Genomic DNA, 50,185 nt, shown 5'->3' on the forward strand with positions numbered 1-50,185 from the left:
ATGGTGACGATGACCGAGTACGACGAGACGTTCCCGTTCCCGGTAGCGTTCCCCCCCGAGCTCCCGGAGGGAACGCTCGGGGAGGTAGTCGCAGACGCCGGCGGGACCCAGCTCCGCATCGCCGAGTCCGAAAAGTACCCACACGTCACGTACTTCCTCAACGGGGGCCGTGAGGTCGAGTTCCCGGGCGAGACGCGGTCGATCATCCAGAGCCCGGACGTCCCGACGTACGACGAGCAGCCAGCGATGTCGGCGCCAGCCGTCACCGACGAGGCGATCCGAGTGATCGAGACCGAGGATCCGGACCTCGTGGTGTTGAACTACGCGAACCCGGATATGGTCGGGCACACCGGTGACTTCGAGGCGGCCGTCGAGGCGGTTGAGGCGGTCGACGGGGAGCTCTCGCGGCTGCTCGACGCCATCGCGGATGCCGGCGGCCACGCCGTTGTCACCGCTGACCACGGCAATGCCGACGACATGGGGACCGACGCGGACCCCCACACGGCACACACGTTCAATCCGGTACCGTTCATCTATCGTACGCCCGCGGGTGACGACGGCGGGCACACGGTCCGGAGCGGGGGGTCACTCTGTGACGTTGCTCCGACGATCCTCGAACTCATGTCGCTCACACAGCCATCGGTGATGACCGGCGAGTCGCTTCTCGAGTGAGCGGAGCGGCCGCGACCGCCAGTCTATTGACATCGCCAGCAGGTCGACGCCAATCGCTCGTCGCCGACGCCGAGTTTTATTCGTCGTCTCGGACCGCACCCGTCCCGGGGCGGTCTGTCGCGGCTAGGTCGATTACACCGCCAGTGAGGTCAACACCCTCGTACGGATCTGTCTCGAGTAGCAGCGAGCCGTCGAGGTCTGTGTAGTCCACCAACGGGGCGAGGTGTGTAGCGGCCGCGATGGAGGCGTTCGACTCGATCATACAGCCGAGCATCACCTCGAGCCCGTGTGCCCGCGCCGTTGCGATCGCCCGACGGGCCTCCGCGAGCCCACCCGTCTTCATGAGCTTCAGGTTCACGATGTCACAGCGGTCTGCGACCGCGGGGACGTCGGCCGCTGTGACACACGACTCGTCTGCGGCGATCGGCAGTGCCGACCGCTCGTAGACGAACCGGAGGCCCTCGCGGTTCGATGCCGGTACGGGCTGTTCAACAAACTCCGCGCCGAGGTCCGCGAGCCAGCCGCTTTTCGTCACCGCCTCCCGTGGTGTCCACGCCTCGTTCGCGTCGACCCGGAGCGTTGCCGCCGGAGCCGCATCGCGCACCGCCTCGACGATCTCACGGTCGCGGTCGCCGCCAAGTTTTACCTTCAGAACCGAGTACCCCGCCTCGGCCGCGGCCGCTGCCTTCTCGCGCATCCGCGCGGTAGTGTCGATACCAACGGTGAACGAGGTGTCTGGCGTTGCCGACGGATCGAGTCCCCACAGCCGGTACAACGAGAGGTCGACCCGCTTTGCGGCGAGGTCCCACATCGCGATTGACACCGCACACCGCGCAGCCGGGTTGTCCTCGACAGTTGAGCGCATGCGGGCCTCAATCTGTTCGAGCGCGTGTGGGTCACCAACCGACTCGACGTCCACAAGCAGGTCTGCAAGCACCGCGGCGACGGTATCGGCCGTCTCACCGTAGTGTTTAGAGGGCGCCGCGCCGCCGACACCGGTGTGCCCGGCGTCGTCGGTCACCGTTACAATCAGGTTTTCCGCGTCGGTCTGAGTGCTCCGGGAGATCGTAAACGGATCTGCGAGCGGGAGTGTCACCCGCTCGGTGGTCGTCTCGAGGGTCATTCGCCGAGCCCCGCGTCGACGATACCATCGACGATCCGGTCGGCACCGTCACGCACGGGGTCGGCCGTGGGGACGTCGAGTGTCTCGGCGACGTCGGTGACGGCCACCTCGGCCGCCACGTCGTCGTCAATCGACTTCGTGTTCACCGCGCCGGCGACGACATGGGTCTCGTGGACCGGCGCCGCGAGGTCCTCGTAGAGGTTGACGTAGTCGGCGAGCGGCGGGATCGCGACCGACTCGTAGCCGTGGATCGCGTCGCGGCCGGCCGCGTGACACAACACGAGCCCGTCGGCCATCGCACCGTGAAGGATGCCGCAGGTGACTGCCGAGTACGCCGGGTGAACGATCGTTCCCTGGCCTTCGACGACGAGGAGGTCGTGGTCGTCGCCCGCCGTGAGAATGAGATCCTCAACGGCTCCCGCGGTGAAATCGGAGACCACGCGGTCGATCGGGGTTCCCCAGCCGGCGATCATGATTCCCGTCTGGCCCGTGGGCACCAAGGCGGCGTCGATGCCGCGGTCGCGTGCTGCCGCGACGATCTCGAGTGATGCGGTCATCTTGCCGACCGAACAGTCCGTCCCGACGGTGAGCACGACATCCGCATCGACGTCACCAGACTGGCCAGTCGCGACCCCGATGTCGTCTGGTGGCCGGCGAACGTCGCGCAGGTCGACGCCGTGGTCTGCCGCGAGCGCGGTGAACTCGGTGTCCTCGCTCAGAAAGTAGTGGAGGCCGCTCACAACGTCACAGCCGGCGGTGATCGCGGCCCGGACGTCCGTCCGCCAGGAGTCGTCGAATCCGCCGCCGATGGGCGCGATACCAATGTAGAGCGCGTCAATGGCACCCTCGGCGGCCGCGAGGGCGTCCTCGAACGACGCGACGATCGGTGCGTCGTTGAGGTCGGGGGCGTGGTCGGCGACGCGGTCGCCGGCGCGGTCGCGATCCAAGATAGCGGCGACCTCTTGGTCACCGTATCGCATGACGCCGAGGGCAGTCTTCGCGCCGTCAGGGAACTTCTCGTGGGCAAGCACGACGATTCGTTCGGGTGGCATGCCGGTCTGTCACCCCGTGAGAGATTAAAACGACGGGAGACGGAAGCCCTGGCCGGAGCCGCTCAGGCCGACTCGCCGGCGAACGTCTCAGCGCCCTCATAGAACCAGTAGCCGTTTTCGCGCATTGCGCGGCCGAGTTCACGGTGGAACTCGACAAAGTCTGTGAACTCCTCGCGTTCGACCCCGTCGAATATCTCTTTGACGGAGACTATGGTCTCGTGGTCGATCCGCACCGGGTGGTCGCCGTACGCCTCGACGTACTCGGCAGCCGACAGCGGGAAGTCCTCCGACTCATCGATCTTCTTCGCGAGCACCGCGTGGCCGTACTTTCGCATGCCCTCGCTGCCCTGCTCGCCGTCGGGGTCGTGTGGCCAGTCCATGATCGATGATACGAAACTCGGTGGGATAGTCGTTACGCTCGCATACAGACCGTGTGCGAGGTGGCTCTCGACCCAAATCCGTTCGATTGTGGTAGTCGTGTGACCGAGACGACCGCGCGACAGCCAGACACTACTTCGCCACACCCTCCCCAGCCGATTCTGTACGGTTATTGTGGTAGCTCTGTGACCGAGACGACCGCGCGACAGCCAGACACTACTTCGCCACACCCTCCCCAGCCGATTCACTCGTCGCCCACGGGCGACTCGTTCATCCCTCGCACGCGCTCGCGAGCCCGCCTTCGGCGGCCTCCGAGGCGCGCGCCACCGCGAGTAAGGCACTTGCTAGTCGATACTCTAGAAACGACGATTGGACGCGGTGTACCGTGACCTGGCCTCAGCGTTCGAGTCCGCCCTGGGCTGTGATCCGCATAATGTGTCTGATGTTCAGATAGATCTCCGTCGGCGAGGTCGACTCGGCAGGATCGTACAGATCGGAGACTCGATACAGTATCGCTGCAAGCTGGGCGCTCTCGGTGTCGTCACCGCGCACGTCCTCGGCGATCGCCCGAAGAAACTCGCGAACCGCCTCGTCGTCCGGGAAACCACCAGCGGGTGCGTCCGCGGGGACGACCGGGTCGACGCCGGCCGCCTCGAGCGGGTCGACCGACCCGTCGTCGTCACCGACACCTTGATCCTCGCCGATCGTGTCGTCCTCGCCGGTCATCGGTCCGCGGCGACCTCGCGCCGCCGCACCAGCCCGGTGTTGTTCGCGACGTTCTCGACGACGATCTTGAACGCGTCGGCGGTGTCTCCCTCCGCTAAGACGACCGGAGCACCGTCGTCGCCGCCCGCCCGCACGGCGGGGTCAAGTGGAACGCCCCCTAAGAACGGGAGGTCGTTCTCGTCGGCGAGCGCCGCCCCACCGCCACTGCCAAAGATGTCGTGGACGCTGCCACAGTCGGGACACCGGAAGCCGGCCATGTTCTCGGCGATGCCGAGGACGTTCGTATCGTGTTTGCCGAACATCCGGAGCCCCTTCACCGCGTCGTCGAGCGCGACGTCCTGGGGTGTGGTGACGATGACGGCACCTGAGAGCGGTAGCGTCTGGAGGATCGTAAGCTGGGTGTCACCGGTGCCCGGAGGGAGGTCCAACACGAGGTAGTCGAGGTCGCCCCACTGGACGTCTTCGACCAGCTGCGTGATGATCTTGTGGACCATCGGTCCACGCCAGATCACCGGGTCGTCCTCGCCGGTGAGAAAGTCCATGCTCATCAGGCGGACGCCGTACGCCTCCGGTGGCACGATGGTGTCGCCGTCAGTCTCGGGGCGGTCCTCGGCCGCCACCATCCGCGGGACGTTCGGCCCATACACGTCGGCGTCGAACAGTCCCACGCGGGCCCCAAGCGCGGCGAGCCCCGCGGCGAGGTTCACCGCCATCGTTGATTTGCCTACGCCGCCTTTCCCAGACGCGACCGCGATCACGTTCTCGACGTCGGGTAACACCTGCTCCGAGCGGTCGACTGGATCCGGGATCGACGCCGACAGCGACACCTCGAGGTCGACCTCAGAGAGCGCCTCGCGGACGTCGGCAGCGATCGCTGACTCGTGTGGCGAGAAGGGCGCACCGAGCGCGAGCGAGACGTGGACCTCCTCGGCCGCCTCGTCGACGTCGACGTCGTTCACGAGGCCGAGCGAGACGACGTCGTCACCGAGGTCGGGGTCCTGGACCGCTCGCAGCCGCTCGCGCACCGCCGCGTCGTTCATACGGGTCAGACGGGGCTGTGGTGAATAAGGATTCTGTCCGGTCCGGCACCGTCTGGCGACCGCACAGGCGGCCGACCACGCTCCGAGGACGGAGTGGCGTCATCGCGTGGGGCGCACACCGAGGCGCACCACGACCGTCGTCGACTCGCCGTCACGTCGCACGCGGAGGGTCGCCGTCGCCCCGGGTCGCGTCTGTAAGGCGAGGTGGCTGCCGAGGTCCTCGGTCGTCTGCACCGGCTCGTCGTCGATGGCGGTGACGACGTCGCCGCCGGCGGGAATCTGCCGGCCATCGACGCGTTCGGTTTCAGTACTCGGCTGGAGTATCCCGTCTGAGGGGCCGCCAGCGACCGTGTCGACGACCAAGAGCCCACGCGGCTCTGTGAGGTCGTTAGCGTCTGCGATCGTCGGCGTCACCGGCGCGAGTGAGACGCCGAGGTACGCGTGGTCGTACGCCCCCGTCTCGATGATCGATGGAACGACCCGCGCGGTCAGTGCCGCAGAGATACCGAACGCAATGTTGTCGCCGCCGCCGGAGTTGATCACCGCGACGACGTCGCCATCGAGTGCGACCAGCGGGCCCCCGCTGTTGCCGGGGTTCACGGCTGCGTCCGTCTGAACCGCGTCTGGGATAGTGAATCCCGTCTGGGCCGGAATCGCCCGGTTGACCCCACTCACGATCCCCGTCGTGACCGTGCCGTTCAGATCGTATGGGTTGCCGATGGCGACGACTTCCTGTCCGATCTCTGGCTGGCCCGCTGCGAGCGAGAGCGGCTCGACGCCCATCGGTAGCGATCCGACATCAAGAACCGCGAGGTCGCTGTGCGGGTCCGTGCCGACCACCGTACCGGTCGTCCACTCGCCGGTTTGAAATCGGATCTCGGCCTCGCTCTCGGTGCCGACGACGTGGGCGTTCGTGACCACGTGACTCGAGTCGTAGGCGAACCCGGTCCCCTGTCCCCGGGATGGTTGGACGAGGACGACGCCATCTATCGTCTCCCGGTAGACCCGAGTGTACGGGCTCTCTGGCGTCGCCGAATCCGGTGTCGACTCGGCCGCAGTGTCGGTTTCGTTCGTACCCGACTGCACGGGCGTCGTCCGCTCTGTTCCGGCACAGCCGGCGAGGGAGGCCCCCGCGGCGACGAGCACTCCCCGGCGCGTGAGCGTTGGCTCCGCCATGTCGTGTCGATGTTCGCGCGGTTTCCGCGTATGTCTTGTGGCCGGTGTTACTCACTCGATCGTCGTACCAGGGCTCGCCCCCTGGAGAAACGCCACGAGGTCGGCCGGGCCAAACACAGACGCTGGGGCGTCGAGCGCAAGCAGCTCGCGCACCTTCGCGGCCATGCCGCCGGAGACGTCGGTTGCATCGCTCGCACCGACCGCGTCTGCGACCGGCCCGAAGGCGTCAATCGTGGGTATCACGTCGCCGTCGGCGTCGAGTACCCCTGGAACCGTCGAACATACACCGACCCGGTCGGCACCAAGCCCCGCGGCGAGTCCAACCACGAGTTCGTCGCCGGAGACGACCGTCACGCCCGCACCCGTGGTTGCGACGATGTCACCGTGGACGACGGGGACGAATCCCTCGGCGAGGAGTGTTCGAACCGACGCGAGCGGGAGGGTGAGCGGTCCGTCCGCTCCCGACTCCCGCGCCGCAAGCGAGAGTGGGTGGACCGGGACCGCAGGCACGCCTCGTTCGTGGAGCGCCGCGAGCACGGCGTCGCTGAGGACGCCCATCGCGCCGTGGACGTCGTCGACGGCTGTGACGTCGCGGCTGCCGTCGGTCGTCGAGAGCCCGTGTTCGCTCGCGTGGTGGTGGCCAAAGCTCCCTCCGCCGTGGACGAGCACAAGTCCCGTAGCCCGGTCCGTCTCCGCGTCGTTCCGGCTCGCCGAGTTCCCGACGTCTGTCGCGGCGATGGCATCTCCGGCGGCCGCGAGCGCTTCCCCGTCGACCGTCTCCGGTCGATCTTTTGCCGTGATCAGACTCCCGCCCAGCTTGAGGACGACCGGCGACCCGGGATCTCCCGGCGCCGACGAACGGTCAGTCACGGCTCCACCACGCGCACGCCCTCAGTCGCGAGCTCCGCACGGAAGGCCTCAACACAGCCTTGGGTGAACGAGAGCGCCGTTGGCGTCTCGGGGCTCGGGTCAAGCGCGACGATACACCCGCCGCCGCCGGCCCCAGTAAGCTTTGCACCGTGCGCCCCGGCTTCACGGGCCGCCCACACCATCGAGTCAAGCGACCGCGCCGAGACACCGAGGGCGGCCAACAGCCCGTGGTTAAAGTCCATCAGCTCACCGAGCCCGTCGAGCAGCTCGCTCGAGGGAGACACGGTCGGATCGGCGTCGGCAAGCAGCGACTCCCCTTCTCGTACGAGGTCGCCGACCGACGCCACCGCATCGGCCGCAAAGTCATGTCTTTCTCGGAGGGATCGGACACCTGCGACGAGCGCACCGGTGTCGCCCGCCCCGCCGTCGAACCCGATCACAAAGGGGAGACTCGGCGCATCGATCGGCTCACAGTCGTCACCCGCGACGCGGACGGCCCCACCCATGGTTGAGCAGAACGTGTCCGCGCGCGATGCTTGTCCGTCCTGCACCTCAAATTCGGCGCGGTACGCCCTGTCTGCGAGCTCTCGCCGATCCAGTGGCACACCGAGCGCCCGTGTCGCCGCGTCGATACCGGCGACGACGACGGCCGCCGACGAGCCGAGCCCCGCGCCCAGCGGGATGTCGCTCTCGACGGTGATGTCGAAGCCGGCATCGGGCGCATCCGCGGCTGCACGCGCCTGTCTGACCGCAGCGTCGATGTACCCCATCGCCGCGTCGACGAGTGATGCTGGGACGTTTACGTCCGGTGGGTCGTCGACGGCACCCGCGTACTCGACGGTGAACCCGTCGAGCGAGAGATCCGCCGCGGTGACACGAACGTGGTCGTCCGTCCGCGGCTCGACGGTCACGCGCGCACGCCGCTCGATAGCCGCCGGTACGGCCGGCTCGCCGTACACGACGGCGTGTTCGCCGAAGAGATACACCTTCCCCGGCGCCTCACAGACGGTCATGTCGCGACTCACACTCCGAACCCATACAGGCGTTGTGTTTGCGGCGCTGTGCAGTCACTCGGACGGAGTGCGGTGTGAAAAATACGGTATGTCGAAGGCGCAGTCGTCGCGTTACAGCTCGTCTTCGAAGTCTTCGAGCGCGAACACGGTGTCGGCACCGCGACGGTCGAGCGTCTCGTTGGCAAGCAGCCAGTAGACGACAGACAGTGCGCGCCGCCCCTTGTTGTTCGTCGGGACCACGAGGTCGACGTTCGAGAGCTGATTGTTCGAGTCACACATCGCGATCACGGGAATGCCGACCGTAATCGCCTCCTTGACGGCCTGGGCGTCGCCTATCGGGTCCGTCACCACGACGACGTCCGGCTCAATGTAGCCGGCGTAGTCGGGGTTCGTCAGCGTCCCGGGGATGAACCGGCCAGTTCGGGCGCGAGCGCCGACTGCGTCGGCGAACTTCTTGGCGGGGAACCGCCCGTACTGTCGCGAGGAGGTGACCAGGATCTGCTCGGGGTCGTAGTTCGCGAGGAAGTCGGCCGCCGTGCGGATGCGGCCATCGGTCTCGCTCACGTCGAGCACGTAGAGCCCGTCGTCGCGGACACGGTGGATGAACCGCTCCATGTCCGCCGTCTTTTGTTGGGTCCCGATGTGGACACCCGCAGAGAGGTAGTCCTCGACGGGGATCAACAGGTCGACGTCTTCATCAGGCATGACGTCGTCGTCGAACGGCGAGGCCGGCTCGTCCGGCGCTGTCTCCTCGGGCGGGGCGTCTGCTGACGCCGCCTCGGCTGGAGCGTCGTCTGGCGCCTCGGCTACTGGTTCGGCGTCGGCAGGCGCCTCGTCGGCGGCCGCGTCGGCGGGCTGGTCCGCTGTCGTGTCGGCCGCCTCGTCGATCGCCGCCTCGGTGTCGGCTGTCTCGTCGAGTTCGACCGCGTCGTTGTCCTCTGTCATGCGTTGTATGGGGTCTTCACACCGCGTCGTCCGCGATGCGGATCAGTTCGTTCAGCTTGGCGGTGCGCTCGCCGCCGACCGTGCCGGTCTTGATGAAGCCAGCGTCGGTCGCGACGGCGAGGTGGGCGATAGTCGCGTCTTCGGTCTCACCGGAGCGGTGAGAGATCACGCTCTCCATGCCGTGTTCGGTGGCGAGTTCGACCGCGTCGAAGGCGTCTGAGAGCGTCCCAATCTGGTTCGGCTTGATCAGGATGCTGTTGGCCGCGCCGACGTCGATGCCGGCTTGGAGCCGTTCGACGTTGGTGACGAAGAGGTCGTCACCACAGATCAGCGTCTGGTCACCGACCCGGTCGGTCAGCTCGGCGAACGCCTCGTAATCGTTCTCATCGAGGGGGTCCTCAACGTAGGCGAGATCGTACTCCTCGACGAGTCCGGCGACGTAGTCGACCTGCTCGGCTGTCGTCCGTGTCTCATCGCCGTAGACGTACGCGTCGCGGTCGGCGTCGTACAGCTCGGCGGCTGCAACGTCAAGGCCGAACTGAACCTCGAAGCCGACCTCGTCGGCGATGCGGTCGACGGCCGCTTCGACGACCTCGAACGCCTCAGCGTCCGAGATCGCAGGAGCCCACGCGCCCTCGTCGCCCTTCGCCGCCGGGACGCCTCGCTCGTCGAGGACATCGCCAACCGCGGCGTGTACCGCGGCGTTCGCGAAGACGGCCTCCGAGACGCTTGGTGCGCCAACGGGTGCAGCAAGGAACTCCTGGATGTGTGTCGCCTCCTTGGCGTGTTCGCCGCCGCCGACCACGTTACCGAGCGGTATCGGGAAGCTGTCACCGCGGAACGCACCGCCGAGGTGCTGATACAGCGGGACGCCAAGCACGTCGGCACCGGCTTTTGCCGCTGCCATCGACGTGGCGACCGCGCTGTTCGCGCCGATAGCAGAGAAGTCATCGGTGCCGTCTGCCGCGTGGAGTGCGGCATCGACGGCGCGCTGATCGCCGACGAACAGCCCCTCAAGTCGGGGGATAGCGTGTTCGCGCGCCGCGGCGATAGCCTCTGTGGCGGGCAGCTCGATGGCTTCGTACTCCCCGGTTGAGGCCCCGCTCGGGGCGGCACCGCGACCGAAGCCACCCGACTCGGTGAGCACGTCGGCTTCGACGGTCGGGTTGCCGCGTGAGTCGAGGATACGACGCAACGAGACGCTGGTGATTCGTGTCATCAGTTGGATTCCCTCCGAACGGTAAAGGGGAGCACGCCCGCGTCGTACTCTTCGGCGGCGACGAGGATCGGCTCCGTCTGGGTCGTGTCGATCAGCACGGGCGCGCCGTACGACACCTGCAGTGCCCGGGCGCCGAGAATTCGTGCTTTTTCGTATCGGTTGTATCGCTGTGTGGACATAGTCACTGGTAGGGGGCGACGACGTCGACGAGGTCGCGGTGGCTGACCAACATGCGCCGACAGCAGTGGCGGTTCACCCCGAGGTCGTCAAGCACCTCGCCGGGGTCTTCATCGCCCTCACGGGCGCGTTCTCTGAACGCTTCCCAGTGTCCGCCCACGACGTTGCCGCAGGTGAAACACCGGACGGGGATCATCATACTTTGACCACCTCAGCGGTACGACTTCTGGTAGCGAGCCCGGGCGCCAGGTCCGCCCCACTTTTTCGCCTCGGACTGTCGCACGTCGTTGACCAACAGCGTGCGGTCGAAGCTCATGTACGCATCGCGCAGCTCGGCGTCGCCGAGGTGCTGGACGAGTCCGCGAGCGATCGCGGTCCGCGTTGCGTCGGCCTGGCCGCTGAAGCCGCCGCCGGCGACGTCGATGTCGATATCGACGCCGTCACGCAGCTCCTCGCCGGCGATGCGGAACGGCTCAAGCATCTTGAGCCGGGCCTGTTCCGGTTCAACCAGCTCGACCGGTCGTGAGTTGATTCGAACGCGACCCGCTCCGTCGCGCACCGTTGCGCGAGCGACGGCCGTCTTCTTCTTACCTGAAGTGTTTGTTACCATGTGATGTTAGCCCCCAGCGACTCGGCGATGGCACCGAGCGTGGTGAATTTGATGTTGGAGAGTCGATCCAGCGAGGTGCCGTCTAAGACGACCGTCTCGGCGTTCTCGTCGCGCTCGTACGGATTTCCGACGTAGACGCGGACGTTCGAGAGCGCCTCACGGCCATCATCGGTCTTGTACGGCAGCATGCCGCGGATCGAGCGCTTGAAGATGCGGTCCGGCCGCTTGGGGTAGTACGGCCCGCTGTCGGAGCCGAGTCCCGCGCGGGTGTGGTACGTCTCCATCGTCGATTCTTCGTTGCCGGTGATCACCGCCTGCTCGGCGTTGACCACGGCGATTGTCTCGCCGTCGAGTGCACGTTGGGCGACATTCGAGGCGACGCGACCGAGGATGCAGTCGCGCGCGTCAACGACGACGTCGGCGTCGACTTTCGCGAGACTCATCGGATCACCCGGACGTTCCCGCCCTCGGGGTTCTGTTCGACGAACTGCTCGAGCGGCACCGCCTCGCCAGCCTGTTCGATCTTCGTGCGGGCGGTGCCCGAGAAGTCGACGGCGGCGACGGTGACGTTCTTCTGGAGGACGCCGCTGCCGAGCACCTTGCCCGGAACGACGACCGTCTCGTCTTCGTTTGCGTACCGTTCGATGCGACCCAGATTGACCTCGGCGTGGGTGCGCCGGGGCTTCTCGAGTCGGTCGGCGACGTCCTGCCAAACGTTGGCTCCGGTGTCACGCGAGACCGACTTCAAATCGGCGATGAGGTTCTGTAAGTGTGGATTCGTCTTGCTACTCATTGCTGTCTCCCTGGTGGGATTCGTGAAAATCGGAGTGCAGGGAGCAGGATTTGAACCTGCGGACCTCTACAGGACAGCGCCCTGAACGCTGCGCCGTTGGCCTGACTTGGCTATCCCTGCGAACACTCCGTCGTACTCCGGCTCCACTCAAACCACTTTCGGTCCGACCGCTCGGACCAGACACGTCGCTCGTCGTCGGGTGGCGAGCGTCGGTGGGTGTGAGTGGTGCCGGCATCGCTTACACTGCGACTTTCGTCCGTAGTTCGTCCGCGCGCTCCTCGAGGGAGTCAATCGCGTGGAGTAACAGTTCGGCTGCGGTGAACGAGCCGTCCGTCTCGATGTGGAAGACGAACGCGCCGGGGACGTCCTCGACGGATACCTCTTTGTCTGGATACCGCTCTGTGAGGTCGTTGTCGAACTCGTCGGTGACGACGACCTCGCCTTCGGGCGTCTCGATGACACCACGAAGGATCTGTGGCTCCTCGTCGTCGAACTCGCCGCGGTCGCCGTCGATCGAGACGCGCTGGAGGTGTCGGTAGCCGACCGAGACCCCGCCCTGGTGTTTGGCGTGGTCGGTGCCGGACGCGACGACCGCGTCGGCCTCAAGCGCCAGCGTTTGTCCCTCCTTCAGCTCGATTATCGGGACGTTCTCGTCTGCGGGCACCACGAGTGGCTCCGCCGACTCGAGGTCACCGGAGTACGCGGTCGCTGGTCCCGAGACGTCGAGCGAGAGCGTGACGGTGTCGCCGAGCTCGAACTCGTCGAGCGGCGTCGTCAGGGGAACAAGCCCCAGCCGTAGCCCGATCATCTCGTCGAACATCACAGAGGAGTTCTCGAGGAACCGGACGGTGTCGATCGAGAACGTCGGGACGTCGGCGATCATCGCCCGGCGGATACCGTTGGCGAACGCCGGCGTAAGCCCGCGGATCAGCACCCGGGCGCTGCGGTCGTCCCGTTCGACGTACTCAACGTCGAAGTCGGCGTCAGTCATGTCAGACTCGCTTGTTCTTCGGCGCCTTCGTCCCGTCGTGCGGGATAGGCGTCACGTCTTCGATTCTGCCGATCTCGATACCCGCACGCGAGAGCGCTCGGATCGTCGCCTGTGCGCCGGGACCGGTCGACTTGTTGAGGTTGCCACCAGGACCGCGCACGCGAACGTGCACGCCCTCGAGGCCAGCCTCTTTGACCCGCTCGGCGACGACTTCCGCCATCTGCATGGCGGCGTACGGCGACGCCTCGTCTCGGTTCTGTTTCACCACGGTCCCACCGGAAGACTTGGCGATCGTCTCCGCGCCAGTCTCGTCGGTGACCGTGATGAGCGTGTTGTTAAACGACGCGTACACGTGGGCGATGCCCCACTTTCCGTTGTCAGATCCACTCATGCGTAGTTACTCCTGTGACTCCGCGCGCTCGGGGTGGAGATCGTCCGCGAGCGGACTCGTCTCGTCGAACGTGATGGCGCTTTCGTCGCTCACGTCCATCTTCACCGACGGGCGCGTGACGCGTGCGCCGTCGACGGTGACGTGACCATGGACGATGAACTGTCGGGCCTGCTGTGGCGAAGAGCCGAATCCCTGCCGGTACGCCACCGTCTGGAACCGTCGCTCTAACAGGTCGGTTACGTCGAGTGACAGCACCGACGAGATGTCGTCGGCGTCGCCGAGGATGCCGATTCGGCGTAGTCGGGCGACGAACTCGGCGCCGGTCTCGCCGGCGAGCTCAACGTCACCCTGTGCGTCGCCGAGAAGGCGTCGTGCCTCGCGGCGCATTCGACGCAGCTCGGACTGCGCACGCCAGAGCTCTTCTTTGTTCTTCAAGCCGTACCGCGAGAGGAGATCAGACTCCTCGGCGATGCGCTCGCCCTGGTACGGGTGGTTCGGGGTCTCGTAGCCCTTGGTGTTTTTTCCGGTACTCATTCTTCACCGCCCTCCTCATCGGCCATCTCCTCGCGGATCTCCTCGACGTTGACCCCAATGGTCCCCTCGGTTCGACCCGTGGATTTTGTTCGCTGACCGCGGACCTTCTGCCCGCGCTTGTGGCGAATGCCTTTGTACGATTCGATCAGCTTCATCCGGTTGATGTCATGACGACGCTTCTCTTCGACGTCCGTGCCGACGAGGTGTGTCGTCTCTCCGGTGAAGAAGTCGTTCTGTCGGTTGGTCATCCACGACGGGACGTGGTCTTCGAGGTTCTCGGCGACGTCGACCACCGCCTCGATGTCCGCCTCGTCGAGGAGCCCGAACGTGGCTGTGCGGTCCACGTCGGCCTCCTCGGCGACCAGCCGCGCCATGCGCGTGCCGATTCCGTTGAGTTCAGATAGGCTTCGCTCGACCGTCTTCGTTCCGTCGAGGTCCGCTCCCCCGATCCGGACGAAGTACTGGAGGTCCTCCTCCGTCGAGTCGTCCTGTTGTTCTTCCGTGCTCATGTGTTGATCGCAGTGGGTCCTACCGGCGCGATCCGGCGGTACTCCGTCGTTTCGAGCGTTGCGGCGGGGATTTGAACCCCGGAGGCAGTGACGCCACAGAGTTAGCAACCCTGCGCCTTGGGCCAGGCTTGGCTACCGCAACTCGCGTCGTATCGTCGCCCTCGTGGACTCGGGACCCGGCGTCCCTGCAGTTCGTGCAACTATATGGTCCACGCTTCGCTACTTAAACATCACGAATGGACGACGCGACTGCGGGAGTGTGACACGGAGCGCGCCGGAGCCGTCGTGCATCTCGATCGAACGAGGACGCCCCGTGATCACGACTCGTCAACCGCGGGATCTGGAAGCGCGACGACCGGTCGGGTCGCGTTCGAGACGAGTCGCGCGGCGACGTCACCGGCGAGCAGCTGTGTCAGGCGACTGCCGCCGCGCGGGCGGTAGACGATCGCGCTCGCGTCGATCTCGGCGGCCGCGGCGACGATCGTCGCGGCCACGTCTCGACCGTACGCAGTGTGCTCGGCTGCATCGGGAAACACCTCGTGCACCGCGTGGTACGCATCGGCGGCGATCGCCTCCGACTGCTCGACAGGCGTCTTGTCAGGAACTCCGTCGCCCTTCTCAACGACGTGGACTGTCGTCACGCGGTCCGGCTGGTAGGGCTCAAGCGCCCGGGCCGTGGCGCGGGCATCGTCCTCGGTCGCCACCGCAACAAGTGCGTGTGCGAGAATATTTGCGCTGCCCACTTCGCCCGCATGGGTGTCCGCGTCGTCGGTGTGATCCATACTTGGCGTGTCAGCCGTCGGGGTGAAAAGTATGTGCTGTCTCCGCCGTCTTGATGCGCTTGTGAGGGATCGCGAGAGCTTTTTGCTGTGCGACCGCAAGATGACTCCGTGAGTCCGGATGCAGACGGAGACGACGACCGCTCGCAGGCGTCAGCACGCACCGGGGACGCAACACCTGCACGGTCGGCCAGCGATTCTGCGACGTCGGCCAGCGATTCTGCGACGTCGGCCAGCGATTCTGCGACGTCTACCAACGAGCAGCCACGCGGATCCGATACCGAGCGGTCACATGGACCCGACGGCGAGCAGGTGCGTCGACCAAGCGAACACGGTGGCGCGTCGATTGAGGCGGACGGATTCGGAGCGAAGGGGTGGGCGCTGACCGCTGTGCTATTTGTGAGCGTGATTGTCATCCCCGGAATCATCTACGTGTACCCGTACGCCGCCGGCGGACTTGGGTTCACATTCTTTGCGACGTACCTCGCGCTCCCGCTCGTGCCGGCGGCGCTGTTGGGGCTCGTCGCTGTCTGGTCGATGACCGCAGCGGCCGCCGACGAGTGAGATACCAAGGTGTAGGCAATCGCCTCGTAGGACGATCTAGTCGTCAGATGAGCCTGTGCCTGGTCACAGCCGATTCGATACGTATGTCACAGTGGTCGTGTGAACGAGACGACTCCGCGACACCCGGACACCACTTTCGCCACACCCTCCCCAACCGATTCGATACGTGTCTGGAAGCAGTTCTGTGACGAACACGACCGCATGACACCCGGGCACCCCTTTCAGCCACACCCTCCCCAGCCGATTCACTCGTCGCCGGCGGGCGACTCGTTCATCCCTCGCACGCGCTCGCGAGCACGCCTCCGGCGGCCCGCGAGGCGCGCGCCACCGCCGGAGGATGTCAAGAAACGTGTGACACGCAGTGCGCTGTCGTCATCAGTGCGGTATCTGTCGCGTGAGCGATGGCTTCCCCACGTTCGTGGTTCTGATCTCGGGAGAGACGAGCCGCGATGAGAACGTTTGCGTCTACGACGACGTTGGCCATCAGTGGTCTCCAGCAATGAGTTGACATCCTCCCACGGCTTCAGCCGTGAGATTCCTCCGGTGGGGATGTTGGCTATGCCGTCCCCACGGAGGCAAGTTTCCCGTCGTCGGTACTCCGGTTTGTGCGCTCCTCGTTGGGACTTGCCCTCTCGGGAGAGTGTGGTATCTCCGACCAGTTGTGGTCGTCCCACTTGAGGCGCACGGGCCGTGCCATCGACCCGACTTCTTTGCCAACCTGTCGTTCCAGGAACACCCGTGACGCGTCGAGATCGGCGTGGCCCTCGTAGCCACACCAACACCGGAACGCGTCGCCGTTTCGCTCTGTCTCGTCACGTTCGCCACACATCGGGCACTCTACCGTCGTGTACGCTTCTGACTCGACTTCCACCGTGATGCCGTACTCCTCGACGGTCGTGGCGAGACGGTCGATGAACGAACGATACGCCCAGAACTGGTGCGTCTTCTCGTTCACCTCTGCCGACCAATGTTCCGACAGCACGTCGGTAAGGTCGCCCACGTACACTGTGGCAACGCCCTCGTCGTACAGCCTTTCTACCAGGTCACGTACGAGTGCGTCCTGTGCGTGGTCGCGTCGTCGCGTCCGCTTGCGGTACAGGCGTTGAATCCGGCGACTGATGTATCGGCCCTCGCGGAGTTTGGACTGCAGGCGGGCAATCTCTTCGGTGGTTTCGCGGAAGTCGGCGAACAGGTCACGTCCCTCGTAGAGGTACTGCTGGCCGGTCGTGGTGGTACAGGCGACGATGTTGTTTGCTCCGACATCCAAGGCAGCCGATTCCTCGGCTAGTGGTGAATCCCGTCGAGAATCAGGTACGGTGACAGGCTGAATGGCCCTGAACGTATCGTCCACCTCGTCGTAGTACAGTTCCAACCGGCCCTGTTCGCCCTCCCATTTTGGGTCGCCAGCGACTTCGAGGCGCAGTCGGTCATGGTAGCCAAACCCGTACTCGTCTTTGAGGTCTTGGCCGACGGGGATTTCGAGGCGGCTCCGTTCGCCGGTTTCGAGGGTGTACTGGTCGTTACGGATGTACGTTCTCAGCTTACGCCCCTCGTTCTCGTTGCCCCAGTACCCCGGCAGGCCGTTGGCTTCGCCCTTCTCTTTCAGGGAGAAGAACGACCGCCACGCTTCGCTGTTCTTGCGAATCACCTGTTGGGCGGTGGCGCTTCCGAGGACACCGACGTACTGCTTGCGGTAGTCTTCGGTGTCCCACACAGACTTGTCGATGTTGGGGTCGGTGAAGTTCTGGCGTCGCTCATAGGTGAGTTCGTTCCAGAGGCTGGCGGAGGCGTCCAATAGGTCGCGGAGCAGTTGCTCGTCCTCCGTGGTGAGCGGGCGCACTGCGAACGTATTGGTTCGCCTCACGACAATAGACATTTGTAGTCCTACGTCTAAATGTCTTTTGGACACAGACGATGAGACCAAACATCGACATCTCGCACACGCTGAACGGGCGGGTGAAGGACTACGCCGAACGGCAAGATATTGGCCTCGAAGACGCCTATCAAGAGATTATCGAAGCGGGGTTGGAAGCGGTGGAACATCCTGACGAGTCGTAGCGCGTGGACTGGTGGGCGATGTTGTCGCTTACACCCACCCCTGAAGGGGGTGGGCTTCCGCTCGCCACGTGTCATGATCGGTGGCGGCATCGGTTGGGTCACCGATATCGACCGGTTCGAGCCGGGAAAACACGCCGTACTGTTCTTTGACGAGCTCGACTGAGAGGGCTCCGTCTTCATCGACGTACCAGCGGATCTTATCACCCGATTGGACGTCAGCCGCTCGCCGTACCGCTGCCGGGACCGTGACCGAGTAGCTCTCGTTCACCGTCGTTTCGTCTTCGACGTCGTGAGACATGTGTGGGGGGCAGTGCGACACTGAAAAATAATTTGGCTTTAAATTTGCTCCACGCGGGTTCTCACACGTGTGGACTGCACCCATCGCCCTGTCGTCGGGCGCCAGCGCGCCGAACGACAATCGTTTTTACCGGCCCTTCCGGATGATGAATATGTTGATCACCGTCTCTGGCCCGCCGGGCAGCGGGAAGAGCACGAACGCCGCCGGGCTCGCCGACGCGCTCGGGCTCGACCACATCTCCGGCGGAGACATCTTTCGCGAGATGGCCGCCGACAACGGGATGACGCCGGTCGAGTTCAACGAGCACGCCGAAGACGACGGCGCGATCGATCGTGACCTCGACCGACGGCTCCACGAGATCGCGACGACGCGCGAGGCGGTCATTCTTGAGTCACGACTCGCCGGCTGGCTCGCCGGTGACGCCGCCGACCTCCGGCTGTGGTTCGACGCTCCGTTAGCCGTCCGTGCCGAGCGAATCGCCGAACGCGAGGACAAGGCGGTGGACGTCGCACGAGCCGAAACACGCCGCCGCGAGGCGAGCGAGCGAAAGCGGTACCGCGCGTACTACGACATCGACATCGACGACCTCTCGATCTACGACGCCGCTTACAACACCGCACGGTGGCCGCCAGACCGATTCCTCAAGGCCCTCGTCGCGACCGTCGAGGCGTACGACCCCGCCGAAGACGAGGGAAAAGCCCCGGTGACGGGCGTCCGCTACGACTTCTAAGTACCTGATGTCTCCTGATTCCCCGCCGAGCGATACGCCGCCCGACGACACAGAGACCGGTGCCACCGACGACGACCCCCTCCGTTCTCCGCCGGACGAACGGTCGGTACGCGAGCTGCTTCGGTTCGGCGTGGTAAACCTCGACAAGCCCGCCGGTCCGTCCTCACACCAGGTCTCTGCGTGGGTCCGTGATGCGATCAACGACAGCCTCGAGACGATCGACCCGGGTGGCGAGCCGATCGCAGGTGTCGCACACGCCGGGACCCTCGATCCCAAGGTGACCGGCTGTCTCCCGTCGCTCACCGGGACTGCGACCCGCGCGGCACAGGTGTTTCTCGAGGGCTCGAAAGAGTACGTCGCCGTCCTAGAGCTACACGGGCCGGCACCCGCGGATCTCGAAGACGTCGTCGGAGAGTTCGAGGCGACGATCTATCAAAAGCCCCCGCGCAAGAGCGCCGTGACGAGGCGGTTGCGCACCCGCACGATCCACGACCTCGAGCTGCTCGAGTGCGAATCGCGACAGGCACTGCTCCGTATTCGGTGTGCGTCGGGCACCTACGTCCGCAAGCTGTGTCACGACATCGGACTCGCCGCCGGTGTGGGCGCGCACATGGGCCACCTCCGACGGACGGCGACGGACCCCTTCGACGACACGACACTACATACGCTGCAGGATCTCGTCGACGGTCTCACGTGGGCCGAAGCTGGCGACGAAGCACTCCTCAGACGAGTCGTGAAGCCAGCCGAGACAGCACTCACTGGGCTCCCGTCGGTCACGATCGCCCCCTCGGCCGCGCGGGCCGTCGCGACCGGGGCGCCGGTGTACGCCCCGGGCGTGATCGACAGCGAACGCTCGGTGAGAGAGGCGGCCACGGACGCCACCGAGTCGGCCGATGGCACGGTCCCCGAAGAGACCGGTCGTGCCCCGCTCGTGGCCTGTTTCATGCCGGACGGGTCGGCCGTCTGTCTCGGGCAGCTCGTCGGCGACCCGGCGGCCGAGTCGGGTACCGTGGTCGCGATAGAGCGCGTCCTCGTGTGAGCCAGGCGGGTCGGGGACCGAAACGAAGTTCTTAATTACGCGTCGGTCGTCGTTCGAGACACGATACGGGACCGTGGGGTAGTGGTATCCTCTGCGGATGGGGTCCGTAGGACCTGAGTTCGACTCTCAGCGGTCCCATACGAACGTTCACGCGCTAGCAGCCGCCGGAGCAATAGTTACTCACCGCCATCAGCCGCTGTGTCGGCTTCTTGTCTTCGACCTCCGCGACGCTCTCGCGGAGGTCATAAATTCGCAGATCGATTTACCTGAATTGAGGCGCTAAGGCCCCTTCCTCAACGAACGAGCGAAGCGAGTGAGTAGGGAGGGGATACAGCGTTCACAAGAGCGAGGCTCTTGTGCGCGGACGAGACGCAAAGTGTCTCGTCAACGCCGCACGGTTCTCAAACACGTTCGACGCTCGGCCCACAGGTCCACGCAATCGAAACAATTATGCGTATAGATACGCACAGTGCGTATGTAATGAGGCGGAAGAACATCACCATCCGTGAAGACCAAGCCGAGTGGGTCAAGGAGAACCATCTTAACCTCTCGTCGTTCGTTCGCGGACAACTTGACGAACTCATCGAAGAACGCTCGTGAACTACAACTACAGGTATCGACTCCGACCGTCCGACGCTCTCGAAGAACAGTTAGTGTGGACTGTCGATACCTGTAGGCAGGTCTACAACCACTTTCTCCACCGACTCAACCGCACCGACGACACCTCGGCATACTCCGAGCAGAAGCTCCTGCCGAGTCTCAAGAAGTGGTGGAACGACCTGAAAAACGTTCACTCGAAGGTTCTCCAGAAAGTCGTGCAACGGCTGTACGACAACCTCTCGACACTACGAGGGCGCAAAGAGAACGGCTACCGCGTCGGGACGCTCAAGTGGAAGGCACCGGGCGAGTACCGCAGTTTCACCTACAGTCAATCCGGCTTCAAGCTCAAGAACACGAGCGGTCGGACTCGGCTGTGGCTCTCGAAACTCGGTGAAATTCCGCTCACTTTCCACCGCGGTCTTCCCGACGACGCCGAAATCAAGACCGTCACCGTTAAACAGGAACCGACCGGAATATGGTACGCCATTCTCGGCATCGAGACGCCCGACGACCCGCCGGAGAAGCTGGAGAATCCCGAGAACTGCGTCGGCATCGACGTGGGGATCCTCAAGTACGCCCACGACACGGACGGAACCGCCGTCGAATCCCTTGACCTCTCCGACGAACGCGAACGTTTGGAACGCGCACAGCACGACCTCTCGCGGAAACAGCATGGGTCGGACAATTGGGAGAAACAGCGTCGGGTCGTGGCAGAACGCTACGCCGAGTTGAAGAACAAGCGCCGCGACTTCCTTCACAAGCTCTCGAACTACTACGCTCGAGAGTACGACTTCGTGGCGGTCGAGGACTTGGACGCAAAGGGGTTGGTCGAACTACCGGGCAACTCGCGGAACCGAGCAGGTGCGGCGTGGGGAACATTCCTGCGGATGCTCAAATACAAGTGCGAACGCGAAGGAACATACTTCGTTGCTGTGAATCCGCGCGGAACGACGAAAGAGTGTGCGTCCTGCGGCGTCTCGACCGAGAAACCGTTGTGGGTGCGCGAACACTCCTGCCCGGCGTGTGGGTTCGAGGCGGATAGAGACGCGAACGCGGCGTGGAATATTCTTTCTCGCGGTGTGAAGAAGCGGTTAGGAGCGGGACGCTCCAAATCAACGCCTGTGGAGACTGCGCTCCCTGTGTCCTCGGTTGTGGATGCAAAGCGCGTCGTGGAAACAGGAAGCCCCACCCTCAAGCGCGAGGGCGTCAGCCCGAGCGGTAGGGTGGGGTAGTTCACTACGGTACCTTTAGTAACACAGAGGATCATAGGTATTACTAACGATGGCAAGTAGTACAAACGAACCGAGAGTAGTGCGTGTGTCCCAGAAGGGACAGGCCACTATCCCTAAGAGATTGCGCGAGAAGTTCGGGATTGAGACGCCTAGCGAGGTGTTCGTTTACGAAGAGCGAGGGCGTATCATCATCGAGCCAGTCCCATCACCTGACGAATTACACGGCATCCATGCCGGTGAGCATGAGCGTGGCGAGGTACTGGAGCGGGTCCGTGAGTTGAAAGACGAAGAAAAGCGCCTGGAAGCGGAGCGAGTTGAACGGCTCCGTCCGTCCGAGGACGTATGAGCAACGAGTACGTCTTCGACACCGAGGCGATCATCGCGTACCTCTACAACGAACCCGGGCACGAGATCGTCGCTGACCTACTTGATGAAGTCTTCTCTGGTGAGGCTAGCGGATACCTCACTGAGACGAATGCGAGTGAAGTGTTCTATCTCGTTGCCCGGTTTGAGGGCACCGATGACACCCCAACAAATACTTCGCTTCGAGAAGCAGACCGAGATCTTCGTGCGCTTGAACGGCAGGGGGTGGAACTTGAAGCAGCCGACTGGCGGCTTGCAGGTGAGGTGAAAGCCGACGGAGGCATTTCGCTGGCCGATACGTACGCGGTTTCGCTTGCCTACGAACGTGAAGCAACACTGGTTGTGGGAACTGACGATGACTTCGATGGTCTAGCTCTGGATGTTGACTTACGCAGGTTCCGTGAAGACGGTGTGTCATCGACCCACGACTGAAGTCGTGGGTTCCTGACATAGACGTACGTATGAAAGGCAATGAGAACCTGTGACACACCACGGTCGAGTCACGTCGCGGTGTGAACGTCGAACAGATACACCGGGACCCAGACGACGAGCACGGCGGAGCCGAGGATCGTCGCGATACCGGCGGCGACGAACCATTCGATGAAGGCGACGCCGAGCGGGCGCACCGAGGTGAAAAGCGGGACGAGACTCACGAGCGCACAACCGATCCCACACAACCAGATCAGAAACGCCACGATACCGGTGCCGTACGAGAGCTCGAGCGAGTCGACCCATCGCCGGGTCGACGATACCGCATCGCGGAGCCGGCGATTCGGCCGACGACGACCGGGACCAGCCCACTGGTAAAACGACCGTTCGTGAAGCGCGACGACGTCGTGTTCGGTTGCGAGCGCCGAGAGCTGGTTGGCGACCGTCTCGGGGGTGTTCGCTCGGCACTCGTCGCGGATCGCCTCGAAGATCGTCTCGGGGTCGTGTTCGCGGTCGGGATTGTCGTGGAGATACGCGACGATCGCGCGCTTGGTGTCCTGGGTCGGCCCGTCGTACGTGTCGAGCAGTGTGCGCTTTGACGTCATCGGAGATCAGGGGATGACAGCGGGTCGTGACGGCCGTCACGAGCGGTGAGTCGGTCTGTGATGGCCATCACGAGATAATTACAGGATAAACTATCGTGGGTATATATGTTGCTGTCTGCCGTGACCACGAGTCGATGCACTGCACTCACTGCGGCCAGGAGGCCGCCGACCAGGTCGGCCTGTGGTTCGATCGCGACGGCGACATGCAGCTACTCGCGCTCTGGCTCTGTCGACGGTGCGTCGAGATGCTCCTCACAGAGCCCGGCATCGAACGCGGAATCGACCCACGCGGGTCGCGTTCGACGACTGCGGACGTTGGGTACCGAAGCGAGACAGCGCAGCGACGCGGTAGCGCAAGACGAACGGATCCAGTACATACGAGCGACGCGCCAGCACACGCGAGCGACGCGGCTCGCACAGATGACTCGAACGGGCCCGCAGACGACTCGGTGGAGGGTGGTATCGCAGCCGATCACCGGCCACGGGTGAGGAGCCTCACCGGACGATCGTCACGGGGACCGACGCGCGCGTCGAGACAGTCTTCGCGACGTTGCCAACGAGGTAGCGTCGCGAGGCGCGGTCGGAGTCTGCTCCGTGTGCCCCGATGACGACGCCATCGTACGCCGCGGCGCGGTCGAGGATCTCACGGGCGGGGTGACCAAGTCCGACGGCAGTCTCGACCTCGCGGTCGTACTCGTCGGCGATGGCGGTTGCGCGCTCGAACACGGGCGCGGCGTGCTCGGCGGCGGCCACATCGAGGTCTGGCTCGAACGTGAGCTCAACTGCCTCACCCATCAGCATCGACGGCGCGCCGACGACGTGGAGTACGGTGACGCTCGCCGTTGGATGCGTCTCGAACGCGTACCGGAGGGCGTCGCCGGCGTGCTCGGAGTCGTCCATCGGAACGAGGATGTGATCGGACACGTCTCGAAGCAGCGGCTTTAGGGGTTACATACGTTTCGTTGCTTCTTGAGTGAGAGAAAAACCGCGAAAGAACACGGGGGTGAGCCCCTGACGTGGAGTGTGACGCGCTCCAGTCACAAAATGTAATTACGTAATATAGTAAAATTAGGAAATAAGCAATATTTTCTGCTATCGGCTGCGGCAGCTCACTCGCCCACGTTGACCGTCGTTTCGTAGATCACGCTCCCACTCGGGTCGTGAATCAGTCTGAGCGTCTGGTCGCCGGTGGTGCTGCTGCCGTGTGTTACCTGCTCTGTATCGCCAGTTCGCCACTCCTCACCCGAAAAGCCCGCGTCGATTCGGTCGCCGCCGAGAGAGAGTGCGAGCTGGGTCGTATCCAGTGGGTCCCCGCCCGTCTTCACGATGGTGACAGTGTCACCATTCGCTGATTCGACGGTAAACGAGGCCTGCGGGGCGGTCTCAGTGAGTGTGTCACCAAGGCCGACGACATACGTTCCAACTACGGCCGCAAGGATCACGGTGATCGCGACCATCATGACGACGCCGATGACCGGGCTGACTCCCCGGTCGGTCCTGTGAAACGGGCTGTCTGCATTCATGGGTAGAATCGACCGAGTATCGGTCAGTATCCAGTTTGAGCCGACATATTTGTAGCTGCCGCTGCAGCTATCAGTACTGATATTTAGTGACGGTGTCTCACGGCGCGATTTTAAGTCCTGGGCGGTCCCTTTCTCGCTCGTTGATGACCAAGCGACCGGACGGAGGGAGATCATGAGCGAATCGTCGAGCCGTCGCCACCGAGAGCGTCGCACGCTGACGGTCATCGCGCTCGCGGGAGCGCTCGTCGCCGGGCTCCTCGTCTCGACGTACCTCCGGTACGTGCTCTTGGCCGTCGTGTTAGCGTACGTGCTCACGCCCGCGCACCGCCGGCTCTCGGACTACGTGCGTCCGGATATCGCTGCCGTCGGGTTGATCCTCCTCACCGTGGTGGTCCTGTTTATTCCGTTGTTGTTCGTGACGGTAGTCGCGATACAACAGGGACTCGGATTACTCGGCGCCTTCCGTCGTGGTGAGTTCGACGGGTTCCTGCTTGAGCCGATCGATCTCGTTGGATACACGGTGGACGGCTCCCAGCTCTACGCGACGTACCGACCGTCGATCGAAGCCGGGCTCGGGCGGCTGGCTGGTTGGGGCCTCGAGCTCGTGCGTGGGCTCCCCGGCGTGGTTGTCGGGCTCTCTGTGACGGCGTTCATTCTCTTTGCGCTCTTGCGCGATGGTGACCGCCTCCTCGCGTGGACGATGGCGGTCGTTCCGGTCTCGGAGCCCGTCCAAGAAGAGCTGCTCGCCGAGCTGGACGACCTGATGTGGGCATCCGTCGTCGGGAACGTCGTCATCGCTGCCTCACAGGCGGTGACACTCGGTGTCGGCTTTTTGATCGCCGGGTTGCCGGGCGTCACCTTCCTGACCGTCGCCGCGTTCTTGCTCACGTTACTCCCGCTCGTCGGCTCGTTCGGCGTGTGGGTGCCCGCAGCGATCTATCTTCTTGCGGGTGATCGGCCGACTGCGGCGGGCGCCATGCTCGTCTTTGGCGTGCTCGTCAGTATCTCTGACGTCTACTTGCGACCGGCCGTGATCAACCGTGCCGGCGCGATCAACGTCGCGGTGATCGCGATGGGTATCTTCGGGGGGATCGTTCTGTTCGGCGGTGTCGGACTGTTTATCGGGCCCGTGGTTCTTGGTGGCGCGAAAGAGGTACTCGACCTGTACGCCCGCGAGCGATCGTCTGACAGTTGATGGCCGACGCACATGACCCCGTGATGAGGGGTGCGAGGTGGTCACGCGTTCGCCACTACGTCAGCGATGGTCCTGTAGCGAACGCGATCGCGCGGCTCTGTTGAAATACTTAGAGTGTGTCATATTCTGGCTTGTTTCGTTCAATGTAGTCACTGGAACACGTCAGACTCATCCAGCGACTGAGAGGTGTTCTGTTCCGGGTCGATTCCCACGTCACGGAGTTCCTCGTCGCTCGGCGATTCTCCGGCACCGTGATAGCCGGCGACGGCCTCATCAAGGTTTTTGAGTGCGGCTTCTCGAGTCTGGCCTTGTGACGTGACACCGGTGTCCTCGTCATGGGCGACCCACACGTCGCCACTCTCGCCAACGGACAGTGAGATGTTGACCGGCAGTGTGGGGTCCTCGTCGCCGGGGTCGTCGGTGTCTATGCTCATGGCATCAAAGAGACTTGGGAGTCGAGTGAATCTGGTGTGTATAGTGGACTTCATGCTGTATTCGCGCTGTGTATCTCGCACGATCACTGAAACATCTATTTGAACTGGTCGAACCCTTGTGGTCAATACACATACTCTTTCTCACAGCTAATCACACATATTTCAATTGCAAACAACAGCTTGTTAACTGTTCTATAACGCCCTCTGATCTAGTAACTAATACTGAGCCACGGTTATAGAAGCTTACACGCGATTAGATCTGTTAGAACCCTCGTGACCTGATAGACATCGCATGCTGATCGTTGCCAGTGTTGGACTCGGGCGGGCTCTGATCGGCTCCCACATTGCTCATGAGAGTGTGAGTGGACTGCTCGGGTACTGATCTCGGGACAGACGAGCTGGAGTTAGGATGTGACCGTTTTGGAGGAATACATTCATATGCGCAGAGGTTAGACCGCCAAGCAGAATGGCGTTGTCAACCAGCCCTGAAGCGAACGACGAACTAGCGACCGCTGTCGGTCAGTATGTGCTGGGCGAGATCTCGCTCGGGAAGGCTGCCGAAGTAGCGGGACTGACTCGTTGGGAGTTCGAGGCGGTTCTCGAAGAGGCTGGCTTTACCGCGCTTTACGGTCCACGAGCAGACGCCGATCTTCAAGACGAGGTCGACGTCGCACGGAGTCTCGGCGAGTGAATGTCAGGCGGGTACCCTCAGCCAGTCGTCCTCGACACCACAGTCGTCAGTAACTTCGCCAGCACCGATAGCGTTTCATTCCTCGCTGCCGTGTTGAAGTTGCCAGTCGTCGTGCCGGCTGTTTGTGACGAGCTCGAGCGTGGTCTAGACGCCGGTCACGAGTATCTCGATGACGCCGTCGATGCGCTCGGTGAGGAATTACCCATTCAACCCGTCTCAGCAGACGATGGCGTTCAGGAGATCCGTGATCGGTTGGACCGCGGGGAAGCAGAGTCACTGCTCGGTGCCATAGAACACCGTGGAACGCTTGCGACCGACGACCTCGCTGCCCGGAAGGTCGCCAACCAACGAGACGTCCCGGTCACGGGATCAATCGGACTGCTCGTACTTGGCGTCGAATCAGCGTATCTCGACCGCAACACTGCCGACAAGTGGCTTGGCACGTGGCGGGAACGACGCGGGTACTACGCACCCGTAAAGAGCATGGCTGAACTACTCGATAACCACGGATCAGTTGGATCTAATTTACATTGTGTCAAGTGTGGTTACGCACCTCTCGGTAACATACGCTACTGTCTGTGGATGTCATAGAACAGTTCACAGGGGGTTGATTTCAAACCTGCTGGAGATTGATCATCTGCTTAGTAGCCAGCTCTCCTCGACCGGCTGTTGCAGGTGAAAATGTGTCTAAAGGAAAGTATTTCAACAGAGCCGACCGTGCGACATATGGCGCAGTTTCAGCTACTCCCTCCCCAGCCGATTCTGTACGTTGGTAGTAATTGTATGACTGAGACGACCGTGCGACAGCCGGACACTACTTCGCCACACCCTCCCCAGCCGATTCTGTACGTTGGTGGTGGTTATATAACTGAGACGACAGCGTGACAGCCGGACACTACTTCGCCACACCCTCCCCAGCCGATTCGCGAGTCGCCGCCGGCGACTCGCTCATCCCTCGCACGCGCTCGCGAGCCCGCCTTCGGCGACCTCACGAGGCGCGCGCCACCGCAGGTGGGTTGCTGGTGAATGTGCATCACGGTTCGAGTCGCGGGGGCGGCCGCTGAGCGGGCTAGTACACGTACTCGTCTGCGCCGATGCCGACGTAGTTCCGACTGGTCGATCGCTTGTTCCACCGGTACCCCGCGATCAGCTTCAGCGACTCCCACCCAGATCGATAGGGCTGTGAGAGGAGCCCGTCACCCGCCTTGGCGGCGAGCATCGCGTCAGCCGCACCGATAATCCGGTCCCAGTCGGCAGGGTCATAGTCGGCGACCATCTCAGCCATCGTCACGTTCCGGAGCACCTCGTCGCCGATGGCCTCCTTCCAGCGTCGGTTGTACGCGGCGAGGTCGCCGGCCGCGGCGAGCTCCCCGGCGATCGCCCCCGTCCGAACCGCGACGTGATCGCCGCCCTCGTGGAACGCCGACGTCGTGCCCATCGCACCGCCGACCACGGCAATGCCGGCGTCCGTCGGCGAGTCGATCGGGCGGGTCGACGAGATGGGGTACGTTTCGGTCCCGTCGCGTTTGCCGGCGGCCTCAACCACCGGAAAGTCGGTCTCGATGTCGTACTCGTCGCCGTACTGCCACTCCAACAGTCGGCGGACGTACTCGCCTCCGCTCGGGATCGTCTCGTCGTCGGGCGACAACAACGCGTAGGCGTCGGCGTCGAACGCCGAGACGTCCATCCCCATCGGCATGGTCAAGCCGATCCGACAGACACGGTCCTCGTTGGGAAACACCCACGGATAGGCAGTCTCGCCGGGCATCACGCCCCACCAGAAGACGATCGCGCCGTCGACCGCCTCGTAGACGGCCTCCGGAACGCGCCGGTACTCCTGGTAGGCGATGTGGTTTGCCTTCGGCGGTGAGAGCCGCTCGGAGGCGTTTGCGTCGGCTGGGAGGTACTCGTCGAGGACGGGATTCGTCACGGTCCGCTGCGGGCCGTCCGCGAGCACGAGGAAGTTGGCACCGATCACCGTGCCGTCGGCGAGCCGAACGACGTGCCGGGGCGTCGGCCCGCTACCGCCGGCCCGGTGGTCCGTTTCCACGTCGCGAACCGCGGTGCCCACCCGGTAGCTCGCGCCGGCGTCTTCGGCACGCTCGCGGAGCCAGTCGTCGAACCGCGCCCGGTGAAACGTGTACCCGAAGGCGTCGTACGACGAGCCGATACCGGTGTCGTACAGCGTTGCGGACGCAGAGGGACCGCGGAACTCCGCGCGGTCGAGTCGGCGCTGGATGATGCCATCGTCGAACTCATCGGGGTGGATCCCCATCAAGTCGACCCAGTAGTCGAGAATTCCGGCCGCGTCGGTGGAGTCCGGACCGAGACCCTCGCGGTCCGCTCGCGGCACCCCCTTCTCTACGACTATCGCGTCCGCACCTCCGCTTGCAGCCGCGTACGCCGCGGACGTGCCGGCGGGTCCTCCGCCGACGATGGCGACGTCTACGCGTTCCATACAGAGAGAGGTCGACGTCCAGGCTTTAAATTCACGGTCGGGTCCGGGGTGCGTTTCGCGAGGTCTCGTCGACAACACTGATTGCGGGCCCTGTCTCACCCCCGGACGTCACATAGATGCAAGGAGGAAGCCCACGAGTTTACTCGTGGGAGGAATCCGACAAGCCACTCCACCAACCACGAGCGACACCAACCCGACTCCCCCACGTCAATCGTGCAATTGATAAATAGGTAGTTTGACATGTGATACACGGATGGGGGACTTGATTCGCACCGTCAGAATCAAACTCGATGTACCTGACAAGCGGTGCGACGACCTCCATCAAATCAAAGACCACTTCATCCACTGCGCAAACACTACCGCAGAGTGGGCATGGAGATACCCGAACGACTACTGCGTAACCTCGAAACAGAAGGCCGAGAACGCCCTCTATGACCAACTCCGTGAAGACACGGACTACATGCACGCCAACCTCGTTCAAAAAGGAATTCGGCGTGCTATCGAGGCCATCAAAAGCGGTGTCGCCCGACTCAAGAAAGGCGACAACACCAGTCAACCGTATTTCGATGCGTGGAGCGTCGTCTACGACAAGCGGAGTGCGACGTTCCACCGCGACCACGTTTCCCTCTCAACGCTGAATGGTCGCGTCGAGTGTGACTACGTGTTTCCCAGCGATGCTGAGGGAACACCGATTGGCGAGTACCTGCTGAACGAGGACTTCGAGTTCCGCATGTCCACGTTACAGTACGACCGCCAAACGGAGTCGTTCTACCTTCACGCACGGATGCGCCGAGTCACAAGCGAGCAAGAGCAGTCCACACCCAATTCTTCTGACGCCAAGCACAGAACAGTCCTTGGTGTTGACCTGAACGTGGACGGCTCGCTCGCCGTGACTTCGACCGGGGCGTTCATCGGGAACGCTGACGAGATGAACCACCGACGCCGTGAGTTCGAGAAGACTCGCGGGTCGATGCAACAAACTGGAACGCGGTCGGCACATCTGTCGATTCAGTCGATGCAAGACCGCGAACATCGCTGGATGCAGGACGAACTCCACCGTGCCTCAAACCGGATTCTCGAAGAAGCCCGCGACCACAGATGCACGCACATCGCCTTCGAGAATTTAACCGATATTCGCAAACGGATGGCTGGTGCAAAGCGGTTCCACGCATGGGCGTTCCGACGCCTGTACCAGTACACGGAGTACAAAGCCGAGATGTTCGATATCGGGATTGAACAGATACCTCCTGCATACACGAGTCAGCGGTGTTCGTCGTGTGGGTTTACGCATGAGTCGAATCGGCGGTCGAAACACCAGTTCGTGTGTCAGAAGTGTGAGTACGAACTGAACGCAGATTACAACGCGAGCAAGAACATCGCTCGCAAACTGCTCAAGAAACTCCACTCGGGGCAGACGTCTTCGAGTGGAGGCGCACCCTGTCAGTGTGCGCTAACGTCAGGGACGTTGAACCTGAACGGCGATTACACTGCCTCCGTCGTTACGACGGCAGAAGGGGAGTCCACTGACAAGCCCACGACTTCAGTCGTGGGTGACTGACTCCCGAACCGCGCCGACGACGAGGTAGACGAACGGCGTGTCGACGAGCGCGATCGCGAGCTTCAGGATGTACTGGCCGGCGACGAGGGTACCAACCACGGGGAGCGGAAGCGGCTGTCCGATGCCGAGCAGGGTCGGCGCAAGCAGGAACGCGACACCGACGAAGATGACCGTGTCGACCGCCTGGCTCGTCGCAGTCGAGGCGACGTTTCGCAGCCAGAGCAGCCGCGGGCCCGTCCGCTCGCGGATCGCGTGAAACAACACGACGTCGACGTTCTGGCTCACCACGTACGCGAGCAGGCTACCGGCGACGATGTTCGTCGTCGGCCCCAGCGCGGTCGCGAACGCCGAGGAGACCCCAGGGTCGACGCCGGGTGCGACGAGTGTCGACCACACCAGCGCGAGGACGACGAAGTTCATCGCGAAGGCGACGTTGACGACCACCTGGGTGGCGCGACGACCGTAGAGCTCGGCGAAGCAGTCGGACGCGAAGAAGGTGAGCGCGTACGCGAGCGCCGCCCCCGGCAGGAGAATCTCCGGGCCGACGACGGGCAGCGCGACCGGAAGCGGGAGCGCGAGCACCTTCGCGGCCGTGACCTGGGCAGTCACGAGCGCGGTGACGAAGAGCGCGACGAGCCCGACCGCCGCGACCGCGGGGCGTGAGAGCGGGTCGACGGCGAACACCGACTGTGGCCCCTCGGTCGCCGCCCGGTCAGCCATCGTCGGCCTCCACGTCGCCACCGGCGGGCTCCTCGTGGTCGGCCGCTGCGTCGCGCCCCGTGGGCTCGTCGGTGAGTCGTCCGTGTCGCTCGTCGATCTCGTCGAGGACGTCGAGGGTCTTGCGGATCGACGCGCGGATCCCGTCGCTTCGGTTCACGAACTTCCCGTCGTCGCCGACGTGGTCGTCGAGGTCGGCGAGCAGTTCTTCGGGAACCTCGACGCTAATCTTCGGCACCGCGATCACCGCCCTCGGGTGTCGGCCGTCGACGTGGCGTTTGATAGTATCACAGTATTCGCTGAAGAATCTCCAGCGAGCAAAAAGCTGCCTGTCTGGGTCTCGGTGGGCCACCTCATGACGCAGCTGTGATGACACGAGTCTCCGTCGAAAGCGGCGTGACGACCCGAGGAACGTAACAGTTATTAATTTTTGAACGGATCAAAATACGTGAGACGAGCCCTTCTTCAGCGCGTGTATCGTCGTCCCCGCGGGCTCCCGACGCCTGCACGAAGACCCACACGAGGTGGCCAATGACCGGCTCACCGTCGACCCGAGTGCGATGGGCTGCGGTGGTATTCGCAAGCATGCTCCTGGTGAGTGGCACCGCTGGCGTCGCGGCCGCCGGCGTCGCGGCCGCGGGCGTGTCCTCGGGAGAGTCAACCGATGTAGCCGCACTCGGAGCGAGCAGTACCATCGACGCGTCGGGCGCGGTGACCGATACACCGGCAGCCGCGACCGAGGCGGGTGCCGCGCCGGTTCGACCGCAGACCGCGGTCGTGCGTGGTCGACCGGATCTCGAGGTGATGCTTCCTGATTCGACGGTGACGCCCGACCAGACGAACGAGCTCAGCTTACAGATCGCGAACGACGGGACGCTGAACTTCGGGTCAGCGGAGAACCGGCAGATCGTTACGACCGCTCGGAACGTCCGGGTCGAAGCAACCGCCGACGGGACGCCACTCACCGTCGACACCGAGATGCGGGGTATCGGCTCGGTGACCGAAGATGAGCCGCGTGAGTTCCAAGTCGCCGTCGACGTACCGCAGTCGGTCGAGACGGGCACGTACGACCTCGACGTCGAGGTTCAGTACTCGTACCGGTCGTTCCAAGGCGGCGAGCCTATCGGCTCCAGTGCGAACGAGCGAACACGCACGATCACCGAGACGGTGGAAGTAGAGGTGAAAGACGAGGCCCGCTTCGACATCGTCGAGGCCCGGACGGACGCACAGGTCGGTGACTCCGGCACGCTCGAAGCCGTGATCGAGAACACCGGCTCCGAGCCGGCTATCGACGCCGACGTAACCCTCGAGGCAGCCGGTGACCTCCGTTTCAGTGGGACCGAGATGAGTACGGCACGCATCGATCGCCTCGATCCGGGTGAGCGTGACACCGTTACCTACGACGTAACCGTTTCGCCCGATTCTTCGGTGAGAGGATACTCAGTGGACGGGGAGGTGACGTTTGATGACCCCGAGGGAATCCCGCGTGTCGACGAATCGATCTCCCTCGGTGTGACGCCGCGTGCTGAACAAACGTTCCGCATCGAGAGCGGCGAGACGACGCTCCGAGTTGGTGAGGACGGTGACCTTCGCGGCACCGTGGCCAACGAGGGGCCGGCACCGGCACGAAACGTCGTCGTCGTCTACGAGAGTGAGTCGCCGAATGTGATCCCGATCGAAAACGAGGTCGCGGTCGGGTCGCTCGAGTCGGGAGCATCTGCTGAGTTCGCGCTCCCCATCGAGATCGGCGGCGAGGCGAAGCCCGTCGACCGCGTCGCCGACGTGGCGGTTCGCTATCGCAACGACGAGAACGAGCTCCGGCGGTACGAGGACGTCGAGGTCGCGTACGCGGTCGACGAAGAGCGCGACGACTTTGGCGTCGAGGTTGTCGACCGCGAGGTGACCGCCGGCTCGACGACAACGTTCGACATCGTCGTGACGAACAACCTCGACGAACCCGTCTCCGACGTCGAGGCTCGGCTGTTCGCCGACAGTCCGCTTGACAGCCCCGAAGACGAGGGCTTTGCCGAGTCGCTCGCGCCCGGTGAGTCGACGAATATGACGTTCACGCTCGCGGCTGAGGGCGGCGCAACGGCGAAAACGTACCCCGTCTCCATGGACTTCCGGTACGACGACGGCGACGGCGACAGCACGCTCTCTGATACCACTCGCGTCGCGGTGCGCGTCGTTCAGAGCGAGGGTGGCTTCCCGTTCGGCATCGTACTCGGTGTCGTCGCCGCGCTCACCGTCGTCGGCGGGGCAGCCTACTACCGGCAGAGGGAGTAGTCAATGAGCCGACTCGGCGACCGCATCCAGGCCGCTACGGTCACGCTCAGCGAAGTTGTTGTACGCCGACGGAAAGCCGTGATTGTCGCGTTCCTCCTCGTAACGGCCGTGTTCGCGGGCGGGATGACGATGGTCTCAACGGATTCGGACGCGACGGATAGCTTCACCCAGGACATTCCAGCACAGAACGCGCTCGACGCAGTCGAAGACGAGTTCGAGGACCCATTCGCGGCCGAAGACGAGTCGACACAGCTGGTCCACACCGGGACAGACGTCCTCTCACGGCAGGCGATGCTCGCGAACCTCCGGGTGCTCGACCGAGTCGACCGGCGTGAGAGCCTTCGGATGGCGTCCGCACGCGGGCCCGCCACGCTCGTTGCGACCCAACTCGACCCGACGGCCGAGACACCACGTGAACAACGCCGGGCGATCCGCACGGCGACGGACACAGAGCTGCGCGAGGCGGTCCGGGCGGCGAGCGAGCAACCCGGGTTCACCAGTCTCGTCTCCGACGACTTCAACGCCCGCGAGGCGTCCGCGTCGGCGTCGGTGACGGTGATAACCCACGACGTCCCACAGGGATTCAGCGACGGCGACCTCCAGTCGATCCAGACGACGATCGCCACGCTGGCGTCCGACGAGCCGGCCGACATCCGGGCGTTCGGCAGTGGGATCATCAACGCCGAGACCGGCCAGATCATTGGCGACTCGCTGGCGCTCGTGATGCCTATCCTCGTCGTGTTGTTGTTGGGCTTTCTCGTCGTCGCCTACCGCGACCCGATCGACCTCGCGCTCGGGCTCACGGCGTTGTTGATGACGATCATCTGGACGTTCGGCTTCCTCGGCTTCTCGGGGATCCCCTTCACCCAACAACAGATCTCGACGCCGGTGTTGTTGTTGGCCGTGGGCGTCGACTTCGGCATCCACATCATCAACCGCTACCGCGAGGAGACGGTGACGGGCCTCGAAGCGATCCCCTCGATGCGCATCGCGACCCGCCAGCTGACGATCGCGTTTATCATCGTCACGGCGACCGCGGTGTTCGGCTTCGGCGCAAACGCCCTCTCTGACCTCCAGCCGATCCGCAACCTGGGGATCATCTCCGCGGTCGGCATCGTCTTTACGTTCCTCATCTTCGGGCTGTTCTTGCCCGCGGTCAAACTCGAGGTCGACCAGCTCCGCGAGCGGTTCGGCGTCCCCGAGTTCAACTCAACGCCGATCGCCAACGAGGAATCCGCGCTCGGGCGATTGCTGGCACTCTCGGCAAAAGCCGGCGAGCGCGCACCGGTCGTGCTCGTCATCGTGTTACTACTGTTTGGCGGCGGGATGGCCGCCTACGGCACCGGGGTCGACACCTCCTTCGAGCAGGAGGACTTCTTACCGCCGTCTGAAGAGCCCGCATACGTGCAGTACGTTCCCGGGCCGTTGGCACCCGGCGACTACACCGTCTCGTCGACGCTCGACGTCCTCGAAGAACGGTTCGATGCGAACCAAGACGAGTCGATAACGATCTACGTCCAAGGGCCGATGGAAGCCGACCACGCACTGGAGTCGCTCGTGCGACCCGACCGCGACCCACCGGACACGCTCGCGCTCGGCGACGAGAACGCGGTCCAAACGGAGAGTCTGGTGACAGTGATTCGTGGGTACGCCGAGCAGGACCCGCAGTTCGCCGCGCTCGTCGAGCGTAACGACCGCAACGGCAATGGGGTGCCAGACCAGAACCTCAAGCTGATTTACGACTACCTGCTCGCCTCGCCGGCCAGTGATCGTGCCGATCGGTATCTCACCGACGACCGTCGGAGCACCCAAGTCGTCTACAGCGTGGAGTCGGATGCCTCCCAAGACCTCGTCACCCAGCAGGGCCGCGAGCACGCCAGCGAGTACCGGTACACGGCTATTGCGACCGGCAGCATCGTCGTCTTCGACGTGATCTCCGGGATCATCTTCGAGTCGGCCGTCCAAGGGTTGTTGCTCTCGTTGCTTCTCACCGGCGGATTCTTGATGATCGCCTACGGTGTGCTTGAGTCGAAGCCGCTTTTGGGAATCGTGAACGTGTTTCCCATCCTGATCTCGGTGGCGACGCTCGTCGGGACGATGCGATTTTTGGGGCTCTCGCTTAACGCACTCACGGCGACACTGTTGTCTATCGGCGTCGGGCTCGGAATCGCGTACTCCGTGCACATCACGGCGCGGTTCGTCGACGAGTACGATCGGCGCGACACCGCACTCGACGCGCTCACGAAGACGCTCACCGGGACCGGCGGCGCGCTCATGGGCAGCATGCTCACCACGTCGCTCGGGACCGGGTCGCTCGCGCTCGCTATCACCCCCGTGCTCGGCAACTTCGGGTTGTTGATGGGGATGAGCGTGGCGTACTCGTTTTTCATCTCGATTCTCGCGCTCCCGCCGGCGTTGTTCTTGTGGGACCGATACGCGCCGGGGAGTGCGAACGCGGCTGCCTGAGCGCACATTACCGATTTCGGTAATCGGCGCGGGAGGCTTATATCGGTCCGCGGGTGCCCTCCGCTATGACACGCGTCGCCGTCGTGGTCCTCGGGTGGTGTGTGCTCTTGCTGCTCGCGAGCACGGCCGTCACGCCGGTCGCGGGGGATTCCCCGACGATCATGATGGCGGTCGACGGTGAGCCGGTCGCTGCCGGCTCGGAGACGCTCGTCCAGGCGGATCCGACCGTCAGCGTGAGCATCGAGGCGTCCGCGCCGGTCGAGCTCGTCGACGTCCGCGTCGACGGGGTGATCCGGTGGTCGCGTGAACCCGGGGAGCCGTCAGTCGAGGCGATGGTCCCACTCGAGCTCGAGAGCGGGGCTAACGAGGTGACTGTCGTCGCGAACGCGGACGGCGTCTCGAGTGTCTCGGCGACCGTGATCGTCGACGACCAACGGCCGCGGGTCGCGTACACTGCTCCCTTCGAGACGAGTGTGCTCGCGGGGGTGCCCGAGGAGGTGCGCGTCGAGGGCGCAGCGACGACGCTCGCCGGGGAGCTGGTCGACGACGCGGGCGTCACCCGACTCACCGTCAGCCGAGCGTACACCTACGAGCGCGCCGGCACGACACTGGCGAGCCGACGACACCACGCCCAGCGCGACCCCGGCGACTCCTTCGAACAGCCGCTCTTGCTCGGCGACGGGCGGAACAACATGACCGCCCAGTACACGGACCGCCTCGGGCAGATTCGCGCCGACTCGTTCGTGATCGTCGTCGACGACACGGCCGCGCCGACAGTCGACGTCTCCGTACCGGCACAGACGAGCGCCGAGACGGTGCAGCTGACGGGGACGGTCCATGATGCGGTCAAGGTCACCGACCTCCGGGTGACCCGCCCCGACGGCACCGAGGCGATACTCGTTCAGACAGACGCCGAGCCGGACCGAGACCGGCTCGCGGTCGCCCTCGAGGAGACGGTCACGCTGCGAGAGGGGACGAACGAGATCGTCGTGACGGCGCGCGACCCGGCCGGCAACACCGCGACGGAGACGGTCACGGTCGAGCGCACCGGCGACGCCGACCCCCACGTGAACGTGACGGCTCAGCCGGTCGCGGGAGCGACGGACGCCGTGCGGGTTGTCGGTGCCGTCTCCGGCGGGCCGGTCACCCGGGTGACCGTCGAGAGCGTCGACGAGGCGACCGGCGACCGGCTCGACGTCGTGCGCGTCCGTGGCGCCGACGAGCCGGTGACGCGTGTCGACGTGAACGCGTCGCTCGCGGCTGCGAACGCGTCGACGACCGTCCGCGTCCTCGTGACCGACGCGGCCGGCGTCCAGCACGAGACAACGGTCGTCGCCGTCGACGAGCCGGCCAAGACGACCACGGCGCCGGCAGCCGCCGCGGACACTGCGTCACCTCAGGCCGCCGAGTCGGCACCCGCGGAGACGAACGAGCGGCCGGCCGAGCGTGAGCCGTCACCCCCAGGTGATGCCACGACTGACCCGACCGACACCCCAGCCCGAGCCGAGTCGGTCGACGACGTGGTTCGTCGGATGATGCGTGAGACGGTCAGGGCTGTCCGAACACGTGTGGGCGGGCTCACCGACGTGGACGCGCCGTGGCGCACGAGACGGTGAGCGCCTCCCCGACGCCGGGGTGAGTCGAGCGTCGCGGCAGGAAGTGGGTGTCGTGGTCGGCCGGGTAAGGTAGTTTACTCGTACGTGACCGGCCCACCGACCGTGTCGTTACCGCGTGCGACCGATACCTCGATGGCGAAGTCGCTGGCGGGCTTCGTGAGGTCGAACTCACACGTGATACGGCCGTCGGCCGTCACCGCCGTGACGCAGTTCGACACCTGGCTCACGCCGCCGCCGCGCTCTCGGGCGTCGACCCGGACGACCACGTCGTTGCCTGGCGCGAGGTTCGTCTCGGCCGAGACGGTGAACAACGGGTCGTCGGGGACGCTTCGGTTCGTGAACGTGACCGACGGCTCGATAACACGAATCTCCTCGCGCATCGTCGTCGTCGGGAGCACGTACGGAGCCGCCGCGCCGACCGATAGCTCTACTGTGTACGCCCCCGGCTCGAATCGACTCGTGTCGGCGTCGACGACGACCGCGTCACTCGCCGGGTCGTACGTGGCCTCAAGACCGGCAAGCGGGGCGACGCGCTCGTCGGCGTCGGCGTCCGCAGCGACGAGCCGCGCGTCGACGCCGTGGCCGAGCGACCCCTGTCCGGCCGGGCCGTACCGGACCACGCCGCGTTCGGTGTGGCTCACGGAGGCGCCGGCGAGCGTCACCGAGACGGGCTCCGCGCCGGTCGTGTCCGGGTTGGTGACCGCGTACGACGCGAGCAGCGTGTCGCCCGCGTCGAGCGGGACCGCGCGGTCGAACGCGAGGGTGACCGTGCCGCCGGTGCTCGTCCGGATGTTCCCCACCGCGAACCGAACCGAGCGGTCGACGGTGCCGTCGCCGGTGGTGTCGACCCCAAGCGTCTCGATGTCGCCCCGCGAGAGACGGAAGATATCGGTCGGGATCGCGTCGCTCTCGCCGTACTCGATCGTGACCGACCGCATCCGCACCGCCTCGGTCGGCGAGGCGCGAAGTCGGTGAGTGGTCTGGGCCGACCGCGTCGCATCGACCGCCGAGACGAGGTCATCACCCGGCGCGGGCCGCCCGAGGATCCCCCCGAGCCCGCTCACCGCGAAGGTGCTGCGGGCGTGGTCACCGCGCGCAACGGTCGTGACGCCATCCGTGGTGGTCGACGGGGTGGCCGGGCCGGTCGAGGCGGTGTCGGTGCGTGACTCCTCGGTAGGCCCGGCCGGCAGCGGGGTTTCCGGCGGTACCGCTCGGGTGGCGTTGCCGCCGGCGGTCGGCGGCTCAAGTCGGAGGACGGCCGCGATGCTCGTCGACTCGGTGGCAGCGATCAGGTTGTAGCGGCCGTCCGCGAAGACGAGCCCGTCCTGGGTCGACGTCTCCGAGACGAGTTCGGCGTCGTCTGCGGGGTCGACCGTCGAGATGTCGACGGTTGTGTCTGCGTCGAGCCCGCGGAAGGTGTCGAGTTGGACGCGGATCCGGCCGTCGCCGTCGCCGTCGCGCAGGTCGATGTCGGCGCGGTACGACTGGTCTGCGGCGCGGACGCGGAGCGTGGCCGCTTCGGTGTTGCGAACCCGGAGGTCGATGGTCGCCACGTCGCCTTGGGCGGCGACGGTCGTGGCCCCGCCGAAGCCGACCGCAGACTCCGACTGTCCGACCGCTCCAGCTGGAAGCAGCGAGACGGTGAGACAGACCGCGAGGAAGACGGCGAAGACCGCCGTGCGTGTAGCCATGTGTGACAGCGCTACCGCTGTGGTGGGTAAATACTTTCTGTGGTGGGGTCGCGGGCGCGAGACGCACCGCTGATGCTCATCGGGTGAGCGTCAGCAAAAATAAACCGCATCGGGTGTGATGAGCGGCCGGTCCGCTCGAAGGTGGCTGCTTACTCGTCGCGACGACGGGTCGCGAGGAGCGCGGCAGCGACGAGTGCCACAAGGGCGACGAGCGCGCCGAAGCCGGGCGTGCTGTCGTCCGTGGACTCTTCCTCAGTGGTTTCCTCGGAGTCGTTCTCCTGAGTGGTCTCCTCCTCGGTGGATTCCTCCTCTTCAGTGGTCTCCTCCTCGGTGGATTCCTCCTCTTCAGTGGTCTCCTCCTCGGTGGATTCCTCCTCTTCAGTGGTCTCCTCCTCGATGGATTCGACAACCTCGATCGTCTCGCGGTCGGTGTTGTCGCCCGTGTCGGCCTCGATCGTGTACGTGCCAGTCTCGAGGTCGGAGGTGTCGACGTTCACTGTGTACATGCCATCCGTGCCCCACATCTCAGTGGAGTCGGTGGCAAGCGAGTTGCCGTTCTCATCGAGAACGTCGATGACTATGGAGTTGTCGTCAGCTTTGCGGTTGGTCGTCCCCTCGACGACCATCGTGTCGTTCGCTGCGACCGGGTTGATACCGCTAGCCTCAGAGCCCTCGGGGTAGACGGCGTCGAGCGAGACGGTGCCGTCGTTCAGACGGAACGTCTGCGTGACGATGAGGTCGTCGCTCGCGTCGTCCTCAACGGTCTCGGTGACGATCCGGTCACGGACCTGGTCACCGCTCAGCTGGTTGTTGTCGCCGAGGGTGTCGATGAACTGCACGAGTCCACCGATGTTGTTTTCATTGTTCGGGAGGTCACCGTCGCCGATGTTGCCATCACGGCCGTTCGAGATGACGTGCGCGGAGACGCTGCCCTGGCTGAGACCAACGCCGAGGTCTTCCTCTTCGAACGTGTCGTCGCTGTCGACGCTCACGGAGTACGCGAGCGTGTTCCCGCGGTCGTCGACGAATGCGACGACGACGTTATCCTGACCAGCTGCCGTCCCGTTGACGTCAATGATGCTGTCTTCGGAGGCAATCTGGCCGTTGTAGGTAACAAACTCAGCGGTGAGGTCACCCTCGACCACGTTGATCGAGTCACGGCTACTCGTCGCCGTGGTCCACTGTGAAGTGGTGATTTGACTGTTCGAGAGGGTGTTACCGTTGTCCGCGTCTGCCTGTGCCGCGTCTGCCTCGGCAATTACGCCGATCTCGTAGCGACCCTCGAAGGCAAGGATGTTGTTACCGGGTCCGCCGCCGTCGCGGAGGTTGACGTCGGTCTCTTCGAAGGTGTCGTCGGAGTCGACGTCGATGATGTACTCACCGTCGACCTCGATAATCTCCCAGTCGTCGTTGTCCTTGGCGTAGAGACGGACCTCGTCCGCGCTCTCAGCCGAACCGGAGACGTCGACCTCGGAGCCGACAACGTAGGAGTCAGTCGGGCTGTCGAGGGTCACGTCGCCCTCTTCGACGTCGAACTCGACGTCGTCCTCGGTGTCTGCTGGCCGGTCATAGAACTCACCGTCGCCATCATCCTGGTAGACCTCGAAGTCGATCGAGGTGTCGTCCAGGTTTGCGGTCTCGATCGCGCCGACGCCCTGGGTCCCGTCAATCTCGACCACAGCGTACGCGTAGTCCGCGTCCGTCGGGTCGTTTCCGAGGTCACCTGCGGTGTCGCTGGCGAAGCCAGTGACCGTGGTGTCCCCGACGTTACGGAAGACGTTGTCGCCCTGGCTGATGCCGTCGCGGAAGTCGGTCGCGTCGACCGTCACGAGGTGGTAGTCGCCGTCGATGCCACCGCTGATGGTGTAGTCGAGGTTGTCACCCTGCGTGACGCTGTCCTCGTCGACACTCAGTTCAATGGTGTTCTGGTTCGTCAGCTCGATCGTGTACTCCTCGATGACGTCGCCGTAGTCGAGGTTGTTGTTCCCCTCGAAGACGATGGTGTACTCACCAGCGTCCTCGGAGGACATGTCGAGCGAAACGAAGCCACCGTCGTCGATGAGGTCGTCGTCCTCACCCTCGGCGAGGACCTCGTTAGTGATGTCTGCGCCGCTCGGGTCCTGGACCTCGACGGTCACATTTTCGGCTTCCTCGAAGTTGTACTCCGCGGCGATGCCGAACCTATCCGTTCCGTCTGAATCTTCCGTCGCGCGGCTGGCGGCAATCTGGCTGATGTCATCGCCGTTCAGCTGGACCTCAGCCGTGGTGATGCGCGGCTCGACGACCGTGGTTCTGAACGCGTCAGAAGCAGCGTCGGGGCCGCCCACTGCGTACGTTCCGGTTTCTTCGTCCTGCGGAATCGGCATCTGGAGCGGCGTCCCCTCGCGGGAGCCGGACGTGCCCTCGAGATCGCTCGCACGGACGACCCGCTCGCCGTTCTCGTCAACGAACGAGATGTCTTCCTCGCCCTGGAAGACGGTCTCACCGCTCAGGACACCAACGTCACCGTTGGTTAGCTCGCCGCGGTTCGCGAAGGTGGACGGGGTGTCACCGCCGTCACTCGCGACTGTGAAGTCAACGGTCGTGCTACCGGTGAACGACTCGGTAACCTGTCCCTCGACGTCGAAGGAGTAGTCGCCGTCTGCGACGTCGTTGGCGACACTAGCCGTGACATCGAACGTCGTAGACTCGCCTGGTGCGAGTCCCGTTACCTGAACATCACTATTGGGGAACGTTACGTCAACCCCAGGCGGCGTGTTATTTGCCTGAACACCGGTGACGGTTCCGTTCTCGTCACCAGTATTCGTTACTTCAACTGTTAGGTCGAACGATTCACCAGGTGCGACTGTGCCCGGGTTCGGACCGTCAGTGACGGAGACCCCGGCTTGCGCCTGAGCGGCCGCAGTGCCTGCGAATGCTGCAGACACAGCAACCATTGAGAGAATCATAACCACGGACAGGAACACGGCACGTCCCTGCTCGCGATACGATGTTTCGTTTGTCATTTTTGTGTTGTGTGTATCCTACCAGCGTGCACCCAACTGCTGACGCGTAACAGATCGAGTTCGAATCCGACGACTGCAGTCGAGAGCCATTGGTAGGTTGCAAGCGATGGTACCGACGGTTAGGGTAAATACTTTGTGAACGATACTAGCCGATTCACGAGCAAAATTGTCCATTCGAATCGCCACACAGCGGCTAGGTAAGTAACGAAATTACTCGCGTCAACCACAGAGCAACACCAGAGCAGAGATGCAGTACCTCACAGACGCTATTGAGATCGCTGTGGGAAAACGTCTCTTGGGACGTTTCCATTTACCAGCACCAACGGTTGCTAGTATGCGATGTGTAAGTGTATCAGACACCGAGAGTGCACAACTGTCGGACTCTAGCTCAGTGCTGTGGTATTCGGAATCGACAGTTAGACACCCCTCTACAGGTCAAACAACAGCAGCTACTGGCCGGTGATATACGCGATAATCACGCGCACAGCCTCCTGACGGGTTACCTTCGTCCCTCCAACGTCAGACCCAGTGTTGTACGCGACGACAGCACGGACAGCGTCGCCCCTATCTATTCCATCGTTATCCGCATCAAACCTGGCTACTTCGGTTTGTCCTTCGTTGACGGTGATATTTTTCGTCGTCGAACGGTAGCCAGCAGCGGTAACGTCAATAATTATCTCGCCGGGCTCTGACGGTGAAACCTGGATGATTGCAGTTCCTTTTTGGTCCACTGAGATCGTCTCCACTGTCGCAAGCCGGGTGATGTTCGCATTTGTGACCGGCATTCCGGACGCCGCGTCTGTGACAGTCACAGACACGTTCGTGGTCTCGTTCGCGGTGACAACGGCTGGGTTGACACTGACGTTCAACGAGGAGCGAGTATCGACGGTGAAGTTCACATGCGTTGTGTCCGTCTGGCCCTCCGCGACGGCACCATAGGCAGTGAGCGTGTATTCACCGCTACTCACGTTGTCCCCGACAGAGACACTCACGGTTTCTGTAACGGTCTCCTCAGGAGTGAGCCCCCGGATTTGCAGCGGTGGATCAGTTGCGGTAACGCCCTCGGGCTCGTCTTGGACCCGGATATCAGTGACAGTGCCATTTTCGTCGCCAGTGTTCGTCATCGAAATGTCGAATGTAAACGTCTCACCCGGCTGGACCGGTTCTGCCGGTGTTGAGCTGACGTTGACCGCTGACTCAGGCGCGGCTGTTACCGCTCCAGAGCCCGCTGCGATACCGAGTAACAGGAAGACGGCGATGCACACACCGTATACTACGTAGCTCCGATACTGCGATGAGTGATTCTGTGTCATCTGTTCTACCGTGTCTATTCATACCTACAATATATAATTCTGGCTCGTAATTAGCTATGTTCAGCTTATACTCCTGAGTGAGAACTTGCTCGGACGTGCCAGCAGAAGATCGTTACTACGCTAATCAGGATCCGATTCTTGAGTTTGCATTGTACGCGATGATCACTGAAACGACCTGCTCTCGGGTCGCCTGTCGTCCCCCGATGGTACCGCCAGTATTGTACGCGATGATAGCACGGACCGCCTCGTTCCGATCGATCCGGTTGTCGTTGTTTTGATCGAATCGCACCAGCGGAGAGTCAACAGTCGTTTCATTAACCACGGTAACGTTCTGCGTTGCCATAGTTGACCTGTCAACAGCAATGACGTGGGTGTAGTCTCCATTATCAAGCCGTCCGGTATCTGCTCCGTCGATGGTGAATTTACTTCTATTTTTGTCACCTGAGGCGACCCGAACGTCTGTTTTCACCGATGTGATTTGGCTCAATCCATCCGAATCAACGAGATCGTATGAGATGTTTTGTGTCCTCGTAGCTCCGCCGGTGTTCGTTACTGTAACTGCCACCTCATATCCCTCACTTGAGGTAATCTGAGTGGGGGCCTCGGTGAGGTCGGCTGAAACTCCAAACTGTAAGTTATAGACAGACGAAACGGCAGCAGTCGCGTTGATGAGGCCGGTACCAGTCCGCTCTGGCGGCTGTGGCAGTGGGTCTGCTGTTTGTTGAAGAATCGTTCTCGTCTCGGCTGGTGACACTCCGCCTGAGGCCTCCTCAACCAACGCTGCCGTTCCAGCAACGTAGGGGCCTGCTCCCGATGTCCCGGTGAACACGTCGTCGTATGGCGTCGCAGGAAGGTGGGAGTATCCAGCGATCGAGATTCCGGGACGGTTGGTCACCGGGCCCTCAGCGCTGTAGTCTGCGAGTCGCGCCTCAGGCGTAACGTACGCGGCTGTGCTAACGGCTGTAGAAGCGGTCGCAGGGGGAACGACGCTACCCTCAGGAACATGGTACTGATTCCGGTACAGCCAGTTTGGTCCGTGAATCTCGATCTGGTCATTTGTATCGCCGGCATAGTGATACACGACGAGTGAGAGGGGCTCGAATTCGGACGTCGAGTACGAGATCGCTTCGACGGGAGCGGCACCACTCGTCTGGGCACGCTCAGAGGCAGCGACGAAATTACCAGTTTGTTCGTTGTACAGATAGAAGTCGTAGTCCGACACCGAGTCCGAGCCAAAATCGGACCAAGTCAGATAGAACGTCAGTTGTCCACGAGCGCCGGAGACTGCACTATCTGCGCCGCCAAGTCGATTCAACTGGTCATCCTGAGCAAAGTTGTGATAGCCATCGCCGTCAGGGTCGAAAAACTGCGACTCGTAGTGGCTGAGCCGACCGTTCCCGGCGGGACTCACCACGGTGACGCCCTCCGTCGTGGCGGTGTCGACTTGTCGTGCGATATAGCTCGATCCGTCTCCGGGCCGGCCGTAGTAGGCTAATTCAGTCAGAACAATATCAACGTCTTGATCGATAAGGTACTGCATCGCGGCACCGAAGTCAGTCGACGAACGTACGCCGGTAAGATAGAGCTCTGCACCAGGTGCGATTTCGGCGACTTGTTCGACGGCAGCAGTATCGTGGTCGGGGCTCGCGTCGATCGGCTCGTCATCTTTGAAGTTCCGAACGCCAGCGATCTGGCCCTCATACGGCACGTCACTCACCGCTGGGCCAACGCCGATAACGCCAATTTTGACGCCGTCACCCTGGATTCCGTTTCGGTGGATAGTGTCGGCCTCAATCGAGCTGATGTTCTCATTCGAGCCGGTAGCAGTACGAGTACCGTGTGACTGTCTTCGAACCGAGACGACCCACTCAAGCGACCGAACTACGGACGCGTTTGTCGGACGCATCGTAACGTCTGCGCGATCGTCTGAAACAGTTCCGAGTTCCCCATACGCAGCCAGGAGCGTCGAATAGTCCGACGCATCACCGTCTACGACGACGACGTACGACTCGGTCGTGGTCGTCAGCTGCGACCCCAGTGTCGACCTGTTACTGCTTCTCTCCGGCTGGGGAAGGTCGGTGCCGTTTTCATTCACGTTCGACGGCTCAACCTGTCCAGACTCAGTCGGAGTATTTGGGGCGGTCGAGAACGATATCGGTGAGGTGGCATCGTGTGTTGGTACAGCCACAAATGCCGCTACACAGAGCAAAGAGGTGACTAAAAGTAGAATCGAGAGTGTAGATAATTTCATCTACAATATACTTGTAGTGAGGTTTTTTATCTCTTCTGCTAGATTCAGTAGTCGAACTGAGAGATACTACTAGCAGGAATACACGTCGTGAGCCCCAGATCTATCCCTTTTCGTGTCTTTGTGCTTACTGGTTGTACCACTGTAGGTTGTGATTTATTATATTATTGGTAACCGCGCAGTTGCGACTCACACCCCTTACAAAAATACCAGAAAGATCAGAACGACTGGGTGCAGTGAAAATGCGCCAATCAATTACCCGATATTGTAGTCCACGATCACCTGAACCGCTTGGTCCCGAGTGACTTCCTTGCCGCCAACCGTACTACCGTCATTATACGCGACGATGGCGTTAACTGCCTCGTCGCGGTCAATCGAACCGTCACCGTCAGCGTCGAATCTGTCGACTGGATCGGCCGGTTGCTCGACGGTCACCTGAATCGTATCGGTCAGGTTGTATGCCCGGTGTTTGGCGTCGCCTGCTTGCACCCTGACGGTGTGTGTCCCCGGTTCCAAGCTGATCTCGGCGGTCGTCGACCCGTCACCGTAGTGGTAGTACCCGTTCGGCTCGTTGTTCGGAATCACTGCGCCTGGTTCAACTGCTGGTTGGTCGACGAGAATGTGTAGGTGACCCGCTCCGTCACGAACCCCGTTCGATGCCGCTTCGACCGTGAAGTTCTCTGCGGCCATATCGAACGAGACTGGAGTCGTCACCGTTGCGTCGTCACTCGGCGAGGTGAACGACACCGACCCCATTTGTGGCGTATAGTCGACGGTAGGTGCGTCGACCGAGACGTCCCCCACCATCGCGTTGACGTGGACCGTACACCGGTACTCGGCCAGTGACGAGGCGAGGTCGCTCGTGATCGTGAACGCAATTGTGTCGCCGTCGTCGACCCAGTTGACCGCGCTGTCGTCGTCGAACGACCCCGTGGTGGACTGGCTCAACAGGACGGTGCCGCTCTCGTCGCGAAACTCGAGTGGATGGTTCGGGTAGCCACCATTCTCAAACCGGACCCGCGTTCCCGTCTCGGTGACCGTGAGGGTGGGATTTTCGACGCCCGTGGGGACGTTGACACCCGTCTTAGTGACGTTGCTCACTTCATACGCGCTCGCGCCGACGTTGTCAATGCTGATCGTCGCGTCGACGTGGTCAGCACCCGCAGCGCCGGTCGTCGCGCCTGCACCGACCACGAGGCCGGCACCGGTCAGTTTCAACGCTGTTCGTCTGGTAATCCTGTGGGAGTCGTGAGATACCACATGGATATTATTCGTTGGAACGAGTTAACGACTCGTCGCGGGTGTGTTCGCCACGCACACCCGTACATTGGCTATCATCCTCAAATGTAGAAGTGTGAGTAAACCAGCCAGTGGATGCTTCTGTACATCCTAGCGAAGAGTTCGTATTCATCAATGGAGACAAGTTTCGCATGGCTAGTGGAGCCGACGTGGCTGTTGGCCAGGGTGTAGAAAATCAGTCTGCTGGCTACGAGGCTCCAGCTGGTCAAGGGAAACCACACCCTCATGAAAGCCCCAGAGGATTACATACAAACCTGCAAGATGTCCCTGTGGGTCAGCAGCCGAATTCTGACCAGAAGGATCCTGACTCCCTAGCGCGGAGTGGATGTCAACTGTGGGTAGATAGCTGACACTCCATCGCTCCTCGGTTAATCGAGAAAGAGACCGACGGCTCACTTCGATCGACTGTACACGCGAGGCTACGCAGTGGCTCTCGCGGTGAAAAAGTGAAAAATCGGGGCCGCCCGGTGCGGTAGTTAGGCTGCGATCGTCTGGCCGGTATTGTATGCGATAATCACCTGGACCGCCTGGTCCCGGGTGACTTCTTCGCCACCAACCGTGCCACCAGTGTTGTACGCGACGATAGCGTCAACTGCTTCGTCACGGTCGATGATGCCGTCACCGCCGTCGAAGCGAGCCAGCTCTTCGTCGGTACCTGCTCCAACCTGGACGGAGATAGTCGCCGAAGCGTTGGTGAACGACTTACCGACCGAAGGCCGAGTCGGTTTGCTTGCCTCGACGGCAAACTCACCGGCTTCGTCGAAGGTAACTGTCGCAGTCTGGTCAATCGAGACCGTATCGACGGTGTCACCAGATGCGTTCCGGATCGTCAGCGTACCCGTTGTCTGACGATCGAAGTCCTCACGCGTGAGGTTGAATTCGACGGAGTCGCCTGGCGTGACGTCGGTCTGATCTGCGCTCAGTGAGAGGTTGACCTGCTCAAGGACGTTGATCGTCTTGACGGTGAACTCAGGCGTTCCGTCACCGTCGCCGTCGTTCGAGTTGACAGACACATCGCTGCTGTCTAAGATCTTGAACTCGATCGTCCCACTGTCCGACGTCGTGTAGTCGAAGTTCACAAACCCTTCGTCTGTGACTTTCGTCTGACTGTTACCATCGAGACCAGTGCCACTAATCTGGAGCGTGCCCAGATCAACGGTGTCGCCGTTCGCATCGACGAGCTGGTACGTCTGTGAGACGTCCGTTCCCGGATCAAGTTCGTCGGGGGCGTTGACTAAGCTGAGTTCGCCAACACCGACCGACGAATCACCCAAGTAGGATGCGCTGTCGTTCTGGACAGCGAAGTCCAGCGTGACCGGTTGATCGCCGACCGTATCCTCCTGCGAGGAGATGTCGACGACTGCCGTGCCGTTTTCGTCAAGGTTCGCGTAGACACTGTTGGTGTCAGAGACACCAAGTTCCTCGTCTGAGTCGAACGTGTCGTCATCAGCATCGGCTAGAATCGTCGAGTCAGCACTGAAGTCGAACGTCACGTTCGTTGCGGTCAGGCGCAGGTCGGTGTCCTGCAGTGCCGTGCTGTCTCGCGGATCTTCAGCCGTGATTTCCACGTTCGAGCTGGTGAGACCAAGCGTCAGGTCGCCAGTGAGGTTCGTGGAGATGGTCGGCTGGACAACATCAAGACTCACACTGCCAGTCTTGCTGTTATCGTTGAGGTTCGTGGAGACATTGACCGCATCGGTTCCACTTTCGTCAGCGTTGATCGTCGCTTGAATGACATTTTCCGTACTGTCGCCATCGGTGTCGACGGCGGACGGGCCGGAAACGTCGTCAACAGCGCTGCCCTGCTGATCGATGTTCGTGTTCCCAGCGAGTTCAACGAGTTCGGTACCGTTGACAGCGTTACCGTTCTCGGTCACGGTCAGGTTGATCTGCTCGTCCTGTCCAGCAAGCACTGGATCAACATCTGACGTGATCGTGTACGCGCTGACACCAGCAGATGTGACGACATTGTCAAGCTGTGCGCGGATTTCTCCGCTGTTCGGGTTCGTGCCGTCGTACGCGTGAACCTCAACAACGTGGTCGACACCAGCCGAGGCAATCGTCACATTCTCTACGACGTATTCACCGTTGTTCACGGTGAGTGGACGTGTCTGATCTGCAGTCGTGCCAAGGTTGCCATCAGTGTAGAACTCAATCTGTCCGTCAATCGGATTAAGAACGATGGCATCGACGTTCGCACTCGACGTTTCAGAGACATTGAACAGGTCATCGTCCGTATTGAAGCCACTCTGATCTTGGATGATCACCTGTCGGTTGTTCAGCGTCGTTCCCTCACCATCGGAGACGGTGAGACTAATATCTGCAGTCTGACCGGTCTCGACATCCGAGGGCAGCGAGAAGTCAGACACGACATCGCTGTCGGTGATATCGGTCGTGACAGAGTCCGAGAATGTATCACCTGCGCTCGTTGTCGCCGTGACATTGAACGTCAGGGTAGTGTTCTGCTCGGCGGTGACACCTTCAATCTGGAAGGCTGTCGTTCCCGTATCTGTGTCTCCATTTTCAACAGTAGCCGAGGTTACGGTGAGGTCGTCACCGGTGTTATTGAAGTCAGGCTCACCGTTGTCACCATCGTCAGCAACGTCTAGATTGCCGACGGTGAATTCACCATTGGTGGAAGTGATCGTAACAGGGTGTCATAGAACAGTTCACATACCAAAGAGCAGGGTGAACGCTGAGGTGGAATGAGTTCAGCGACCCTGCAGGATGATCCTTCGGTAGAATCGTTCTTCAATGTCGTGGAAACGG

At 62.9% G+C, this 50,185-nt stretch carries 50 protein-coding genes and 3 tRNA genes (1 of these 53 running past the window's edge); 16 read left to right on the top strand and 37 right to left on the bottom strand.

The genetic code is table 11. The annotated features are described in order from the left end of the window. On the top strand, positions 1-672 hold the 3' end of the coding sequence (gene gpmI, locus ACWUI7_RS11070) for a 2,3-bisphosphoglycerate-independent phosphoglycerate mutase (RefSeq protein ID WP_496642275.1). 894 nt of this gene lie to the left of the window's left edge; only the last 672 of its 1,566 coding nucleotides appear in the window; the start codon falls outside the window, past its left edge; the stop codon is at positions 670-672. A 76-nt stretch (positions 673-748) separates the two neighbouring features. Here gpmI and ACWUI7_RS11075 read toward each other — a convergent pair whose 3' ends face one another. The 22 genes from ACWUI7_RS11075 to ACWUI7_RS11180 form a co-directional block, all read right to left on the bottom strand. Then, a complete protein-coding gene (locus ACWUI7_RS11075) occupies positions 749-1,795 on the bottom strand; it encodes a dipeptide epimerase (RefSeq protein WP_496642276.1) in 1,047 nt (348 codons plus the stop codon). Next, the gene (locus ACWUI7_RS11080; protein WP_496642277.1) at positions 1,792-2,847 is read right to left on the bottom strand and encodes an N-acetyltransferase DgcN family protein; all 1,056 of its coding nucleotides are present in this window, start codon (positions 2,845-2,847) and stop codon (positions 1,792-1,794) included. Before ACWUI7_RS11080 ends, ACWUI7_RS11075 begins: the two co-directional genes overlap by 4 nt. A 62-nt stretch (positions 2,848-2,909) precedes the next feature. Then, entirely contained in the window at positions 2,910-3,227 is a 318-nt protein-coding gene (locus ACWUI7_RS11085) for a DUF5785 family protein (RefSeq protein ID WP_496642278.1), read from the bottom strand. A gap of 394 nt (positions 3,228-3,621) precedes the next feature. Then, on the bottom strand, positions 3,622-3,951 hold the full coding sequence (locus tag ACWUI7_RS11090) for a DUF7976 family protein (protein WP_496642279.1): 330 nt from the start codon (positions 3,949-3,951) through the stop codon (positions 3,622-3,624). Next, positions 3,948-4,991 carry an Mrp/NBP35 family ATP-binding protein gene (locus ACWUI7_RS11095; protein WP_496642280.1) on the bottom strand — a complete coding sequence of 348 codons (1,044 nt, stop codon included), beginning with the start codon at positions 4,989-4,991 and terminating at the stop codon, positions 3,948-3,950. The genes ACWUI7_RS11090 and ACWUI7_RS11095 overlap by 4 nt, the downstream gene beginning before the upstream one ends. 99 nt (positions 4,992-5,090) lie before the next feature. Beyond that, positions 5,091-6,167 (bottom strand): S1C family serine protease, encoded by a 1,077-nt coding sequence (locus ACWUI7_RS11100; RefSeq protein ID WP_496642281.1) that lies wholly within the window; start codon positions 6,165-6,167, stop codon positions 5,091-5,093. A 51-nt stretch (positions 6,168-6,218) separates the two neighbouring features. Beyond that, positions 6,219-7,037 carry an isopentenyl phosphate kinase gene (locus ACWUI7_RS11105; protein ID WP_496642282.1) on the bottom strand — a complete coding sequence of 273 codons (819 nt, stop codon included), beginning with the start codon at positions 7,035-7,037 and terminating at the stop codon, positions 6,219-6,221. Then, positions 7,034-8,050, bottom strand: a complete 1,017-nt coding sequence (gene mvk, locus ACWUI7_RS11110) for a mevalonate kinase (protein WP_496642332.1) — start codon at positions 8,048-8,050, stop codon at positions 7,034-7,036. Before mvk ends, ACWUI7_RS11105 begins: the two co-directional genes overlap by 4 nt. A gap of 111 nt (positions 8,051-8,161) precedes the next feature. Next, complete coding sequence (gene rpsB / locus ACWUI7_RS11115) at positions 8,162-8,995, bottom strand: 30S ribosomal protein S2 (RefSeq protein ID WP_496642283.1); 834 nt, start codon at positions 8,993-8,995, stop codon at positions 8,162-8,164. A 16-nt stretch (positions 8,996-9,011) separates the two neighbouring features. Further along, complete coding sequence (gene eno, locus ACWUI7_RS11120) at positions 9,012-10,214, bottom strand: phosphopyruvate hydratase (protein WP_496642284.1); 1,203 nt, start codon at positions 10,212-10,214, stop codon at positions 9,012-9,014. After that, on the bottom strand, positions 10,214-10,393 hold the full coding sequence (locus ACWUI7_RS11125; protein WP_496642285.1) for a DNA-directed RNA polymerase subunit K: 180 nt from the start codon (positions 10,391-10,393) through the stop codon (positions 10,214-10,216). The genes eno and ACWUI7_RS11125 overlap by 1 nt, the downstream gene beginning before the upstream one ends. A gap of 2 nt (positions 10,394-10,395) precedes the next feature. Next, the gene (locus ACWUI7_RS11130) at positions 10,396-10,590 is read right to left on the bottom strand and encodes a DNA-directed RNA polymerase subunit N (protein WP_496642286.1); all 195 of its coding nucleotides are present in this window, start codon (positions 10,588-10,590) and stop codon (positions 10,396-10,398) included. A gap of 12 nt (positions 10,591-10,602) precedes the next feature. Beyond that, on the bottom strand, positions 10,603-11,001 hold the full coding sequence (locus ACWUI7_RS11135) for a 30S ribosomal protein S9 (protein ID WP_496642287.1): 399 nt from the start codon (positions 10,999-11,001) through the stop codon (positions 10,603-10,605). Beyond that, positions 10,995-11,444: a 50S ribosomal protein L13 gene (locus tag ACWUI7_RS11140; RefSeq protein ID WP_496642288.1), complete on the bottom strand. Its 450-nt coding sequence runs from the start codon at positions 11,442-11,444 to the stop codon at positions 10,995-10,997. The genes ACWUI7_RS11135 and ACWUI7_RS11140 overlap by 7 nt, the downstream gene beginning before the upstream one ends. Further along, complete coding sequence (locus ACWUI7_RS11145) at positions 11,441-11,794, bottom strand: 50S ribosomal protein L18e (protein ID WP_496642289.1); 354 nt, start codon at positions 11,792-11,794, stop codon at positions 11,441-11,443. Before ACWUI7_RS11145 ends, ACWUI7_RS11140 begins: the two co-directional genes overlap by 4 nt. A 35-nt stretch (positions 11,795-11,829) precedes the next feature. After that, a tRNA-Leu gene (locus ACWUI7_RS11150) sits at positions 11,830-11,914 on the bottom strand. Between the two features lie 118 nt (positions 11,915-12,032). Then, on the bottom strand, positions 12,033-12,785 hold the full coding sequence (locus ACWUI7_RS11155; RefSeq protein ID WP_496642290.1) for a DNA-directed RNA polymerase subunit D: 753 nt from the start codon (positions 12,783-12,785) through the stop codon (positions 12,033-12,035). A 1-nt stretch (position 12,786) separates the two neighbouring features. Further along, the gene (locus tag ACWUI7_RS11160; RefSeq protein ID WP_435160841.1) at positions 12,787-13,176 is read right to left on the bottom strand and encodes a 30S ribosomal protein S11; all 390 of its coding nucleotides are present in this window, start codon (positions 13,174-13,176) and stop codon (positions 12,787-12,789) included. A gap of 6 nt (positions 13,177-13,182) precedes the next feature. Further along, the gene (locus ACWUI7_RS11165) at positions 13,183-13,710 is read right to left on the bottom strand and encodes a 30S ribosomal protein S4 (RefSeq protein WP_496642291.1); all 528 of its coding nucleotides are present in this window, start codon (positions 13,708-13,710) and stop codon (positions 13,183-13,185) included. Then, positions 13,707-14,219, bottom strand: a complete 513-nt coding sequence (locus ACWUI7_RS11170) for a 30S ribosomal protein S13 (RefSeq protein WP_496642292.1) — start codon at positions 14,217-14,219, stop codon at positions 13,707-13,709. The genes ACWUI7_RS11165 and ACWUI7_RS11170 overlap by 4 nt, the downstream gene beginning before the upstream one ends. A 56-nt stretch (positions 14,220-14,275) precedes the next feature. Next, positions 14,276-14,361, bottom strand: a tRNA-Ser gene (locus ACWUI7_RS11175). A gap of 175 nt (positions 14,362-14,536) precedes the next feature. Further along, a complete protein-coding gene (locus ACWUI7_RS11180; protein ID WP_496642293.1) occupies positions 14,537-15,001 on the bottom strand; it encodes a universal stress protein in 465 nt (154 codons plus the stop codon). A 108-nt stretch (positions 15,002-15,109) separates the two neighbouring features. Here ACWUI7_RS11180 and ACWUI7_RS11185 point away from each other — a divergent pair, with 108 nt between their 5' ends. Further along, on the top strand, positions 15,110-15,562 hold the full coding sequence (locus ACWUI7_RS11185; protein ID WP_496642294.1) for a DUF7977 family protein: 453 nt from the start codon (positions 15,110-15,112) through the stop codon (positions 15,560-15,562). 556 nt (positions 15,563-16,118) lie between these two features. On the opposite strand, the gene ACWUI7_RS11190 is transcribed toward ACWUI7_RS11185, so the two are convergent. Then, positions 16,119-17,438: an RNA-guided endonuclease InsQ/TnpB family protein gene (locus ACWUI7_RS11190; RefSeq protein WP_496642295.1), complete on the bottom strand. Its 1,320-nt coding sequence runs from the start codon at positions 17,436-17,438 to the stop codon at positions 16,119-16,121. Between the two features lie 38 nt (positions 17,439-17,476). On the opposite strand from ACWUI7_RS11190, the gene ACWUI7_RS11195 reads away from it, so the two are divergent. Beyond that, entirely contained in the window at positions 17,477-17,620 is a 144-nt protein-coding gene (locus tag ACWUI7_RS11195) for a hypothetical protein (RefSeq protein WP_496642296.1), read from the top strand. Positions 17,621-17,648: 28 nt separating this feature from the next. On the opposite strand, the gene ACWUI7_RS11200 is transcribed toward ACWUI7_RS11195, so the two are convergent. Next, positions 17,649-17,918 (bottom strand): AbrB/MazE/SpoVT family DNA-binding domain-containing protein, encoded by a 270-nt coding sequence (locus ACWUI7_RS11200; protein WP_496642297.1) that lies wholly within the window; start codon positions 17,916-17,918, stop codon positions 17,649-17,651. A gap of 151 nt (positions 17,919-18,069) precedes the next feature. Here ACWUI7_RS11200 and cmk point away from each other — a divergent pair, with 151 nt between their 5' ends. The 6 genes from cmk to ACWUI7_RS11230 all read left to right on the top strand — a co-directional run bounded on the left by cmk (position 18,070) and on the right by ACWUI7_RS11230 (position 22,314). Further along, positions 18,070-18,648, top strand: coding sequence for a (d)CMP kinase (gene cmk, locus ACWUI7_RS11205; RefSeq protein WP_496642298.1), 579 nt, complete (start codon positions 18,070-18,072; stop codon positions 18,646-18,648). Between the two features lie 7 nt (positions 18,649-18,655). Next, a complete protein-coding gene (locus tag ACWUI7_RS11210; protein ID WP_496642299.1) occupies positions 18,656-19,687 on the top strand; it encodes an RNA-guided pseudouridylation complex pseudouridine synthase subunit Cbf5 in 1,032 nt (343 codons plus the stop codon). A 67-nt stretch (positions 19,688-19,754) separates the two neighbouring features. Then, positions 19,755-19,825, top strand: a tRNA-Pro gene (locus ACWUI7_RS11215). 458 nt (positions 19,826-20,283) lie between these two features. Beyond that, positions 20,284-21,519, top strand: a complete 1,236-nt coding sequence (locus ACWUI7_RS11220; RefSeq protein WP_496642300.1) for an RNA-guided endonuclease InsQ/TnpB family protein — start codon at positions 20,284-20,286, stop codon at positions 21,517-21,519. Between the two features lie 49 nt (positions 21,520-21,568). Continuing rightward, positions 21,569-21,865 (top strand): AbrB/MazE/SpoVT family DNA-binding domain-containing protein, encoded by a 297-nt coding sequence (locus tag ACWUI7_RS11225; RefSeq protein ID WP_496642301.1) that lies wholly within the window; start codon positions 21,569-21,571, stop codon positions 21,863-21,865. After that, a complete protein-coding gene (locus ACWUI7_RS11230; RefSeq protein ID WP_496642302.1) occupies positions 21,862-22,314 on the top strand; it encodes a PIN domain-containing protein in 453 nt (150 codons plus the stop codon). Before ACWUI7_RS11225 ends, ACWUI7_RS11230 begins: the two co-directional genes overlap by 4 nt. A 68-nt stretch (positions 22,315-22,382) precedes the next feature. Here the strand turns inward: ACWUI7_RS11230 and ACWUI7_RS11235 are convergent, their stop codons facing one another. The 3 genes from ACWUI7_RS11235 to ACWUI7_RS11245 all read right to left on the bottom strand — a co-directional run bounded on the left by ACWUI7_RS11235 (position 22,383) and on the right by ACWUI7_RS11245 (position 24,439). Then, entirely contained in the window at positions 22,383-22,916 is a 534-nt protein-coding gene (locus ACWUI7_RS11235; protein WP_496642303.1) for a hypothetical protein, read from the bottom strand. Positions 22,917-23,411: 495 nt separating this feature from the next. Next, on the bottom strand, positions 23,412-23,840 hold the full coding sequence (locus ACWUI7_RS11240) for a universal stress protein (RefSeq protein WP_496642304.1): 429 nt from the start codon (positions 23,838-23,840) through the stop codon (positions 23,412-23,414). Between the two features lie 185 nt (positions 23,841-24,025). Then, positions 24,026-24,439, bottom strand: coding sequence for a type IV pilin domain-containing protein (locus ACWUI7_RS11245; RefSeq protein ID WP_496642305.1), 414 nt, complete (start codon positions 24,437-24,439; stop codon positions 24,026-24,028). A gap of 172 nt (positions 24,440-24,611) precedes the next feature. Here ACWUI7_RS11245 and ACWUI7_RS11250 point away from each other — a divergent pair, with 172 nt between their 5' ends. Next, the gene (locus ACWUI7_RS11250) at positions 24,612-25,634 is read left to right on the top strand and encodes an AI-2E family transporter (RefSeq protein WP_496642306.1); all 1,023 of its coding nucleotides are present in this window, start codon (positions 24,612-24,614) and stop codon (positions 25,632-25,634) included. Positions 25,635-25,783: 149 nt separating this feature from the next. Here the strand turns inward: ACWUI7_RS11250 and ACWUI7_RS11255 are convergent, their stop codons facing one another. Further along, positions 25,784-26,068, bottom strand: coding sequence for a type II toxin-antitoxin system HicB family antitoxin (locus tag ACWUI7_RS11255; RefSeq protein WP_496642307.1), 285 nt, complete (start codon positions 26,066-26,068; stop codon positions 25,784-25,786). A 466-nt stretch (positions 26,069-26,534) separates the two neighbouring features. Here ACWUI7_RS11255 and ACWUI7_RS11260 point away from each other — a divergent pair, with 466 nt between their 5' ends. Both ACWUI7_RS11260 and ACWUI7_RS11265 read left to right on the top strand, forming a co-directional pair. After that, entirely contained in the window at positions 26,535-26,759 is a 225-nt protein-coding gene (locus ACWUI7_RS11260) for a UPF0175 family protein (protein WP_496642308.1), read from the top strand. Next, positions 26,760-27,350 (top strand): PIN domain-containing protein, encoded by a 591-nt coding sequence (locus ACWUI7_RS11265; RefSeq protein ID WP_496642309.1) that lies wholly within the window; start codon positions 26,760-26,762, stop codon positions 27,348-27,350. Positions 27,351-27,828: 478 nt separating this feature from the next. On the opposite strand, the gene ACWUI7_RS11270 is transcribed toward ACWUI7_RS11265, so the two are convergent. Continuing rightward, entirely contained in the window at positions 27,829-29,217 is a 1,389-nt protein-coding gene (locus ACWUI7_RS11270; protein ID WP_496642310.1) for an NAD(P)/FAD-dependent oxidoreductase, read from the bottom strand. A gap of 253 nt (positions 29,218-29,470) precedes the next feature. Between ACWUI7_RS11270 and ACWUI7_RS11275 the strand changes: the two genes are divergently transcribed. Beyond that, positions 29,471-30,775 carry an RNA-guided endonuclease InsQ/TnpB family protein gene (locus tag ACWUI7_RS11275; RefSeq protein ID WP_496642311.1) on the top strand — a complete coding sequence of 435 codons (1,305 nt, stop codon included), beginning with the start codon at positions 29,471-29,473 and terminating at the stop codon, positions 30,773-30,775. On the opposite strand, the gene ACWUI7_RS11280 is transcribed toward ACWUI7_RS11275, so the two are convergent. Both ACWUI7_RS11280 and ACWUI7_RS11285 read right to left on the bottom strand, forming a co-directional pair. After that, positions 30,758-31,495 carry a queuosine precursor transporter gene (locus tag ACWUI7_RS11280; RefSeq protein ID WP_496642312.1) on the bottom strand — a complete coding sequence of 246 codons (738 nt, stop codon included), beginning with the start codon at positions 31,493-31,495 and terminating at the stop codon, positions 30,758-30,760. The two genes, ACWUI7_RS11275 and ACWUI7_RS11280, sit on opposite strands and share 18 nt — an antisense overlap. Beyond that, positions 31,488-31,730, bottom strand: a complete 243-nt coding sequence (locus ACWUI7_RS11285; RefSeq protein WP_496642313.1) for a ribbon-helix-helix domain-containing protein — start codon at positions 31,728-31,730, stop codon at positions 31,488-31,490. The genes ACWUI7_RS11280 and ACWUI7_RS11285 overlap by 8 nt, the downstream gene beginning before the upstream one ends. A gap of 293 nt (positions 31,731-32,023) precedes the next feature. Between ACWUI7_RS11285 and ACWUI7_RS11290 the strand changes: the two genes are divergently transcribed. The 3 genes from ACWUI7_RS11290 (at position 32,024) to ACWUI7_RS11300 (ending at position 37,860) form a co-directional block, all read left to right on the top strand. Then, complete coding sequence (locus ACWUI7_RS11290) at positions 32,024-33,778, top strand: COG1361 S-layer family protein (RefSeq protein ID WP_496642314.1); 1,755 nt, start codon at positions 32,024-32,026, stop codon at positions 33,776-33,778. 3 nt (positions 33,779-33,781) lie between these two features. Continuing rightward, positions 33,782-36,244: an efflux RND transporter permease subunit gene (locus ACWUI7_RS11295; protein WP_496642315.1), complete on the top strand. Its 2,463-nt coding sequence runs from the start codon at positions 33,782-33,784 to the stop codon at positions 36,242-36,244. Between the two features lie 65 nt (positions 36,245-36,309). Further along, the gene (locus ACWUI7_RS11300; protein WP_496642316.1) at positions 36,310-37,860 is read left to right on the top strand and encodes a hypothetical protein; all 1,551 of its coding nucleotides are present in this window, start codon (positions 36,310-36,312) and stop codon (positions 37,858-37,860) included. Positions 37,861-37,934: 74 nt separating this feature from the next. On the opposite strand, the gene ACWUI7_RS11305 is transcribed toward ACWUI7_RS11300, so the two are convergent. From ACWUI7_RS11305 to ACWUI7_RS11330, 6 genes are all read right to left on the bottom strand, one after another. After that, entirely contained in the window at positions 37,935-39,551 is a 1,617-nt protein-coding gene (locus ACWUI7_RS11305; RefSeq protein ID WP_496642317.1) for a DUF7827 domain-containing protein, read from the bottom strand. Between the two features lie 149 nt (positions 39,552-39,700). Then, entirely contained in the window at positions 39,701-42,556 is a 2,856-nt protein-coding gene (gene csg, locus ACWUI7_RS11310) for an HVO_2072 family ArtA-dependent S-layer glycoprotein (protein ID WP_496642318.1), read from the bottom strand. A 449-nt stretch (positions 42,557-43,005) separates the two neighbouring features. After that, positions 43,006-43,821 (bottom strand): NEW3 domain-containing protein, encoded by an 816-nt coding sequence (locus ACWUI7_RS11315; RefSeq protein ID WP_496642319.1) that lies wholly within the window; start codon positions 43,819-43,821, stop codon positions 43,006-43,008. 172 nt (positions 43,822-43,993) lie between these two features. Beyond that, positions 43,994-46,057 (bottom strand): S8 family serine peptidase, encoded by a 2,064-nt coding sequence (locus ACWUI7_RS11320; RefSeq protein ID WP_496642320.1) that lies wholly within the window; start codon positions 46,055-46,057, stop codon positions 43,994-43,996. 315 nt (positions 46,058-46,372) lie between these two features. Next, a complete protein-coding gene (locus ACWUI7_RS11325; protein WP_496642321.1) occupies positions 46,373-47,335 on the bottom strand; it encodes a DUF4399 domain-containing protein in 963 nt (320 codons plus the stop codon). Between the two features lie 557 nt (positions 47,336-47,892). Next, positions 47,893-49,785 carry a hypothetical protein gene (locus tag ACWUI7_RS11330; RefSeq protein WP_496642322.1) on the bottom strand — a complete coding sequence of 631 codons (1,893 nt, stop codon included), beginning with the start codon at positions 49,783-49,785 and terminating at the stop codon, positions 47,893-47,895. Between the last annotated feature and the right edge of the window lie 400 nt (positions 49,786-50,185).

Source organism: Halorubrum orientale, assembly GCF_059623105.1.

Excerpts from the sequence above, each read along its gene's own strand:
- eno (WP_496642284.1), bottom strand. The coding sequence starts at position 10,214 with ATGACACGAATCACCAGCGTCTCGTTGCGTCGTATCCTCGACTCACGC.
- ACWUI7_RS11255 (WP_496642307.1), bottom strand. The coding sequence starts at position 26,068 with ATGAGCATAGACACCGACGACCCCGGCGACGAGGACCCCACACTGCCG.
- ACWUI7_RS11230 (WP_496642302.1), top strand. The coding sequence starts at position 21,862 with ATGAGCAACGAGTACGTCTTCGACACCGAGGCGATCATCGCGTACCTC.
- ACWUI7_RS11075 (WP_496642276.1), bottom strand. The coding sequence starts at position 1,795 with ATGACCCTCGAGACGACCACCGAGCGGGTGACACTCCCGCTCGCAGAT.
- ACWUI7_RS11305 (WP_496642317.1), bottom strand. The coding sequence starts at position 39,551 with ATGGCTACACGCACGGCGGTCTTCGCCGTCTTCCTCGCGGTCTGTCTC.
- ACWUI7_RS11180 (WP_496642293.1), bottom strand. The coding sequence starts at position 15,001 with ATGGATCACACCGACGACGCGGACACCCATGCGGGCGAAGTGGGCAGC.
- ACWUI7_RS11100 (WP_496642281.1), bottom strand. The coding sequence starts at position 6,167 with ATGGCGGAGCCAACGCTCACGCGCCGGGGAGTGCTCGTCGCCGCGGGG.
- ACWUI7_RS11280 (WP_496642312.1), bottom strand. The coding sequence starts at position 31,495 with ATGGCTGACCGGGCGGCGACCGAGGGGCCACAGTCGGTGTTCGCCGTC.
- ACWUI7_RS11275 (WP_496642311.1), top strand. The coding sequence starts at position 29,471 with ATGGGGGACTTGATTCGCACCGTCAGAATCAAACTCGATGTACCTGAC.
- ACWUI7_RS11190 (WP_496642295.1), bottom strand. The coding sequence starts at position 17,438 with ATGTCTATTGTCGTGAGGCGAACCAATACGTTCGCAGTGCGCCCGCTC.
- ACWUI7_RS11160 (WP_435160841.1), bottom strand. The coding sequence starts at position 13,176 with ATGAGTGGATCTGACAACGGAAAGTGGGGCATCGCCCACGTGTACGCG.
- ACWUI7_RS11295 (WP_496642315.1), top strand. The coding sequence starts at position 33,782 with ATGAGCCGACTCGGCGACCGCATCCAGGCCGCTACGGTCACGCTCAGC.
- ACWUI7_RS11290 (WP_496642314.1), top strand. The coding sequence starts at position 32,024 with ATGACCGGCTCACCGTCGACCCGAGTGCGATGGGCTGCGGTGGTATTC.
- ACWUI7_RS11145 (WP_496642289.1), bottom strand. The coding sequence starts at position 11,794 with ATGAGTAGCAAGACGAATCCACACTTACAGAACCTCATCGCCGATTTG.
- ACWUI7_RS11245 (WP_496642305.1), bottom strand. The coding sequence starts at position 24,439 with ATGAATGCAGACAGCCCGTTTCACAGGACCGACCGGGGAGTCAGCCCG.
- ACWUI7_RS11095 (WP_496642280.1), bottom strand. The coding sequence starts at position 4,991 with ATGAACGACGCGGCGGTGCGCGAGCGGCTGCGAGCGGTCCAGGACCCC.
- ACWUI7_RS11250 (WP_496642306.1), top strand. The coding sequence starts at position 24,612 with ATGAGCGAATCGTCGAGCCGTCGCCACCGAGAGCGTCGCACGCTGACG.
- csg (WP_496642318.1), bottom strand. The coding sequence starts at position 42,556 with ATGACAAACGAAACATCGTATCGCGAGCAGGGACGTGCCGTGTTCCTG.
- ACWUI7_RS11135 (WP_496642287.1), bottom strand. The coding sequence starts at position 11,001 with ATGGTAACAAACACTTCAGGTAAGAAGAAGACGGCCGTCGCTCGCGCA.
- ACWUI7_RS11170 (WP_496642292.1), bottom strand. The coding sequence starts at position 14,219 with ATGAGCACGGAAGAACAACAGGACGACTCGACGGAGGAGGACCTCCAG.
- ACWUI7_RS11090 (WP_496642279.1), bottom strand. The coding sequence starts at position 3,951 with ATGACCGGCGAGGACGACACGATCGGCGAGGATCAAGGTGTCGGTGAC.
- ACWUI7_RS11085 (WP_496642278.1), bottom strand. The coding sequence starts at position 3,227 with ATGGACTGGCCACACGACCCCGACGGCGAGCAGGGCAGCGAGGGCATG.
- ACWUI7_RS11080 (WP_496642277.1), bottom strand. The coding sequence starts at position 2,847 with ATGCCACCCGAACGAATCGTCGTGCTTGCCCACGAGAAGTTCCCTGAC.
- ACWUI7_RS11235 (WP_496642303.1), bottom strand. The coding sequence starts at position 22,916 with ATGACGTCAAAGCGCACACTGCTCGACACGTACGACGGGCCGACCCAG.
- ACWUI7_RS11210 (WP_496642299.1), top strand. The coding sequence starts at position 18,656 with ATGTCTCCTGATTCCCCGCCGAGCGATACGCCGCCCGACGACACAGAG.
- ACWUI7_RS11265 (WP_496642309.1), top strand. The coding sequence starts at position 26,760 with ATGTCAGGCGGGTACCCTCAGCCAGTCGTCCTCGACACCACAGTCGTC.
- ACWUI7_RS11225 (WP_496642301.1), top strand. The coding sequence starts at position 21,569 with ATGGCAAGTAGTACAAACGAACCGAGAGTAGTGCGTGTGTCCCAGAAG.
- ACWUI7_RS11270 (WP_496642310.1), bottom strand. The coding sequence starts at position 29,217 with ATGGAACGCGTAGACGTCGCCATCGTCGGCGGAGGACCCGCCGGCACG.
- ACWUI7_RS11300 (WP_496642316.1), top strand. The coding sequence starts at position 36,310 with ATGACACGCGTCGCCGTCGTGGTCCTCGGGTGGTGTGTGCTCTTGCTG.
- ACWUI7_RS11195 (WP_496642296.1), top strand. The coding sequence starts at position 17,477 with ATGAGACCAAACATCGACATCTCGCACACGCTGAACGGGCGGGTGAAG.
- ACWUI7_RS11130 (WP_496642286.1), bottom strand. The coding sequence starts at position 10,590 with ATGATGATCCCCGTCCGGTGTTTCACCTGCGGCAACGTCGTGGGCGGA.
- ACWUI7_RS11260 (WP_496642308.1), top strand. The coding sequence starts at position 26,535 with ATGGCGTTGTCAACCAGCCCTGAAGCGAACGACGAACTAGCGACCGCT.
- ACWUI7_RS11200 (WP_496642297.1), bottom strand. The coding sequence starts at position 17,918 with ATGTCTCACGACGTCGAAGACGAAACGACGGTGAACGAGAGCTACTCG.
- rpsB (WP_496642283.1), bottom strand. The coding sequence starts at position 8,995 with ATGACAGAGGACAACGACGCGGTCGAACTCGACGAGACAGCCGACACC.
- cmk (WP_496642298.1), top strand. The coding sequence starts at position 18,070 with ATGTTGATCACCGTCTCTGGCCCGCCGGGCAGCGGGAAGAGCACGAAC.
- ACWUI7_RS11140 (WP_496642288.1), bottom strand. The coding sequence starts at position 11,444 with ATGAGTCTCGCGAAAGTCGACGCCGACGTCGTCGTTGACGCGCGCGAC.
- ACWUI7_RS11125 (WP_496642285.1), bottom strand. The coding sequence starts at position 10,393 with ATGTCCACACAGCGATACAACCGATACGAAAAAGCACGAATTCTCGGC.
- mvk (WP_496642332.1), bottom strand. The coding sequence starts at position 8,050 with ATGACCGTCTGTGAGGCGCCGGGGAAGGTGTATCTCTTCGGCGAACAC.
- ACWUI7_RS11155 (WP_496642290.1), bottom strand. The coding sequence starts at position 12,785 with ATGACTGACGCCGACTTCGACGTTGAGTACGTCGAACGGGACGACCGC.
- ACWUI7_RS11165 (WP_496642291.1), bottom strand. The coding sequence starts at position 13,710 with ATGAGTACCGGAAAAAACACCAAGGGCTACGAGACCCCGAACCACCCG.